The sequence below is a fragment of the Arthrobacter sp. B2060 genome (genome assembly GCF_059090445.1).
The window spans coordinates 115,344-173,014 of sequence record NZ_JBNHFR010000006.1 but is presented as its reverse complement, the minus strand read 5'-3'; the positions used below and the strand labels follow the sequence as shown (position 1 = coordinate 173,014).

Below are 57,671 nucleotides of genomic sequence, written 5' to 3'. Positions count from 1 at the left end.
AGGCCGTGATGTCGATGTTGAGGATGTCGCCGTCCTGGACCACGGTGCTGTCAGGAATCCCGTGGCAGATCACTTCATTCAGCGAGGAGCACAGCGACTTGGGGAAGCCGCGGTAGCCCAAGGTGGAGGGGTACGCCTTGTGGTCCAGCAGGAATTCGTGGCCGATGCGGTCCAGTTCGTCGGTGGTGACCCCCGGGACGATGTGCTTTCCCACCTCGACGATGGCCTGCGCCGCAATCTTTCCGGCGGTCCGGATCTTCTCTATGGTTTCGGCCGACTTCACCTCGGAGCCGGTGAACTTGGCAGGACCGGCCTTGCCGACGTACTCGGGCCGCGGGATGGACGAGGGGACCTGCCGCTGCGCGCTCACTGATCCCGGGGTCAGCGTGCCGGTGGGTGCGGTCGAGGCTAAGGAAGGCATAGATTGATCATATAAGGCAGGGCAGATTGGCATGTAAATTAATGCGGCCGACAGGCCACGATGCGGTTTACGTTACGTGCATCACGCCCATGCCGGCCTTGCCGTCAACCGGAAACGAGGAACATCGATGCCCGAGTACTGGTACAACGTGAAGACCCATGAGGTGGAAGAGGACGCGTTGTCGGACTGGACCCAGCTCATCGGCCCCTACAAGACAAGGGAAGAGGCCGAGCTCGCGATGGAGAAGGTCCACGCCCGCAACGAGGCCTGGGAAAGGGACGACGAGGACTGATCCGTACCGGGGCGTCCAGCTAGAACGGGCCGGCTAGAACGAGTGTTCCGGTCCGGGGAACTGGCCTGACCGGACCTCCTCGCCGTATGCCTTGGCGGCATCGCTGAGGGTGGAGCGCAGGTCGGCGTACTGCTTGACGAACTTGGCCATTTTGCCTCCGCGCAGCCCGGCCATGTCCTGCCAGACGAGGACCTGGCCGGTGGTCACGTTTCCTGCCCCGATGCCGATCGTTGGCACCGTAACCGCCGAATCGACCGCTGCCGCCGTTTCGGCTGGCACCATTTCCATGAGCACGCTGAACGCGCCGGCGTCCGCCAACGCGACGGCGTCATCGATGAGCCGCTGGGCATCGTCCCCGCGGCCCTGAACACGGTAACCGCCCAGCGAGTGCTCGCTCTGTGGCGTGAAGCCGATGTGCGCCATCACTGGTATGCCCGCCTGGACCATGGCCCGGACGGTTTCCGCGTAGAACGCGCCGCCTTCGATTTTGACAGCGTGGGCGAGCCCTTCCTTCAGGAAGCGGACGCCTGTGGCGACTGCCTGCTGCGGGGACACCTCATAACTGCCGAACGGCAGGTCTGCCACGACCAGGGCCCGCTTTGCGGTACGGGTCACGGCCCGGCACAGGGGCAGCAGTTCATCGACCGTGACCGGGAGACTGGATTCATTGCCGAAGACGTTGTTCGAAGCCGAGTCGCCCACGAGCAGCACCTCAATGCCGGCCTGGTCGAAAATCTCCGCTGTGTACTGGTCGTACGCCGTCAGCATGGCAAAGCGCTCACCATTGGCTTTTGCCTGCTGCAGGTGGTGCGTGCGGACCTTGGCTGCCGGTTTGCGGGGGGCTTCCGACGACGGCGGTCCCCCCGCCGCAGGACCGGTGCCGTAAGGGGCGGGTACTTCTGCGGACGCGCTTGAGTCAGGGCTGCTGGTGGTGGAGGCCATAGGCTAGAGCGTAAACCGAGACCCGCAGTCCTAGCTACCGCGGGCTCTGCAGGGCCGGGTGATTCCGCTCACAGGAAGCCGCTGCGTGTTGCCCCTGGGATCAAATCCGGTGCCCTTGGGATCGAATTCGGCCCGCTTCCGGCTGCGGCACATGTTAACGCTGTGTTTCGCGCCGCACCTGCGCCAGCATCAGGTTGCAATGCTTAGTAAAGTGAGTCGTGAGCTGCCGCCGGCCCCGCGAAACCAAGGGGCCGGAGGCATGAACGTTGACCCGGAGAAGAGGCTTCATGGACCGCCAGCAAGAGTTTGTCCTGCGCACGATCGAAGAGCGTGACGTACGGTTCGTGCGTCTCTGGTTCACCGACGTCGTGGGCTCACTCAAATCGGTGGCCCTGGCACCGGCTGAAGTGGAAGGCGCCTTCGAAGAAGGCCTGGGCTTCGACGGTTCCTCGATCGAAGGCCTGGCCCGCGTGTTCGAGTCCGACATGCTCGCCCAGCCTGACCCCGCCACCTTCCAGATCCTGCCCTGGCGCGGCGAAACCGAGCAGACCTCCAGGATGTTCTGCGACATCCTGACGCCGGACGGCGAGCCCTCGGCCGCCGATCCCCGGAATGTCCTCAAGCGCACCCTGGCGAAGGCTGCCGACATGGGCTTCACGTGCTACACCCACCCCGAAATCGAGTTCTACCTCCTGAAGTCCCAGGAGCCCGGTCCGGACGGCTCGCCAATCCCCGTGGATGAAGGCGGCTACTTCGACCACGTGCCGGGCGGCGTGGCCCAGGACTTCCGCCGGACGGCGGTCACCATGCTGGAGTCCGTCGGCATCTCCGTGGAGTTCAGCCACCACGAGGCCGGCCCCGGGCAGAACGAAATCGACCTCCGGTATGCGGACGCACTCCAGACCGCGGACAACATCATGACGTTCCGCACCGTCATCAAGGAGGTGGCACTGCAGCAGGGAACCTATGCCACGTTCATGCCCAAGCCGTTCACGGCGCATCCCGGATCCGGCATGCACACACACTTTTCCCTGTTCGAGGGCGACACCAATGCCTTCTACGAAGCCGGTTCCGAGTACCAGCTCTCCGAGACGGCCCGCCAGTTCATTGCCGGCATCCTGAAGCACGCCCCGGAATTAACGGCCGTGACCAACCAGTTTGTGAACTCCTACAAGCGCCTCTGGGGCGGGGGAGAGGCACCCAGTTACCTGAGCTGGGGGCACAACAACCGCTCTGCGCTGGTCCGGGTCCCCCTCTACAAGCCCGGCAAGGGACAGTCTGCCCGGATCGAATACCGGGGCATCGACTCGGCTGCCAACCCGTACCTCGCGTACGCGGTGCTCCTGGGTGCCGGGCTCAAGGGCATCGAGGAGGGCTACCAGCTGCCTGCCGCTGCCGAGGACGACATTTGGTCGCTGAGTTCAGCGGAGCGCCGGGCCATGGGCCACGACCCGCTGCCTGCGAGCCTGCACGACGCCATCCGCACCATGGAGGACTCAGAGCTCATGCCGCAGATCCTGGGCGAGCAGGTGTTTGAACACTTCCTGCGCAATAAGCGGGCCGAATGGCAGGACTACCGCCTGCAGGTGACGGCCTATGAGCTGCAGCGCAACCTTGCCATTCTCTAGGCCACGGCCGTGAGTCTGGCCCGCCGTCTCATTTCCGCCGGCTTCAGCGACCTGGAGAAGGGCGAAAGGTTCCTTGCCGCCCCCGAGCTCGACGGCATCGAACAGGACGTGCTGTTCGCAGGCCTCCAGCTCGCCGCAAGCCCGGACGCAGCACTGCAGTCCCTGGTTCGGCTTATCGAGAAACACCCGGACCTGAGGAAGCTGGCCGCGGCGGACACGGACAGGAGCGAGCCGCTGTACCGTGTCCTGGGCGCCAGTGAAGCTCTCGGCGAGTTCCTCATCCGCCATCCGGAGCACCTGGACGCCTTCGACGTGACCGCCAGCCCGGAACCCCTGCCGACGGACGCGGCCGAGCTGCGCCGGCACCTCCTGAAGTCGGTGCACGCCGATCCGAACGCCGCGCGCCCGGTGGCGGGGATAACGGGCCCGGAAGCCTATGAGGCGCTGCGCACCGCCTACCGGCGGGGCGTGGTGGACCTGGCCGTGAAGGATCTTTGCGCGGCGGACCCGCTGGACTTCATGCCGGCTGTCGGCGCCGAACTGGCCGATCTGGCCGGTGCCGCCATAGAAGCCGCGTTGGCCGTCTCCCGGGCGGAGGCCAGGGAGCAGTTCAGTCCCGAGGAGGTTGCCGACGTCGGACTCGCCGTGATCGGCATGGGCAAGTGCGGTGCCCGCGAACTTAACTACATTTCCGACGTCGATGTCATCTACGTGGTGGAGAACGGGCAGCTGGAGGACGCCCGGGCAAGCAGCATCGGCACGGCGCTGGCATCGGGTATTTCCCGCGCCATTTCCTCTCCCGCCCGCGAGCCCGGCCTGTGGGAGGTGGATGCCAACCTTCGCCCGGAGGGCAAGTCCGGGCCGCTGGTCCGCACCCTTGATTCACACCGCAGCTACTACGCCCGGTGGGCCGAGAGCTGGGAATTCCAGGCCCTCCTGAAGGCCCGGACCATAGCCGGCGACGCCGACCTGGGCGGCCGGTACGAGGACGCCGTGTGGCCCCTGGTGTGGTCTTCCGCGGGCCGGGACGGGTTTGTCGAGTCAGTGCAGGCCATGCGCCGCCGTGTGACGGAGCATATTCCGGCCGCCGAGGAGCAGCGCCAGATCAAGCTTGGCAGGGGCGGACTGAGGGACGTGGAGTTCACGGTCCAGCTCCTGCAGCTGGTGCACGGAAAGTCCGACGAGTCGCTCCGGCACCGCGACACGACGTCGGCGATTGCAGCGTTGTCGGCCGGCGGCTACATCGGCCGCGCTGATGCCGCCGCGTTCGACCATGCCTACCGGTACCTGCGGCTGCTCGAACACCGCATCCAACTGTTCCAGCTCCGGCGGACACACCTGATGCCGGTCAAGGAATCGCTGCAGCGTGCCCTGGCCAAGGCCGTGCTGGGCCCGTTCTCCACGGACCGGCCGCATCCCGACGCCCTCATGGCAACCTGGCAGAAGACCAAACGCTCGGTTCGGGAGCTGCACGACCGGATCTTCTACCGCCCGCTGCTGAACACCGCCGCGAAGCTGAGCAGCGAGGACGCCAGGCTGACCCCGGAGGCTGCCCAAGGCCGGCTCGCCGCGCTCGGCTACCGTGATCCGCAGGGGGCGCTGCGCCACATTGAGGCTCTGACGGCTGGCGTGAGCCGGCGCGCCGCCCTGCAGCGGCAGCTGCTTCCGATTCTCTTGGGGTGGCTCGCCGAGGGTGTGGATCCCGACGCCGGGCTGCTGGCTTTCCGCCGCATCAGCGAGGCCCTGGGAACCACCCACTGGTATCTCGGCATGCTGCGGGACTCCGCAGCGGCGGCAGAGCGGCTCTGCCACATGTTGTCCAACTCGCGGCTGATCGCCGACCTGCTGGAAGTATCACCGGAGTCGGTGGCCTGGCTGGGATCCGACAAGGAACTCACACCCCTCAGTTTCGAGGCCCAGTGGCATGAGATCGCGTCCAAGATGTCCCGCCATGCTGAACCGGAAAACGCCATGCGGCTGATCCGGCTGATCCGGCGGCGGGAAATCCTGCGCGTTGCCATCGCCGACAGTGCCGGCCTGCTCGCACAGGACCAGGTGGGTGTGGCCCTGGCCGAAACGGACAGGGCGGCCATCCTCGGAGCCCTGCGCGTTGCGGAGAATATCGTATCCGCGGCGGGCCCGCTGAAAACCTCGGTACTCGTCGTGGCCATGGGCCGGCAGGGCGGACGGGAGATCGGCTACGGTTCCGATGCCGACGTCCTGTACGTCCACCGCGCTCTGCCAGGCTATGCCGACGATGAGGCCCAGCAGCAGGCGGCGAAGATCGTGGGCCACATCTCCAGTCTCCTCACCCAGCCTCTGAAGCCCGCCATCATGGCCGAGCGCGTGCTTGCAGTGGATGCTGACCTCCGTCCCGAAGGCAAGAACGGCGCCATGGTGAGATCCCTTGAATCGTACGCCGAGTATTACCGGCGCTGGTCGCTGGTCTGGGAAGCGCAGGCCCTGCTGCGCGCCAGGCCCATTGCGGGCGATGACCGCCTCGCGGATGACTTCCTCAGGCTCATCAATCCAATCCGGTACCCGGAGTCGCTGTCCGAGACGGACGTCCGGGAGATCAGGCGCGTCAAGGCCAGGGTGGAAGCGGAGCGGCTGCCTCGCGGTGCCGATCCGGCCCGGCACCTCAAGCTCGGCCGGGGCGGGCTCAGCGACGTCGAATGGCTGGTGCAGCTGCTTCAGCTGCAGCATGCTGGGCGCCACCCGGAACTGCGGACAACATCAACGCTTGAGCCTTTGGAAGCCGCCGCAGGCCTGGGCCTTCTGGAGGCGGCAGACGCCGAGTTGCTGGCCGAGGCGTGGCGCCTCGCCAGCCGCATCCGCTCCGCCAACGTGATCTGGACGGGACGTGCCTCTGACCTGCTGCCCTCCTCCAGGCGGGACCTGGAGGCGGTTGCACGCTGGTGCGGTTATGAGGAAGGGATGGCCACGGCCTTCGAGGAAAACTACCTGCGGGTCAGCAGGCGCGCGCGGGCCGTCTTCGAGAAGGTTTTCTACGGTCACTAGGCCGCGCTGATCGTGCCCGGGAGGGCTGACACGTCTTGGGGCGAGTGTTAGGTTGGGCCCATGGCTACCCAAATCTTCGTAAATCTTCCTGTCCAAGACCTCGACAAAACCGTGGAATTCTTCACGGCTCTGGGCTTCAAATTCAACCCGGACTACACCGATGAGAACGCGACGTGCATGATCGTCAATGACGATGCGTACGTCATGTTCCTGGTGGAGGGCTTCTTCAAGACCTTCACTTCCAAGGACATTGTGGACGCCACAGGCGGCAGCGAGGTGATCCTGGCCTTCTCTGCCGACAGCCGTGAGGGGGTGGACGACATGTACAACAAGGCCGTCGCGGCCGGCGGCAAGGAGTCCCAGGCGGCCCAGGACTACGGATTCATGTACAGCAAGAGCTTCCAGGACCTCGACGGGCACCTCTGGGAGGTCATGTGGATGGACCCGGCGGGCCCGCAGACAGAATCGGCGGCTACGGCCGGACCCTGAGCCGTCGGTTCCTGAAGAACGTCAGACTGGGCGGACATGGATCCCCACGTATGGCTGATCTCCCTTAAGGACCTGGATGAGGACGCGCGGTCCATCCATCTGGGGGAGGTGGCCCGGATGGAGCGCGGACCCGGCCAGGACGACTTCGTCGGCGATCCGCTGCGGATGATGCTGGCCGGCCTTGAAGAACCATCGAGGATGCCCTTCATCATCGAAGAAGGGGGACAGGCCGTGGGTGTGCTGACGCTGCAGTCCGGCGCGGCCAGACTGGCGGGGTGGCCGGATGACGACTCCGTGTGGCTGCTCCGGGGGTTCCTCATCGACCTGCCTTGGCAGGGAAAGGGACTGGGTCCGGCCGCTGCGGCGGCAGCTGTGGAGGCCGCCGCAAAACTCACGGCGAGACGCGGAGGCGGGCAGGCCGGCGTCGTACTCTCCGTCAACGAACGAAACGAATCCGGACTGGCCGCCTACCGCAAGGCCGGCTTTGAGGACCGCGGCCAGTACCTGGACGGTGATACCGGTCCGCAGCGCACCATGTACGCCGCGTTCCGGCCGTAACACAGCAATTGCTGGACGATCCCCACAGGTCCGACTTAAGAAAGCAACCTCCGCACATGGGGGACATGCGGAGGTTGCCGTTCCTAACGTTACCCATCGGTAGGTTAGTCATTCAACTTGACTAGCCGCCGACGGGTTTGCCTGCTGTTCACTTACCGCACCTATCGTTCGTATACCGCCGCGGTAAACGGCCCATGGGGGAGCTACAGCGGCGGTAGGTGGCCCGCCCACGTCTTGGGGGAGCTTGAGCGGGCCACCGCATTCTTATGGCACGTGATTAACGGCCGTCGGCCGCGCAGGCGCAGCAGCGGGCATAGTCGGATCCGGCATGGTCGGATCAGGGACAACAAAAAGGCCGGCCTCAGGTGGTGAAATCTGGGACCGGCCTTTTCTGTAGCTTGATTCTTGCGGACTAGCTGCGGACTACAGCCCGTTGAGCCACATGATCCAACTAGACGCCGTAGTAGAGCTCGAACTCGTACGGGTTCGGGCGCAGGGACAGCGGGCGGATCTCGTTCTCGTACTTGTACTCGATCCAGGTGTCGATCAGGTCCTGGGTGAACACGCCACCGGCCTGCAGGAACTCGTTGTCCTCGCGAAGGGCCTCCAGGGCTTCCTCGAGGGTGCCCGGCGCCTTCGGGATGTCCTTGGCTTCCTCGGCCGGGAGCTCGTAGAGGTCCTTGTCGATCGGTGCCGGCGGCTCAATGCGGTTGCGGATGCCGTCGATGCCGGCCATCAGCTGGGCGGAGAACGCCAGGTACGGGTTGGACGAGGGGTCCGGAGCGCGGAACTCGATGCGCTTGGCCTTCGGGTTGGAACCCGTGATCGGGATACGGATACCGGCGGAGCGGTTGCCCTGCGAGTAGACCATGTTGACTGGAGCCTCGAAGCCCTTGACCAGGCGGCGGTAGGAGTTCACCGTCGGGTTGGTGAAGGCCAGTACGGCGGAGGCGTGCTTCAGCAGGCCGCCGATGTACCAGCGTGCGGTGTCGGACAGGCCGGCGTAGCCCTTTTCGTCGTAGAAAAGCGGCTCGCCGCCGTTCCACAGCGACTGGTGGCAGTGCATGCCCGAGCCGTTGTCACCGAAGACCGGCTTCGGCATGAAGGTAACTGACTTGCCCCAGGCGTCAGCCGTGTTCTTGATGACGTACTTGAACTTCTGCAGGTCATCGGCGGCGTGGGTCAGCGTGGTGAACTTGTAGTTGATTTCAGCCTGGCCCGCGGAGCCGACCTCGTGGTGGCTGCGCTCGACGTCAAGGCCGGCTTCATCCAGGGCGACACACATGGCGTCACGCAGGTCAGCCTGCTTGTCGGTGGGTGCGACCGGGAAGTAACCGCCCTTGACGGGGGTCTTGTAGCCCAGGTTGCCGCCTTCTTCTTCGCGGCCGGAGTTCCAGTGGGCTTCTTCGGAATCGATCTTGTAGAAGCTGCCCTGCGGGGAGGACTGGTACTGGACGTTGTCGAAGACGAAGAACTCGGCTTCGGGAGCGAAGAAGGCGGTGTCGGCGATGCCGGTGGAGGCCAGGTAGGCCTCAGCCTTCTCGGCTACGCCACGGGGGTCGCGGTGGTAAGGGTCGCCGGTGCGGGGGTTCACGATGGAGAAGTTCAGCGCAAGGGTCTTCTCCATGCGGAACGTGTCCAGGAAGGCAGTGGTGACATCCGGGATGAGCTGCATGTCCGACTCGGCAATGCCCTGGAAGCCGCGGATGGAAGATCCGTCGAAGAGCTGGCCATTGACGAAGAAGTCAGCATCCACGCTCTTCGCCGGCACGTTGAAGTGCTGCTGCACGCCAGGAAGGTCGGTGAAGCGGATATCGACGAACTTAATGTCTTCGTCTTTGATGAACTTGAGGACTTCGTCCGCAGTCTTGAACATCTATGCTCCTTACGCATATGTATTAACTGGCTGGAAGCCAATATGGTCCAGCGCAATCGTGGTCCAGCGCAGACCGACGGGGCGAAAACACAAAAAAGTGCCCCCGCCTTCAGCTCGCTGGCAACTGTTACCACCCTAGGGACAAGGGGTTTCTCGTCGGTGTCGGCATTGTTTCCGGCAGGTTACAGAACCCCCTGATATGTAAACGCTATACGGTGTCCACACTGTGGTCTATCCGCATCCACACTCTGATCGATCCGCGGGTGTGCCGGGCAGCCGGTAAACTTGGACGGTGGTAGATCGCAGAGACATTGGCTCCTGGCTGGGCGGACCGGACACCTCCGGTATTTCGAAGTACCCGGGGGAGCGTCTTGGGCTTCCGGAATCGGGCCCCGGGTCCATCGCCCGCGCCGGGCGGAGAATCGTGGCGATCATGATCGACTGGACCCTGGCCCTGTTGATCAGCAACTTCCTGTTCGCGGGCAACTCCTGGGCCACGCTCGCCGTGTTCGCTGCCGAACAAGCCCTGCTGATTGGCACCCTCGGCTATAGCATTGGCCACCGCGCCATGGGGATCCACGTCGTCAGGCTTGGCGGTACGCCTGCCGGGCCCGTGGCGGCCCTGGTCCGCACCCTTCTTTTGTGCCTGGTGATTCCTGCCGTGATCTTTGATCCGGACCAGCGGGGTCTTCACGACAAGGCCATGAAGACTGTCCTGATCCGCAGGTAGAGCCGAGCGGATAGAGCCAGAGCGGATAAGTCAGACGTCGGCGGTTTCTTCCCGCGCTGGCTCCCGGACGGTCCGCTCTGCCTCTTCGCCCGCCGTCGCGCCCTCTGCGCTCAGGTGGCCGCGGTTTCCGGCCCAGCGTTCAAACAGCACGGTGGCGAACGGCAGGACTGCCGAGAAGCCCGCGAACAGCGCCACCAGGAACGGCCAGCGCTGCAGGCGCCACAGGCCCAGGGCCGTGATGCCGTAGGCGATGAACAGCGCCCCGTGTACCGGCCCGGCGATTTCCACTCCAAGCTCGGTGGTCTTGGCGATCCATTTGAAGTACATGCCAGTCAGCAGTGCTGCCCAGCTCAACGCCTCGGCGAGGGCGAGCATCCGGAAGATGCTTATGACGGCGCTTCTTGACGGTAATTTCACAGGTTTCTCCGGCATGGTGTCGTGTTTCGGCAAAGTCGTATTCAGCGGGCTTGTAAAGCGTGGGTGGGACAGATGAAAACGCCCCGGCAGCCGGAGGGAATCCGGCCGCCGGGGCGGATCAGGAAGTTTAGCGTCCGCGCTGGGGACGGGCCTTGTAGGGGTCGACGCCCTTGGGGATGGGGAGCCGGGTTCCGAGCGACGAGATGCGCTTGGAAACAGCGCTCACCTCGATCTTGGTGAGTTCCTTGTTCAGCTTGTTCATCTTTTTCGCAACCTGGCTGATGGGCGTCTGGCCTTCACCCTTGCCGCTCTCAATCACGTGGATGGTCACGTTGGGGAGGATACGGGCAAGTTTCTTGCGCTCGGCGTCCAGCAGCGGCCTCACCCGGTGCGTGGGGCCCTCACTGACCAGCACCACGCCGGGACGGCCGATGGCGCGGAACACGGCGTCCTGGGTGCGCGGGTTGACCGCTACCGGCTGCTCCTCGGTGATCCAGCCCCGCTTGAGTGTGCTGAGGGCAGCCCCGGAGGCGCCGGGCTGGTTTTCGATCTGGGCGAACGCTGCACGTTCGGCCCGGCGGGACAGGATGAATGTGGCCGCGAGGAAGCCCAGCGGGATGCCGATGATGAGGGCGGTGATCCAGTTTTCCAGCAGGAAGCCGACGATGAGGCTGACGGCCACGACACCCAGGAAGGCCAGCAGCATGAGCCACGGAACCATCGGATCGTGGCGGCGGGTCATATTGAAGACTTCGCCGATCTGCTTGAGCCGGCTCGGCTTCTTGACCTTTGCCACCTTGGGCTTGCGCGAGAAGAGTCCGCGCTTGGGGGCGTCAGCCGACGGGGTGTTGTTGCTGGAATCAGGGGATTTCGCCATAGTGCCTTAATTCTACGTGATCCACGACAAAGGGCCGGACGCCGGAGATCCCGCGACCGGCCCTTTGGCTTAGACAGACAGGCGGTGCTAGGAGTGCGCCGCGAGCAGGGAGCTCGCCTCCTGGCGGGTGCTTCCCGAGCTTTCGATGTGCGCCAGTTCCGCAGGGATCTCCCAGCCCTTCTTGCGCATAGCGGTGGCCCACAGCCGGCCGGCGCGGTATGAGGAGCGCACCAGCGGACCGCTCATGACACCAAGGAAGCCGATCTCGTCCGCTTCCTGCTGCAGGTCGACGAATTCCTGCGGCTTGACCCACCGGTCCACCGGAAGGTGCCGCTCGGACGGGCGCAGGTACTGGGTGATGGTGATCAGGTCACAGCCGGCCGCGTGCAGGTCCCGAAGCGCCTCGGAGATCTCTTCGCGGGTCTCGCCCATGCCCAGGATCAGGTTGGACTTGGTGACCATGCCCAGGTCGCGCCCCTGCGTGATGACGTCCAGGGAACGCTCGTAGCGGAAGGCGGGACGGATGCGCTTGAAGATGCGCGGGACGGTTTCCACGTTGTGGGCGAAGACCTCCGGCTTGGAGTCGCAGATCGCCTGGATGTGTTCGGGTTTGCCGGAAAAGTCAGGAATGAGGAGTTCGACGCCGGTGCCCGGGTTCAGTTCGTGGATCTTGCGGACTGTTTCGGCATACAGCCAGACACCCTCGTCCTCGAGGTCGTCACGGGCAACGCCGGTGACCGTCGCGTAGCGCAGCTGCATCGCCTGCACCGAACGGGCAACCTTGGTGGGCTCGAACACGTCGACGGGGGAGGGCTTGCCGGTGTCGATCTGGCAGAAGTCACACCGCCGGGTGCACTCGGAGCCGCCGATCAGGAACGTTGCTTCCTTGTCCTCCCAGCACTCGAAGATGTTGGGGCAGCCGGCCTCCTCACAGACAGTGTGAAGACCTTCCTTCTTGACGAGGTTCTTGAGCTGGACGAACTCGGGGCCCATCTGGACCTTGGCTTTGATCCAATCCGGCTTGCGCTCCACCGGGGTGGCCGCATTGCGCTGCTCAATACGCAGCATTTTCCGGCCTTCTGGTGCCAGTGTCACAGTAGAGCTCCTTCGGGGGTTGCAACTAGGGCGTCTTCATTGTTGCGCAGTTCTTCGATGATCCGCGAAACGAGATCAGCTGGAGCCACGTCCCGGCCGGTCTCCTGGGCGATGGTAGTTACGTCGGCATCGGTGATTCCGCAGGCGATGATCTGGGCATAGGGGGCCAGATCGTTGTTGCAGTTGATGGCGAAGCCATGCATTGTGACTCCCTGGGAGACCCTGATGCCTATGGCGGCGATCTTGCGGTCGGGGCCCTTGTCGTCCGCGGTAATCCAGACACCGGCGCGGCCCTTGATCCGGACACCCGTGATTCCGTAGTCCGCCAGGACGGCGATGATGACGGCCTCGAGCCGCTCCACGTAGTCCCGGATCCCGGCCCTGTTCTTCAGCTTGATGATGGGATACCCCACGAGCTGGCCCGGCCCGTGCCACGTCAGCTTGCCGCCGCGGTCCACCGGAACAACCGGGGTGCCGTCGAAGGGGCGTTCGTGGTCCTCCGTCAGTTTGCCGGCGGTGTAGACAGCGGAGTGTTCGAGCAGGAGTACTGTGCTGGGGGCCTTGCCGGCCAGGACATTCTCGTGGATGTCGCGCTGGAGTTCCCAGGCGTGCGTGTAATCCACGAAATCAGGGGCAAGACCCAGCTGTGTGAACTCAAGAGTCATGGCATTCAGCTTAGACCCGGCCGGCGTCCTGCCGGTCAGTAGTGTGCCCAAACTCTCACCCCTTGGGGAACCGGCCCGCGTCTGGGTCGGCCCCTGTGGATAACTTCTGCAGGAGGTTGTCTTTTCGGGTAGGCATTAAGCCATGGACGATGTGAGTCAGGACACGGATCATTCCGGAAATGGCGAACCGCAGGTTCCGGGCTACCGGGTGTGCCGCCGGCTCGGCAGTGGCGGCAGCGCCGTCGTGTGGCTGGTAACCGAGGAGGTGAGCGGCCGCAAGCTGGCGCTGAAGTGCCTCGGCGCGGCATCCGGCAGCCCCGGCCCGCAGGGCCAGGGGGTGGATTTCGCGGAAGAGGATATCCGCCGGGAGATCCTGATCATGTCCGTTCTTGACCACGGTCACCTGATTAAGCAGCACGACGTCGTCAGTGTCGGCGGGGCCGCGGGCAGCGTCATCGGGATCCTCATGGACTACGCGCCGGGGGGTTCTCTGCGGCAACTCGTCGGCACCCGTGGCAGGCTCAGCGTCGGGGAAACGGTGACTGTGCTGACGCCCGTTGCCCAGGTACTGGCTTATTTGCACGGCCAGGGATTCACTCATTCGGATGTGTCGCCCGGAAACGTGCTCTTCTCCGCACATGGAAAACCGCTCCTCGCTGACCTTGGCCTGGCGCGGATGGTGGGAGATCCTGTCGGCGTTTCCGAACGTGGAACGGACGGATTTTGCGATCATTCACCCGTGGATGCGCTCAGGGCGGGCCTGCAGCCCGGCCGCGATGTGTACGGGGCCGCCGCGCTGGGCTGGTACTGCCTCACCGGATCGCCGCCGCTCCCTGCACCGGACAGGCCGCCGCTTTCGCTGTTGGTGCCGGACGTTCCGGCCGAACTCGCCGCCGCGCTGGAGGCAGGCCTGAGTGAGGACCGGCGGCGGCGCCCGGACGCCGCGGAACTGGCCACGGCCATCTATCGGAGCGCAGCCGCCGTACCGGTTGACCTTTCGCACTCCGTGCATCCGACCGTCTTGCCGGAACTGCTGACCCGCAGGCCCGAGCCACGGGCCCGAGGACGCATGCGGGAACGGCTAGGCGCCTGGCGAAGGCGCCTTTGTACATCGGCGCCCGCCATGGCGGTCCGGGAGCACCCGGTTACAGCCGCAGGACTGCGTGGTGGCCGGCTTCGGGGAACATCCGTGGCCGGTGTTCCGGGAGACCAGCCGCCCGCCAGGCGTGGCCGGCACGCCCGGCCGCGGCAGGATCCACCGCTCTCCGCGCTGCGGCACCCCTCGCCGCATGCGGCCGCCGCACGCCGTCGTCAGAAAGCCGCCTGGGCAGGTCTGCTGGCCGTGGCCGTCATTGCCGGCGCGTGGCTGCTGCTGCCGCCGCCCTCGGACCCGCTTGCGGGCGGCACCGCCGCCGGGCCTTCGCTCCTGCCCGACAGCGCGCCGGCACCGGCCACGGCCCCGGCCAGGATTCCGGATCCCGTCCGCAGCCAACTACATGCAGGAAACCCAGCGGAAGCCGTCAAAGGGCTGGCCTGGCTGCGGTCCAAAGCCCTGAGTGAGGGAAGGCTGGAACTCCTCGCCGAGGTCAACGCCCCTGGCTCGGCTGCCGCGGCCGCAGACCGGGGGCTCAGTATCCGGCTGCAGGACTCCCGGACGGTGCTGGCTGGGTTCACCACCAGCCTCGCGGGCATCCGGCGCCTGCCGGAAAGCACGGGGACACGGGCGGTGGTCGCCGTGACTGCCACAACGTCCGGATATGTGGAGCGGTCTGTGGCCGGGGACGTGGTGGCTACCGGCCATCCCCAGCAGCCCCTCGATCTGCGGCTGGTCCTGCTCCGCATGGACGGCAGGTGGCTGGTCTCAGAGATCCTGCCCGGGCCGTGACCTAAGCGATGCTGCAGGCCGCTACTCCCGGGTCCGAGGCGTGCCTTCAGGCACCGCTTCACGCGTGCCTTCAGGCGCCGCTTCACGCGCCTACCACCCATTCTGCGGCCTGCCGCAGTGTCGGATGCCGCCACACGAATCCGGCCTCCTTCAGCCGGGCGGGCTCCACTTTCTGGCTGGCCAGCAGGAGCTCATCGGCCAGCTTGCCCATCACCAGCCGCAAGACCGGCGAAGGGACCCGAAACAGTGCGGGCCGGTGCAGGGCCCGGGCCAGTTCCCGCACCAGGGCGTTGACGTCAGCGGGTTCGGGGGCAGAGACGATGACCGGACCGGAAAGCGGAGACGTCAGGAGGAAACCGAAAGCCGCGGAGAGATCCGGCTGGGTGATCCACGGCCAGTACTGCCTGCCGTTGCCAAGCGGGCCGCCGACGCCCAGACGCAGCAGCGGCAGCAGCCTGCCCAGGGCGCCGCCGGACCGGCTGAGCACCACCGCCGTCCGCGGGGTCACCACGCGGACACCGGCTGGTGCCTCATGCGCGGCGGCTTCCCACTCAGCACAGATCCGGGCCAGGATGCCGGAACCGGCGGGCGACTCCTCGTGCAGGGTGGTCGTGCCCGCGTCTCCGAAATAGCCTGTTCCCGACTGGCTGATGAAGGTTTTCGGGGGCGCGTCCAGGTGCTGCATTGCCGTGGCCAGGGTCCGCGTCGGCCCGAGCCGTGAGCGGAAGAGCTCGTCAATCCGCCGGCCAGTCAAGGGCCGATCGCCGATGCCTGCCCCGGACAGGTTGATGACGGCGTCGGCCCCTTCAAGGCAGGAGGGATCGATGTGGCCGGCAGCCGGATCCCAGCGAACTTCCGCCGGTGAGGCAGGGGTCCTCCTGACCAGTCGCGTCACATCGTGGCCGTCAGCTACCAGACGGGCGGAAAGATCGGTACCGAGGAGCCCGGAGGCGCCGGCCAGGACGATGCGCATGATCCATCTCACCACGCCCCGGCACGGCAGGGCACCTCCCCGCCGCCCTTGTTGACATTGACTATGATCGAACGATGACCTCTTCGAGCTACTTCCGATTCCCGCATGTTCACGGCGATCTGGTCACGTTTGTGGCCGAGGACGATGTCTGGATCGCACCCCTTGGCGGAGGCCGTGCCTGGCGGATTTCTTCCCTGCAGCTTCCGGCCCGCAACCCGCGGTTCACACCGGACGGCAAGAAGCTCGTCTGGACGGTGGTGCAGGGGACGGCACCCGAGGTGGTCATCGCGGACGTCGACGGCGGCGGGTACCGCCAGCTGACCTACTTCGGCCACAGCACCACCAGGGTTAAAGGGTTCACGGCTTCCGGTGACGTGGTGGTCACCAGCGCGTTCCGCCAGGCGGAGGGCAGGCTCACCCATGCCTACAGCCTGCCGACGGAGGGCGGCTGGGCCGAGGAACTGCCCTTCGGGCCCGTGGAGTCCGTGGCCTTCGGCCCCGAGGTCGGAGACGAGAAGCCCGTTGTCGTGGCCAGCGTCCTGTCCCGGGAACCCGCCTGGTGGAAGCGCTACCGCGGCGGGACGGCCGGCAAGCTCTGGATTGATGCCGACGGCAACGGTGAGTTCGCCCGGCTGCTCCCGGACCTGGACGGCAACCTCGCCGACCCCATGTGGGTCGAGGGGCGCATTGCCTTCCTCTCCGACCACGAGGGCTACGGGAACCTGTACTCGGTCCTGCCCAATGGAACGGACCTCCGGCGCCATACAGACCATGAAGACTTCTATGTCCGCCACGCAGCCACGGACGGCAAACGGGTCATTTTCGAGTCGGCCGGCGAGCTGTGGATTCTTCACGACCTTTCCTCTGACGCCGTCCGGCTGGAGATTTCGCTGGGATCGGCCTCCCAGGGCCGCCGTCCCTCCCTGCTCAAGGTCGACAAGCACCTCGGTGACGTCCGCCCTGACGCCTCGGGAGCGGCCAGCGCCGTGGAAGCGCACGGAACCATCCACTGGCTGAGGCACAAGGACGGACCCTCCCGGGTGGTGGAGGCCACTCCGGGAGTCCGGGCCAGGCTGCCGCGTCCCTTGACGGAAGGCCGCATCGCCTACCTAGCGGACCACGATGGGGACGAAGCGCTGTTCATCAAGGAGATCGCCCCCCGGCTTGAGGTACAGGGCGCGCGGGTTGACCGTGCAGCCCCGGTCAGGGCGAAGGCCGCGGAACAGCAGTCATCCGGGACTCCGGCGCTGCCGCTGCCCAGCCCCGTCCCCGCCGCCGGCCCCGCCGGCCAGCGAATTGATGTCGCCGTGGCGGACGATTCGCAGGCTGACGTCGCGCCGGCTGCCGGCGCGGAGGACCAGGATGGCCCGGACGCCGGCACGCTTGCCCACGCCCAGGCCCAGGCCCTGTCCGCGGCCCAGGCGCCGATCCGGATTGCCTTCCCGAAGCCCTCGCGGGCAAGCGCCATGGAAACCAGTCCCGATGGCCGCTGGGTTGCCGTGGGCACCGCGTTCGGCGACGTCTATGTGGCCGACACGCGTGCGGGTTCGATTTCCGCGGTGACCAGCATCGGCGAAGGCAGCATTGAAGAACTGTGCTGGTCGCCGGACTCTGCCTTGCTGGCCTGGTCGGAACCGGTGACGTCGTTCGGCTCCCGCAGCCGCCTCCGGCTTGCCCGCGTTGGCACTGGTACGGATAAGGCCGGTACGGATAAGCCCGAGATCATCGCGGTGACGGACGGCCGCTTCCGCGACCACTCGCCGTCGTTCACTCCGGACGGCAAGTTCCTCGCCTTCCTGTCCAACCGGAGCTTCGACCCGGTCTACGACGGGCATTCCTTTGACCTCTCCTTCCCCAGCCCGATCAAGCCTTACCTAGTCGCGCTGGCTGCGGACACGGCGTCGCCCTTCGGCCCGAGCGTGGACCTTTCCTTCGAACCGGGAACGGACCAGGACGGCGACGCCGGTGAGTCCGGGCAGCCGGCGCCGCTCAGCGTCGACGCCGAGGGTCTCTCGCACCGCGTCGTCAGCGTCCCCGTCCCGCAGGGAAACTACTCCTCGCTGACGGCGGTCGACGGCGCACTGCTGTGGCTGGACAGCCCGCTGGCCGGCGTAACCGGTGACGGCAAAGCCAGCCTGGAGGACAAGAACGCGGCACCGAGCCTGGTCCGATTCGATCTGGCCAAGCGCAAGAGCGCCGCCCTTGTGGACGCGCTGGACAGCTACCTCGTCTCAGGCGACGGCAAGAAGGTGGTGGTAATCCACGACAAGCAGATCCGGGTTGTGCCGTCCGATGCGAAGGCCGACGAAGAATCCGGCCAGGTGGTCAAGGTGGACCTTGCCCGTGTCCGGGTGCTGATGGAACCGCTGAGGGTGTGGGGACAGGCCTTTGACGAGGCATGGCGGTTGCAGCGCGACTTCTTCTGGACCGAGGACATGGCCGGCCAGGACTGGGAGTCCATCCACAAGCGCTACCGGCCTTTGGTCGACAGGCTCGGCTCCCATGACGACCTCGTGGACCTGCTCTGGGAACTCCACGGCGAGCTTGGCACGTCCCATGCATACGTCCGGCCCGCAGCCGCCACGGAGGACGGCGGCAACGGACAGGGCCGCCTCGGCGCGGACCTGGCGTTTACCGGCGAGGGCTGGGAAATTGTCCGCATCCTCGCAGGCGAATCGTCGGATCCGCTGGCGACATCGCCGCTGTCCCGCCCCGGGGCCGCTGCCAAGGCCGGCGACGTCCTGCTTGCCGTCGACGGCGTCCAGCTCACCGCTAGCCTGACTCCGGCCATGCAGTTGGTCGGCGCGGCCGGGCGGACGGTGGAACTGACCATCCGCAACGGTGCCGGGCACGGCCCGGCGGCCGGCGAGCAGCGACGCATTGCCGTGGTCCCCATCAAGGACGAGGAGCGCCTTCGCTACCAGGACTGGGTGGCTGCCAACCGCCGCACTGTGCGGGAAGCGTCCGAAGGAAACTTCGGCTACCTGCACGTTCCCGACATGATGGCCAACGGCTGGGCCCAGTTGCACCGTGACCTGGACACCGAAACCGCCCTGGACGGGCTGATCGTTGACGTGCGCCGGAACCGCGGCGGGCACACCTCCCAGCTGGTGGCGGAGCTGATCGGCCGAAAGGTGACGGGCTGGAGCATGCCGCGCGGCGAGAAACCCCGGACCTACCCGCACCACGCACCGCGCGGCCCGGTCATTATCCTCACCGACGAGTTCGCGGGGTCCGACGGAGACATCATCACGCAGGTGTCGAAGCTGAGGGGCATCGGCCCCGTGATCGGGACCCGGACGTGGGGCGGAGTGGTGGGGATCGACAGCCGCTTCACGCTCGCGGACGGCACCGGCGTCACCCAGCCGCGCTACGCCACCTGGTTTGGCGGCGGGGTGGGCTGGAACGTCGAGAACTATGGAGTTGCCCCGGACATCGAGGTGACGTTCCCGCCGCATGCCTACGCTGCCGGCCGGGACCCGCAACTGGAGTACGGCATCGGAGCGCTGAAGGAAATGGTCCAGGAGATCCCCACGGACCGTCCGCCGGCACGCGAGGGTTACCGCCGGCTGCGGCCCGGGCGGTTGCCTGCCCGCCAGAACACCGACGGCTGACACGGCCGCCGATGGCAGCTGCCGGCTGACGCCATAAGTAAAGGCCCTGGGCCCGAACTGGATTCTCCAGAACGGGCGCAGGGCCTTTGCTGTGCGGCACTCCGCTGCCGGCGGCAGCGGAGTGCCGGCAATCAGGAAGCGGCGAGCGTGGCGTCGAGGGTGATGTCGATGCTGGCGAGGGCGCCGGAGACCGGGCAGCCTACCTTGGCTTCCGCCGCGATCTTCTGGAACTCATCTTCCGAGATGCCGGGAACCTTGGCGTTCAGGGTCAGGTGGCTGCCGGTAATGCCCGTGCCGGGTACGAAGGTGACATCCGCCTTGGTGTGGACCTCTTCCGGCGTGTGGCCGGCCTGGGCGAGCGCGTGGCTGAACGCCATGGAGAAGCAGGCGGAGTGGGCGGCGGCGATCAGCTCTTCCGGGCTGGTTTTGCCTTCAGCGGCTTCCGTGCGGGCCTTCCAGGTGACCTCGTAGGTACCCAGGCCGGAGCTGTCGAGCGTCGTGTTGCCGGCACCCGTCATCAGGTCGCCGTTCCATACAGTGTGTGCGGTGCGTGTTGCTGCCATGTCCACTCCTAAGCTTGGGTTCAATTCAGGATCCGGCTGACTCCCGGTCCTTCCTGCACAATCCTAGGGACTACCCGGCCCCGGTGCACGGATTGTCCGCTGTCAGAGGATTATGACCGGCGGTCCGGCGAAAGCGTCACGCCCGGCGCCAGAAACGACGACGGCGACGCACCCTCCGCCTGGGTTCCAGCGGTCGGTGCGTCGCCGTCGTCGTTCCCTTATGGGAGAGCCCCCTTGCGGGGGAGTCCCTTACAGGAGAGCGGCTACTGCCAGAGAGTGGCGATTCCGATGTTCAGCAGGGCCAGTCCTCCGACGCCGTGCGCGAGGCCGGCCGAGATGGGCTCGTCCTTCTTGTACTTGCGCCTGCCGATGAAGGCCAGCACGCCGACGGCCAGTGCGACGGCGAACTTGATGCCCAGTTTGAAGTAGTTGGCGTCCATATCCAGTGCGGGGATCAGGCCCATCATGACGATGCCCGTGAGCAGCTGAAGCGCGGCGCCGTCGAATTGCCGGGGGTGGACTGTGGGCTTCTTCATGTTGCCGATCCAGATGCCGACGATCATGGCGGCGCCGACGATGTGCAGGAAGACCATGATGTTATAGACGATGTTCATGGGACCAGTGTAGCCAGCCCCTTCTACGCTCCGTAGTAATGCTGGCGGTGGGTCGGCGCGCGAAACTCAGGCACGAAAAAGGCGGCGGCCACCCCGGGTGCGGCGGTTTCCCACCGGCACCGGACTGGCCGCCGCCTTATGCAGCGTGCGGAGGCTAGAGTCCCAGGTCCGCTTCGAACGCGCCCTCTTCGAGGCGTGCCTTCAGCGTCTGCAGGAAGCGTCCGGCGTCCGCGCCGTCCACGAGGCGGTGGTCGTACGTCAGCGACAGGTACATCATGGAGCGGATGGCGATGGAGTCATCACCGTTCGCGTCCTGGACCACCACGGGGCGCTTGACGATGGCGCCGGTGCCCAGGATGCCGACCTGCGGCTGGTTGATGATCGGGGTGTCGAACAGGGCGCCCACAGAACCGATGTTGGTGATGCTGAACGTTCCACCGGACAGCTCGTCCGGACCGATCTTGCCGTTGCGGGTGCGGTCTGCGACGTCCGCGATCTTGCCGGCCAGGCCGGCAAGATTCAGCGTGCCGGCGTCGGAAATGACGGGGACGAGCAGGCCCTTGTCAGTGTCGACGGCAATCGCCAGGTGTTCGGCGTTGTGGTACGTGATTTCCTGCTTGTCTTCGTCGTACGCAGCGTTGAGCTTGGGGTGCTGCTTCAGGGCCTCGGCCACGGCCTTGGCGATGAACGGCAGGAAGGTCAGCTTGGTGCCGTTCTGGGCCTGGAACGAGTTCTTGGCCTGGAGGCGGAGCTTGGCCACCTTGGTCATGTCCACTTCGTGCACCTGGGTCAGCTGGGTGGAGACATCCAGTGACTCCCGCATGCGGCGGGCAATGACCTGGCGGATGCGCGGAGCCTTCTGCGTGGTGCCGCGCAGCGACGACGACGCGGCGGAAGCTGCTGTCGGGGCGGAAGCGGCGGGCGCGGACGGTGCTTCCGGGGCAGGCTTGGCCTCAGCGGCCGCCAGGACGTCCTGCTTGCGGATACGGCCGCCGACGCCGGTGCCGGACAGGGCGGAAATGTCCACACCGTGCTGGTTGGCCAGCTTGCGGACCAGGGGAGTGACGTACCCGGATTCGCCACCGGCGGCGGGTGCCTCGGCGGGCGCGGCCTGGGCGGCGGGAGCCGGAGCTGCCTGTGCGGGTGCAGCCTGCGCGGGCGCTGCCTGCTCCGGTGCAGCCGGTGCCGGTGCTTCGGCCGGCTTTTCCGCGGCGGGTGCCTCTGCGGGCTTCTCAGGTGCTGGGGCGGGTGCTGCGGCAGGAGCGGCAGCGCCGGAGCCGATCACGGCGAGAATGGAGCCGACCTCGGCGGTTTCGTCTTCGTTGACGCGGATTTCCTGGAGGGTGCCGGCAACGGGGGACGGGATTTCGGTGTCGACCTTGTCGGTGGAAACCTCGAGCAGCGGCTCGTCCACTTCGACGGAGTCGCCAACAGCCTTGAGCCAGCGCGTCACGGTGCCCTCGGTGACGCTTTCACCCAGCGCGGGGAGCGTCACTTCGTGGGACTCGCCGGAAGCGGCAGGGGCTTCTGCGGCGGGGGCCTCCTGGGCGGGGGCTTCTTCAGCAGGAGCCTGCGCCGGTGCTTCCTGGGCGGGGGCCTCGGCGGTTTCTGCAGCCGGTGCCTCTTCGGCGGGGGCGGCTTCAGCGGGAGCGGATCCGCCGCCGGCTCCGTCACCGATGCGGACCAGGGGAGCACCAACTTCTGCGGTCTCGTCTTCGGCAACGAGGATTTCCTCGATGACGCCGGCGATCGGAGAGGGGATTTCAGTGTCTACTTTGTCGGTGGAGACTTCGAGCAGCGGCTCGTCCACCTCTACCCGGTCACCTACCTGCTTGAGCCAGCGGGTGACAGTTCCTTCGGTGACGCTCTCACCGAGGGCGGGCAAGTTAACGGATTCAGACATGTCGTCCCCGTTCTCCTTATTGATTTTGTGCGGATGATTGCTGGCGTGTTCGAGCTTAGTGCACCCTGCGGATCATGCCGGGTGCACTAAGCACTGGGGTATTGCGGAGCTGCTTAGCCGTGGAGGGCTTTGCCCGCGAGGGCGAGGTGGGCTTCGCCCAGCGCCTCGTTCTGGGTCGGGTGGGCGTGCAGCAGCTGCGCCACATCCTCCGGGTAGGCTTCCCAGTTCACGATCAGCTGGGCTTCGCCGATCTGCTCGCCCATGCGGGATCCGATCATGTGGACGCCGACGACCGGCCCGTCCTTCTGGCGGACCAGCTTGACGAGGCCGCCCGTGCCCAGGATGGAGCTCTTGCCGTTGCCGGCGAGGTTGTATTCCTGGATCTCGACCTGGTCATCGCCGAACTTGGCCTTGGCGCCCTTTTCGGTGTAGCCGACCGTGGCGATCTCGGGCTCGCAGTAGGTGACCTTGGGGATGTTGACGTCTTCGACGATGACGGGCTTCAGGCCCGCGATCTCCTCGGCGACGAAGATGCCCTGCTGGTAGCCGCGGTGGGCCAGCTGGACACCGGGGACGATGTCGCCGACGGCGTAGATGTTGCCGACGCCGGTGTGCAGGCGCTCGTTGGTGATGACGAAGCCGCGGTCGATGGTGATGCCGGCCTCTTCGTAGCCGAGGTTGGCTGTTACCGGGCCGCGGCCGACGGCCACGAGGAGCAGTTCCGCTTCGAAGGTCTTGCCGTCAACCAGCGTGACCTTGACGCCGTTGTCGTCCTGCTCGACGCCCTGGAAGAAGGTGCCGGTGGAGAACTTGATGCCGCGCTTCTTGAAGGCCCGTTCGAGGTTCTTCACGATGGTGGTGTCCTCGTTGGGGACCAGCGAGGGCAGGCCTTCAACGATGGTGACGTCCACGCCGAAGGAGTTCCATACGGAGGCGAACTCCACGCCGATGACGCCGCCGCCCAGGACAATGACGCTCTTGGGGATGTAGTCCATGGTCAGGGCTTCGTCGGAGGTGATGACTCGTCCGCCGATTTCCAGGCCCGGGAGGGAACGGGAGTAGGAGCCCGTGGCGAGGACGATGTTCTTGCCCTTGTAGGCGGTGCCGTTCACGACGACGGTGTCGGTGCCCTGGAGCTTGCCCTCACCCTCGATGACGGTGATGCCCTTGGACTTGATGAGGCCCTGCAGTCCCTTGAACTTGCCGGCGACGATTCCGTCCTTGTAGGCGTTGACGGCCGTGATGTCGATGCTGTCAAGGGTGACGTTCACGCCGTACTTGGCAGAGTCGCGGGCGTGGTCAGCCAGCTCGGCCGAGTGCAGCAGTGCTTTGGTGGGGATACAGCCGTTGTGCAGGCAGGTACCACCGAGTTTGGCCTTCTCCACGAGGCCGACGGTGAAGCCAAGCTGAACGGCCCGGAGGGCGGTGGCGTATCCGCCGCTGCCGCCACCGAGTACCAGGATGTCGAATTCTTGCGCAGTTGCCTGATCGGCCACTTAGACGCTCCCTCGCGTGAACGATGACACGAGAGTACGCATCATCTGGTCTTGGAACTTGCTCTGCCGTGATTATGCCAGCAGGCCTGTTCCCTTTCATTTGTGACTACCGTGGTTCACCTTAGCGAACCACTTATCCATGCTCCACCTTGCCGGGACATTTGTGGAGCGCTTGTGTCGAGTGTCACGCAGGGGTGTGGCGGACGGATCATGCCGCCCGCCACACGCCGACACACGGCCCGGAGCGGAACCGGTCAGGCTCCGGCGAGGAGGTCCTCGGCGTACGCCACGAGCGTGCGGACGGTGCAGCCCGTGCCCTGTTTCGGTGTGTAGCCGTAGGGTGCGCCGTTGTTGAAGGAGGGGCCGGCGATGTCGATGTGCGCCCAGGGGATCGGCTGGCCGTCCTTGCCCTTGCCCACGAATTCGCGCAGGAACACGGCGGCAGTCATCATGCCGCCATGGCGTTCGCCGATGTTGGCCAGGTCGGCCACCTGGGAGTCGAGGCTGGGCCGCAGTTCTTCCGGCAGTGGCATGGGCCAGATGAGCTCCCCTGCGCGGTCGGCCGCCGCCTTCAGGGGGCCGGTGACACTGTCCGCGCCCATGACACCCGCGGTGCGGTTTCCGAGCGCGATCAGCTGCGCGCCCGTCAGCGTCGCGACGTCGATGATCGCGTCGGGGTATTCCTGGCTGGCGGCGACAATGCCGTCCGCCATGACCAGCCGGCCTTCGGCGTCAGTGTTAAGGACCTCGACGGTCTTGCCGCCGAACATGGTGAGGACGTCCGCTGGGCGGGATGCCGCGCCCGAGGGCATGTTCTCCGCAATGCACAGCCAGGCGGTCGCCTTCACCGGCAGGCCCAGGCCAGCGAGGGTCAGCACTGTATTAAGTACGACGGCGGCGCCCGCCATATCGCTCTTCATGTCACCCATACCGAGGGCGGGCTTGATGGAAATGCCGCCGGTGTCGAAGGTGATGCCCTTACCTACGAGGGCGATTTTCCGGGTGGCCTTGGCCGGAGCGTATTCCACCTTGACCAGGCGGGGCTGGCGCGAGGAACCTTTGCCGACGCCCATGATGCCTCCAAAGCCTTCCTTCTCGAGGCGCTTCTCGTCCCACACGGTCACCTTGACGGGCAGTCCCTTGGCCAGTTCCTTGGCGGCGTCGGCGAACGATTCCGGGTAGAGGTGGCTGGGCGGCTGGTTCACCAGCGAGCGGGTCGCGTTGACGGCCTTCCCAAGGAGCGCGGCGCGTTTCAGGACGGGTTCAAGGGTCTTGTCGCCGGCCAGGTCCGTGAAGATCACCGCATTGCGGACAGGATCCTTCAGCCCGTCCTTGGACGAGCGGTACTCGGTGAAAGAATAGGCGCCCAGCGCCGCGCCCTCGGCGACGGCCGCCACGTCGGCGACATCCGACGTCGGGAAGGCCAGCGTAACCGTATTGAGTCCCGCCAACTGGCGGACTGTTGACCCGGCTGCACGGCGCAGCGCCTCACGGGTCAGCCGCTGGCCGGGGTTGATCTTGCCTACGCCTGCCAGCACGACGACACCGTTGCCTGCCTCGGGAAGACCCGGGAGGCGGACAGCCTGGTCAGCCGCCCCGGTGATGCCAAGAACCTTCAACGACTCGGCCAGTGCTTCGGCCGACTTGGCCGTCAGCGGATTCTCAAGCAGGACGGGGCCGTCGGCCCCCTGTCCCACGCCGATGACGACGGCGTCGCTGGCAGCCTTCTTGAGGTCGCGCGCAATGGCGCTAAGGTTGATTTCGCTATTCTTGACCACGAGGATCAGTCCTCAATTCTCTGTGACGATTCGTGCGGGAAGTGCAATGCAAAGGCGCCCTTCCAGGGGTGCCCCGGAGCCGTCCACACGGGAGGCCGCCGGCACGGTGGCCCCAATTAAAGGCCAGTTCCGATCGTAGTCTCTCAGCGGCCGCGCAGCCGGATTGACTGAGAGCCGCGCCACAGCGGCCCAAGGAATGACCCGGACAGCCGCAGCGTTATGGAGATTAACCCCTCCGACCAAGAAAGGAACTCGCCGTGTTTGAACGGATTTCCGGCTCGCTGCTGGACCCCGACGCGCTCTACGCCAAGAACATTGAGCTGTTCCACAGCCCCGAACTGCGGGGGCTGAATCTGGTGATGGGCTTCACCGGTTTTGCCGACGCCGGCCACGTGGTCAGGCAGATCACGGACGAGCTCCTCGACAACCTCGAGTCCGAACGCGTTGCCGTGTTTGATGCCGACCAGCTCATCGACTACAGGACCCGGCGGCCGCACGTGTCCTTCGTCGAGGACCACCTTGAGGACTATCAGGCACCCAGCCTCGCCCTCTACCGGCTCGTCGACGGCCTGGGCAGGCCGTTCCTGTTCCTGGCCGGATTCGAGCCTGATTTGCAGTGGGAACGCTTCGCGCGTGCCGTGGTGCAGATCGTGGAGACACTGGACGTCAACCTGGTGACGTGGATCCACTCAATCCCCATGCCAGTGCCGCATACGCGCCCGGTGGGAGTGACGGTGCACGGCAACCGCCCCAAGCTGATCGAGGGCATCTCGGACTGGAAACCGACGGTGGAAGTACCCGCCGCTGTGGGCCACGTGCTGGAGCTCCGCCTTGTTGATGCCGGACGGAGCGTGGCCGGCTACGTCATCCACGTTCCCCACTATCTGGCCGAAGCCGAGTACCCGCCGGCGGCCGTCGCGGGCCTTGAATACCTCGGCGCCGCCACGTCCCTCATGCTCCCCACCGACAGGCTGCGGGAGTCGGGCCGCGACGTCGGACGGCAGATCGCCGAACAGGTTGAGGCCTCGGTGGACGTCCAGCAGGTGGTCGCCAAGCTGGAGGCGCGCTACGACGAAAAGGCGGAGGGCACCGTTCGCCGGTCCCTGCTGGCCGATGAGAACGACGAACTGCCAGACGCCGATACGCTCGGAGCCGCAGTCGAGGCCTACTTGGCCCGGGAAAATCCGACACCATAACATCGGTCACTTAAGCCCTGATTTAAATAGGATTTTTGCGGGCTGCGGGCATAATTAACAAGGTGACTGCACCCCGCGCCTGGCTCGTTTGGTCCATTGGCATTTTCTCGTACCTGGTGGCGGTGACCCAGCGTACGTCGTTTGGTGTGGTCGGACTCGAGGCCACCGAGCGGTTCCACGCGAGTGCCTCGGCGATCTCTTTCTTCACCGTGCTGCAGCTGCTCGTCTATGCGGGGCTTCAGATCCCGGTGGGCGTGCTGGTGGACAGGTTCGGCTCCCGGGCCATGATCGCCTGTGGCGCCCTGCTCATGGGCCTGGGCCAGCTCCAGCTCGCGTTCGCCGAGAGTGTCCCGGCCGGCGTGGTCGGCCGCGTATTGGTGGGCGCGGGCGACGCCATGACGTTCATCTCCGTCATCCGGCTGATCCCGCTCTGGTTTGCGCCTGCCCGCGTGCCGCTGCTCACCCAGCTCACCGGAATGTCCGGGCAGCTGGGCCAGCTCCTGAGCGTGGTGCCGTTCGCCTTCGTCCTCCACACCGCCGGCTGGAGCCCAGCCTTCCTGTCCCTTGCAGGACTGTCCGGCGTCGCCGTCGTCCTCGTGGTCCTGCTGCTCCAGGACGTGCCGCCCGGCACTCCCCGCCAGGAGTCAGTCAAGGGACTGCGCGCCACCGGTGTATCGCTCTCCCGGGCCTGGAAGCAGCCCGGCACCAGGCTCGGCATGTGGAGCCACTTCACCATCCAGTTCAGCGGCACGGTGTTCGCGATGACCTGGGGATACCCCTTCCTCATTTCGGCGCAGGGCCTGGACTCCGGCACCGTGGCTTCGCTCATGTCCCTCTATGTGGCCGGTGCCATCGGTGCAGGACCCCTGATCGGGCGGTTTGTTGCACGGCATCCCCTCCGGCGCTCAACCATGGTTCTCCTCCTTGTAGCCGCCACGGCAGTCGCCTGGGCGGCGGTGCTCCTCTATCCGGGCCGCTCGCCGCTGTGGCTGCTCGCCGTGCTCGTGGTGGTGCTGGCCATCGGAGGTCCGGGCTCCATGATCGGCTTCGATTTCGCCCGAACCTTCAACCCGGCGCACCGGATCGGCACCGCCACGGGCATTGTCAACGTCGGCGGTTTCTTCGCAGCGCTCATGGCCATCTACCTGATTGGGGCCGTCCTCGACATCCTGTATTCCACCGGGTTCTCGAACGGAGTGCTGTACGGCCTCGAACCATTCCGCATCGCCCTGTGCGTGCACTTCCTGATCCTGGGAATCGGATCCGTCGCCATGCTGGTGGTCCGCCGCAAGGTCCGCCGGCAGATGGCTGCCCAGGGCGTGGTGATTCAGCCGCTGCTGCAGGCGATGGCAGAACAGCGCAGGGCGCGCAACGCACGGCGGAAGTCCGCTTCGCGGGACTGACTTCGTGGAGGCCGGAGGCCTCCCGGGCGGCTGGCGTGTGCCTGCACCTGTCCTCCACAGCCAAGGGTCTTCCACATAGCCCAGGTTGCGGGTGCCGTCGGGGGCGGGAGCGGCGAAAGCTGGAGGCATGAACGCACCCGAGCACCTGATCATCAGCGGCCCCGAGGACATTCTCGGCTATGTTCCCCACACGCTGGGGTACTGGCCCACCCGCAGCCTTGTGGCCATGACCATGCAGGGCAAACGGCTCGGAGCCACGCTCCGCGTCGACTTACCGGAGGGGGCGCCGTCCAGGCGCGGACGCGAGAACTTCGCCCGGACTGTGGCCGAGTACCTCCTCGCGGATGACCACGCCGACGGCACCCTGCTGATGTTCTTCACGGATGCTGGCTGGGCGGACGCCTCCGGTCCTCCCGGCGGCAGGGCGCTGCTTGCTGACCTTGAATCCGCCCTCGGGCTGGCCGGAATGCCCGTGCGGGATGCGTGGTACGTCGGCGCCGACTGCTGGCGGAACGTGTACTGCTCGGACACCGGCTGCTGCCCGTTGCCCGGGAGGCCCCTTGCCGAGATCCGGGACAGCCGCCTCAACGCGGAAATGGTGTACCTGGGAAGCAGCGTGGGTGCCCCGCCCGGGGCCGGCTCCGCCGGAAGTCCGGAGCCGGAGGAGGATCCGGCGGTGCTGGCGGCGGAGCAGCGGTGGACGGAAACACTCGGTGACAGAAGGGCCAGCCGGGCCCAGTTCGAAAGCGTACTGGACGTCTGGGAAGTGATGCTGACCGCTGAAGCGGGCACCGGGCTGCCCCACGATGTTGCCGGTTTCCTGCGCGCCACCCTGTGCGTTCCGTCGTGGCGCGATGCTGTCCTGGTCATGGCTGCCGCGGGCCGGTCAGCCGCGGTGGCCGGTGCTGAGGAGTTCGGCATCTTCTCGGCCCTGCCGGGGCCGCCGGCAACAAGCCCCTCCGGCCTGGAAATGCCTGCCAGGACAGTAACTGCAAGGACAATGCCTGCACGGAATGTGCCTGCAGAGACGGCGCCGTGCGATTTCCTCCATCCCACCGCAGCGGGGGAGCCTGATTCATCCCCTGCCCCTGGCAGCTACGGGGAAATTCCTGGCCGTGGCGAGGTCCCGGACGATAGCGAGGTCCATGATGATAGCGAGGCCCACGACGATGGCGAGGTCCCTGGCTACGGCGAGGTCCTCCTCGGCCTGACTCCGCTGGTGCCGGACTGGAACAGGATGAAGTCCCTTGAAGACGCGATGCTGCAGCTGGCGTCCTGCGGCCCGGGGGAAGCGCAGGCAGCTGCCTGGACGGCCAAAGCCTGGATCGAATGGTGCCGGGGGAGAGGCTCCTACGCCCACGCCTCGCTGACCCGGGCGTTGGAGGCAGCCCCTGGGTACAGGCTGGCGGAACTGCTTTCTGAAGTGGTCAGGCGGGGAACCATCTGCGGCTGGGCGGGACGCAGGGAGGCAGCCTGGCAGAAATTCGGCACGGACGCCGCATAGAACCGGGTGTGCTGCCGGGCAGGACAGCCGTGTATTACGGCCCCGGCGGCCCCTGGCGCGGAAAATCATGAGACAATAGTTGCCGAGACCCGGTTGGGTCCGTGAATCAGTGCATGCAGTGGCGCCCGGAGACGGGAACATTGCAGCCGCTCCGACAGTTCTACTTAATGGCTCTGTCGGCCGCGGTTGCACCTGATGTCAATCACGGACTTGACAGGGTCATAGTGGTGTTGCCCGTATGGTGATTCCACAGACCGCCGCTAGAAAGGTTTTCTGTGACCCCGTCTTCCGCGAAGAAGGAACCCGCCGCCCAGGCCGATGAATTGGCCGAGGACAAGAAGGCGGCAACCAACGCCAAGCGTGCAGCCACCCGCGCCGCGAACAAGGCTGCCGCAGTCGCCGGCGGCGACAGCACGTCGGCCGCCGCGAAGCCCGAGCCGAAGAAGCGCGGCCCCAAGCCCGGCGCCAAGGCTGCAGCCGAAGCCGCCGGAAGCCGCTCGACCTCGGATGACGACGCCGAAGTGGATGTCGAAGAGGATCTCGATGACGTGTCGCCTGATCCTGCCGAGCTCACCGACGAACCCGACGAGGCCGGAAAGGCTGCCGCCCCCACCGGATCCGGATTCGTCTACTCCGATGCCGATGACGACGACGCCCCTGTCCAGCAGGTCATGTCGGCCGGCGCCACCGCCGACCCCGTCAAGGACTACCTGAAGCAGATCGGCAAGGTCGCGCTCCTCAATGCGGAACAGGAGGTTGACCTCGCCCTCCGGATTGAGGCTGGCCTCTTCGCCGAAGAGAAGATCGCAGCCGACGACGGCTCAATGGACCCCAAGTACAAGCGCGAGCTTGAATTCATCATCCACGACGGCAAGCGCGCCAAGAACCACCTTCTCGAGGCGAACCTCCGCCTCGTGGTGTCCCTGGCCAAGCGCTACACCGGCCGCGGCATGCTGTTCCTGGACCTGATCCAGGAAGGCAACCTCGGCCTCATCCGTGCAGTTGAGAAGTTCGACTACACCAAGGGCTTCAAGTTCTCGACCTACGCCACCTGGTGGATCCGCCAGGCCATCACCCGTGCCATGGCTGACCAGGCCCGCACCATCCGTATCCCCGTACACATGGTCGAAGTCATCAACAAGCTCGCCCGTGTGCAGCGCCAGATGCTGCAGGACCTCGGCCGTGAACCCACGCCCGAGGAGCTGGCCCTGGAGCTGGACATGACCCCCGAAAAGGTCGTTGAAGTCCAGAAGTACGGCCGCGAACCCATCTCCCTCCACACGCCGCTTGGCGAGGATGGCGACTCCGAGTTCGGTGACCTCATTGAGGACTCCGAAGCCGTGGTTCCCGCCGACGCCGTGAGCTTCACGCTGCTGCAGGAACAGCTTCACTCCGTGCTCGATACGCTCTCCGAGCGTGAAGCCGGCGTGGTCGCGATGCGTTTCGGCCTCACGGACGGCCAGCCGAAGACTTTAGACGAAATCGGCAAGGTCTACGGTGTCACGCGTGAGCGCATCCGCCAGATTGAATCCAAGACGATGTCCAAGCTGAGGCACCCGTCGCGGTCCCAGGTCCTGCGGGACTACCTGGACTAGGACGTCCACCGGGTGTTCCCGGATTAAGAACGCAACAGCAAGGGGCTGCCGCCGGATGAACCGCCGGCAGCCCCTTGCTGTTGCTGCTTGTGTCCCTGTTGTGTGCCCTGGCAGTTTCTGGCAGTCGCGTGTTCCGGCAGTCGTGTCAGGGCAGCAAAAAGCCAGGGTCCCTTGCCGGGAGCCCTGGCTTTCCTGCTCGCGCTTTTCAGCTGTGTGGTCTAGTCGACCGGCACCGGTTCCCTCTCGTGGAGCCGGCCCGTCTCATCGTGCCATTCCGAGCTCAGCGGCTTGAGGGTCGCTTCGACGGCACGTGAATGGTGAGCGCAGAAGAGCAGCTCGCCTCCGGAGGACTCGAGTACAACCCGGACGTATGCCTGCGCACCGCAACGGTCGCACCGGTCAGCTGCGTTCAGTGTGCGGTCGGCAACTGCTGTGGTCATGTCGGCCTCCTTAGTAGATCTTTACATCTATATAACCAGCATTCGCCGCCAAACTATGGCAAGGATGGGTCACTTTCGCTGTCCGCGTATCACGTCTGCGTAACGGCAGCGTTTGCCGGGGGCCGTCTCTGGAGTGGCAGTCAGGTGATCGGCGGCCGCGGGACTAGGCTATAGGAAGCCATTTAATGCCCTGCAGGCCCCGTTGAAGGAGTTCACCACCCGTGGCACCGAGTTCTGAGTACACCGCCCGCCACCTATCGGTGCTGGAGGGCCTTGAGGCTGTCCGGAAGCGTCCGGGCATGTACATCGGCTCCACGGATTCCCGTGGACTCATGCATTGCCTGTGGGAAATCATCGACAACTCCGTCGACGAGGCCTTGGCCGGCTACGGCCACGACATCAGGATCATCCTTCACGCGGACAACTCCGTGGAGATCCACGACGACGGCCGCGGCATTCCCATTGACGTGGAACCCAAGACCGGCCTCACCGGCGTGGAGGTCGTCTTCACCAAGCTGCACGCCGGCGGTAAGTTCGGCGGTGGCTCCTACACCGCATCAGGCGGCCTGCACGGCGTCGGCGCCTCTGTGGTGAACGCCCTGTCCGCCCGGCTGGACGCCGAAGTGGACCGCGGCGGCAAGACCTACAAGATGTCGTTCCGCAGGGGCGAGCCGGGCAGGTTCAAGGACACCGGCACGCGCCCGGATCCCTCGGCCCCGTTCACGCCCTTCGTTGAAGATTCCGTGCTCGACGTGGTGGGCAAGGCCAAGCGCGGAGTCACCGGCACCCGCATCCGCTACTGGGCCGACCGGCAGATCTTCACACCAGACGCCAAATTTTCCTACGAGGAACTTGCTGCGCGCGCCCGCCAGACCTCTTTCCTGGTTCCCGGCCTGAAACTGACCGTCCGCGACGAACGCAAGCTTCCCGGCACCCCGGGAGAAAACGGCCCGCACGAGGAAGTCTTCCACCACGACGGCGGGATCTCCGAGTTCGTGGAGTTCCTCGCCATCGATGCGGGAGTCACTGACGTCTGGCGCCTCCACGGCGCCGGGAAGTTCAAGGAAACGGTCCCTGTGCTCGACGAAAGGGGCCACAGCAAGCTCGCCGAAGTGGAGCGTGACTGCGAAGTGGACGTCGCTCTGCGCTGGGGGATCGGCTACGAAACCACCGTCCGCAGCTTCGTGAACATCATCTCGACGCCGAAGGGCGGCACGCACCAGGCCGGACTGGAGCAGGCCCTCGTCAAGACCTTCCGCAAGGCAGTGGAAACCAACGCCAGGAAACTCAAGGCCGGCAACGACAAGATCGAAAAGGACGACATCTTCGCGGGCCTCACAGCCGTGCTGACCGTCCGCCTGGCCGAACCGCAGTTTGAAGGCCAGACGAAGGAAATCTTGGGCACATCCGCAGTCAAGGCCATTGTGGCGCGGGTTGTGGAGCGTGAGATCACCGCCAAGCTCAATTCCTCGAACCGCAACGACAAGGCGCAGTCGGCCCTGCTCCTGGAGAAAATCGTCAGCGAGATGAAGTCCCGCATCTCCGCCCGCGTGCACAAGGAAACACAGCGCCGCAAAACCGCGCTCGAGACTTCCTCGATGCCCACGAAGCTCGCGGACTGCCGGACGGACGATGTTGACCGCTCCGAGCTGTTCATCGTCGAGGGTGACTCCGCCCTAGGCACCGCGAAGCTGGCACGGTCCTCCGACTTCCAGGCACTGCTGCCTATCCGGGGCAAGATACTGAATGTCCAGAAGGCTTCGGTGGGAGACATGCTCTCCAACGCCGAGTGCGCTGCGCTGATCCAGGTGGTCGGTGCCGGTTCGGGACGCAGCTTCGCGATCGAGGCTGCACGCTATGGGAAAGTCATCCTGATGACGGACGCCGACGTCGACGGCGCCCACATCCGCACCCTGCTTCTGACGCTGTTCTTCCGCTACATGCGCCCCATGGTTGAGCAAGGCAGGGTCTTCGCGGCCGTACCCCCGCTGCACCGCGTGGAAGTGATCAACCCGGGCCAAAAGGCCAACGAGATGATCTACACGTATTCAGAGGCGGAGCTCCACGCGCTCCTCTCCCGGCTGGCCAAGGAAGGCAAGCGCTACAAGGAACCGATCCAGCGCTACAAGGGCCTGGGGGAGATGGACGCCGAGCAGCTCGCCGAAACCACCATGGATCCGAGGCACCGGATGCTCCGTAAGGTCAACATCGAAAACGCCCAGCAGGCTGAAGCCACGTTCGATCTGCTCATGGGCTCGGATGTCGCGCCCCGCAAGGACTTCATTATTGCCGGAGCGGCCAGCCTGGACAGGGACCGCATCGACGCCTGACCCGCCGGAGGTACAGTCCAGGTGCTGCGGAGGCGCGCCAGGGAGGCGCGCCACGTGGTCAGACCGGCGCGTCAGCCCAGCAGGCCCGGCACTATCAGCAGCGCGGTGGGCATGGCCAGCAGCAGGACGCACACGGCCACCACGGCTGCCCGGAGGGTGGCCGGAAGCGGTTCGCGGGGTGAGAGCAGGCGGCTGACGCGGGATGCCGTCGTGCTGGCCGAGCCCGATCCGCCGGCACCGTCGGGCAGCTGCAGGCCCTGCGCGGCGGGTTCCCCCAGGCCCATGGCGGACGCATCCTGTGGTACGGCGGATCCGCTGGCGACGATCGCAATGGCTTTGATCAGCGTTGCCTTGCTCTCCGTCCTGAGGGCAACGTCATCGGCGAGCATTTCGATCAGTGAGTTGACGGCCTCCTGTGCCAGGCGCGTCGTCGGGAGCCAGGGAAGGGCCTGGCGCCATGCGGCGAAGGCCCACAGCAGGAGGTGGTGGCGCTGGTTGAGATGGGCGTTCTCGTGGATGAGCACAGCACGCAGTTCAGCCGGTTCCAGCGCCGCCATGAGCCCGTCGGAGAGTACCGTGACGGACCGCGCGCCGCCCGGCAGGCAGTAGGCCACGGGGGAGTCGTGGTTGATCACCATGGTGCCGGTGCCGTCTGCGGACGGCGATGCCAGCAGCGACAGCAGCTCACGGTGCCGCCTGCGCTGCCGCTCAATCTTGTAGTAGGTCAGCAGCAGGGTAAAAACGAGATGCGCCGTCAGCAGGGCCGCTGCCGACAGCGCAAAGAGGTGCCAGAAGCCTAGCGCCGTGGTGGGGGCATTCTGGAACACCATCGCGGCGAGTGCCCTGAGGCCCGCGAGCAGGTTGTCCCCGATAGGCTCCAGCCCGTAAACCAGCATGGCGCCAATCATGGAAAGGCCACCGGCGAGGCCGATGGCCTGCCACAGCAACATGGCTGTGAAAGGATCCCGCGCGGGCCAGTGGGCACGGGAAAGGAGGATAGGTACCGGCCAGGCCAGTGCTATCGCCAGGACCGCCAGGAAGTATGAGGTCCAGAACATCGTCCGCTAGCTGTGGCCAAGCAGTTTGCGCAGCGTTTCGGCTTCACTCTCCGTCACGGAACCGATAAAGCGGGCAAGCACGGCTTCGCGGTCCGGAGCCGATCCCAGCACTTCGTGCATCAGTTCGGCGGTGTGGTCCTCCCGGCTGGACACGGCCTGGTACCGGTGCGGCCGGGTGCCGCGTTCGCGCTCCACGAGGCCCTTTTTTTCGAGGCGGGACAGCACGGTCAGGACTGTCGTGACGGCCAGGTCCTTGCCGACATGGCCTGCCGCACCGCCCTGCGCCACTGTGCTCTGCGCCAGCATGTCGCGCAGCGTGTTGGCTGTTGCAGCTTCTTGGCCAGCCCAGAGCAGGTCCATCACTGCCCGTTCAAGTTCCCCAAGACTTGCCATCTGTACATCCTTCTGACAACGTGCCGCCTGCGGCCGGGTGGGCGCCGCGTGCTGTGGTTCAAATATTTCACTCCAAATCTAGCGCGTTTGCGCGTTTCTTTCTACATGAGGTAGAACATCCGGCGCGCCGCCCCTCATTGCAGGCCCTCTGTGACGGTGCAACCATGTTTACAGCGTCGGAGCTGTGTTCTACACTCGGTAGAAGTTGTTGTTCTACGCGACGTAGAAAACAGAGCTTGAGAGCTTGAGACCCAGCCAACAGTAGGGACAGCCTTGGAAGCCTTGGAAATCGCACGCTGGCAATTCGGAATCACCACGGTCTATCACTTCATGATGGTGCCGCTGACGATCGGCCTGGGCCTCGTCGTGGCTGTGATTCAGACCATCTGGCACCGGACCGGCAACCCAGCCTACCTGCGGATGACCAAGTTCTGGGGAAAGCTGTTCCTCATCAACTTCATCATGGGCGTGGCCACGGGCATTGTGCAGGAATTCCAGTTCGGCATGGCATGGAGCGAATACAGCCGCTTCGTGGGTGACGTTTTCGGGGCGCCGCTGGCCCTCGAGGCCCTGCTCGCGTTCTTCGTCGAATCCACGTTCCTGGGCCTGTGGATCTTCGGCTGGAAGCAGCTCAAGAAGGGCGTGCACCTGGCCTGCCTCTGGATCGCGGTGATCGGTTCATTCTTCTCCGCGTACTTCATCATCGTCGCCAACAGCTGGATGCAGCACCCCGTAGGCGTCGAAATGATCGATGGCCGTCCCGTCATGACGGACGCCTGGGCTGTCTTCACCAACAACACCGCCCTCGTCGCCGTTCCCCACACGCTCTTCGGCGCACTGGCCGTGGCGGGCGGGTTCCTGCTCGGCATTGCCTGGTATCACCTCTGGCGTCGCCGCAGGGACGGCATCGACACGGTGGACGCCGACGGCAAGGTCATTGCCGGTTCGGCCGACATCCCGGGCCGGGACCGCACGGACCACACCGTATGGATCCGCTCGCTGCGGATCGGGGCGGTGGTGGCCATGATCTCCTTCGCCGGCACCGCACTGACCGGGGACCTGCAGGGAAAGCTGATGTTCGAGCAGCAGCCCATGAAGATGGCTGCCGCCGAAGCCGCCTGCCACGACGGAACGGGCTTCTCGGTCCTCAGCGTCGGCAACCTCGGGGCCCGCAACTGCGATGACATCGTGGCGCTGATCGAGGTCCCGGGCATCCTGTCCTACCTCGCCAAAGGCGACTTCACCACGGAAGTCAAGGGCGTCAACAGCCTGCTGGACCAGTACAGGGCCGACTACGGCACGCATCTGCCGGACAACCCCATCTACGGGGACCGCGCAGGGCAGGAGATCGAGTACGTGCCCGTCATGGAGGTCACTTACTGGGGCTTCCGCATGATGATCGGCTTCGGCGGAGTCGCCGCCCTGGCTGCACTGCTGGCCCTGTGGATCACCCGCAGGGGCACCGTGCCGGAGTCGCGCTGGCTCATGCGGCTGGCAGTGTTCGGCATCCTGGCACCCTTCGGAGCGAACGCCGCGGGCTGGATCTTCACGGAAATGGGCCGGCAGCCGTTCGTCGTGGCACCCAATCCCGACCTCAACGGCATCGACCAGGTCTTCATGTTCACCGCGGCGGCAGTGTCACCCGGCGTCTCCGCCGGCGAGATCCTCACATCGCTGATCGTCCTCACCGCCATCTATGCGGTGCTGCTCGTGGTGGAGGTGAAACTCCTCGTCAAGTACGTCCGGGGAGGCGTAGTCTCCGCCATGCCGGAACTGGTAAGCGCTCCCGTCGACGAAAACGAGGACGCCACCCCCGGGCCGGGCGGTCCCGGCAAACCCGGAGCCGCCGATGACGTCCTGGCCTTCGCCTACTAGACCCGAGGATACGGAACATGGAACTGCTGCCCACCGTCTGGTTCATCGCCATCGCCGTTCTTTGGACGGGTTACCTCTTCCTGGAAGGCTTCGACCTCGGCGTCGGCATGCTGATGAAGCTCTTTGCACGCGACAACACGGAACGCCGCGTCCTGCTCAACACCATCGGGCCGGTCTGGGACGGAAACGAGGTCTGGCTGCTGACGGCCGCAGGTGCTACCTTCGCCGCATTTCCGCTCTGGTACGCGTCCCTCTTCTCAGCCCTGTACCTGCCGCTGCTCCTGGTCCTCGTGGCATTGATCTTCCGGGCTGTCGCCTTCGAATACCGGGGCAAAGTGGACACCGACCGGTGGCGGGACACCTGGGACTGGGCCATCGCCGTCGGCTCCTTCCTCGCAGCCTTCGGCGTGGGCGCCACCCTGGCCCTCAGCACCACCGGCCTGCCGCTGAATGCCAACGGTGACCGCGACGGCGGCCCCTTCTCATGGTTCAGCGGCTACGCGGTGCTCGGCGGCTTTGCCGTGGCGGGGTTTGCCCTGCTGCACGCCCTGGCCTTCCTCGCCCTGAAGACCGACGGCGAGGTCCGTCACCGCGCCCGGCGCTGGTTCGTACGGCTGCTTCCCGTCCTACTCCTCCCCATGGCCGGGTGGGCGCTCAGCGTGCAGCTCCTCAGTGGGGAACTGTGGACGATGGCCGCCCTCGTGCTGGCCGTCGTGGCCGCGGTCGCCGCGTGGTTCCTGGCCCGGAAGGCCCATGAAGGCCGTGCCTTCCTGGCAACCGGTGTGTTCCTGCTCGGCGGCGCCGCCTCGATCTTCGGCGCCGTCTTCCCGGTGGTGCTTCCCTCCACGATTGATCCCGCATTCAGCCTCACGGTCTCCAACGCTTCGTCCTCCGACTACACGCTCGGGCTGATGAGCATCGTGGCCTGCGTCGGACTGCCGCTCGTCATTGCCTACCAGGCCTGGACCTACTGGGTCTTCCGCCGCCGCGTCAGCGCCGCCCACATTCCCGAGGCCCACAGCTTCCTGCCGGCGATCGCCGCCAAAGCCCTCACCCGGAACGACTGAGGGCCCTGTGAAGCCGCAGTTCCCCGGAGGCCCGTCAACGCGCGCCGCACTGTACGGCCTTGGCGTGCTCGCTGCCCTCAAGGCCCTCTCGCTGGTGCTCATGGGCCAGGCCCTCGCGTCGGTTCTCGCCGGCCTGATGGTGCAGGACCCTGCGTGGGCCGACCAGCTGGTCTGGGGCATAGCTGGTGTGGTCCTGCGCTCAGCCACCGTCTGGGCGCAGGGCGCCGCCTCCCGCCGGGCAGCCCTGGGCGTGAAGGAGGAGCTGCGCTCGCAGCTGCTGGAACAGGCCCTGCGCAACGGCGTCCGGTCTTCGGGCCCTGCCGACGGCGGCCTCGCGGTGCTTGCGACGCGCGGCCTCGACGCCCTGGACAGCTACTACACGCAGTTCCTGCCCGCCTTGGTCAATTGCGCCGCCATTCCGCTGCTGCTGGGCGCCCGGATTCTGTTTGCCGACTGGGTCAGCGTTGTAGTCATCGTGCTGACGGTGCCGCTCGTGCCGCTGTTCATGGTGTTGATCGGCCGCTACACGGAAGACAAGGTATCGGACGCGCAGGCTGCCCTGTCCCGGCTCTCAGGCCACATGCTGGAACTTGCCAAGGGGCTTCCGGTGCTGGTGGGGCTGGGCCGCGCCTCCGCCCAGCGCCGCGCCCTGGAGGATATTTCCGAAGAGTACCGGTCCAAGACCATGGGGACCCTCCGGACGGCGTTCCTCTCTGCCCTGGCCCTTGAACTGATCGCGACGATTTCGGTGGCCGTGGTGGCAGTCTTCATCGGTGTGCGGCTGGTGCATGGGGACATGGGGCTGGAGGCCGGACTCCTCGCCCTGATCCTCGCGCCGGACTGTTACCTGCCGCTCCGGGAACTGGGAACGGCGCACCACGCCAGCGACGACGGCCGGGCAGCCCTCGCTGAGACGACGGCGGTGCTGGACTCACCGGAGCAGCGACGGCTTGAGCCGCGGCCGGCGATCCACGACCTCACCGTCAGTGGTCTCAGTGACAGCAACCTTACCGTCAGCGACCTCACTGTCAGCCGACTCACCGTCAGCTACGCGGGTAGGCAAGGCGTCGCCGTCGGGCCCCTCAGCTTTACCGCGCCTGCCGGCCAGATCACTGCGCTGGACGGGCCCAGCGGTGCCGGCAAGAGCACTGTGCTGGGTGTCCTCGCGGGCACCATCGGCTCCGGGGGAGGCACCGACGTGGCCGGAACGCTCGGCGGCTTCGCCCCGGCGGCCGTGGCCTGGGTTCCCCAGCACCCGGTCATGGTGGCGGACACCGTCCGGGAGGAGGTCCTGCTTTATCTTGCGGCAGACCCGGCGAAGGACGGGCACCAGCTCGACGGCGGAGTGCAGCAGTGCCTCGCAGCAGTGGGCGCAGCCCACCTGGCAGGTAAGCACCCGGCAGAATTGAGCCCCGGGGAGCTGCGCCGCGTCGCACTGGCGCGGGGGCTTGCCCGCATCGCGGCGGGAGCCACGGTGCTGCTGCTGGACGAACCCACAGCGCACCTGGACCGGGCCTCCGCCGACATCGTCCAGGCCGCGATCCTGGATCTCCGCGGCAGGGCGACGGTGATTCTCGTGGCCCACGACCGGCAAACCCGGGACCTTGCAGATCACGTCGTTTCCCTTCCTGCGGCAGGGAACCACTCGGCAGCCGCTGCCGCCGCTCCCGCCGTAGCTGCCCGCCCCGCCGTGGCCGCAGGTTACCGTGCCCCGCACCCAGCCCACGCCGTCCCCAAGGAGCTGCCCAATTCTGCCCCAGCAGCTGCGGGTTCCAGCCAGGCCGCGGGCTCCAGCCGGGACTCGAGTGACTCAGCGCAGTCCGGCGGGACGGCGCACGAGGCCGGGCTGCTGGGAAGGCTGCTCGCACCGGTGCGCGGCAGGTTTGCGGGCGCCGGCATGGTGGGAACCCTCGCGTCCCTCTTCGCGGTTGCCCTGTCCGGACTCTCCGGCTGGCTCATCCTGAGGGCCAGCGAACAGCCGCCCATCCTGTACCTGCTCACTGCCATCGTGGGGGTTAGGTTCTTCGGAATCGGCCGGGCCGTCCTGCGCTACTGCGAGCGGCTGGTGCTTCACGACGCCGTCTTCGCATCACTGACGTTGCTGCGCGGGCGGCTGTGGGAGTCGCTGAGCCGGCGTGCCCTGTCCCTCCGGCGGCTGCTGCAGGGCGGAAACGTGCTGGGAGTCGTCGTCGACGACGTCGACACGGTCCGCGACCTTCTGCCGAGAGTGGTCCTTCCGCCGGTGACGGCCGCGGCAGTAGCCGCAGCAGCCGTTGTAACCTCGGCATGGCTCGTGCCCGCTGCCCTGCCGGCTGTCGTGGCCGCCGCGGCTGTCAGCCTGGCGGTGGCACCCTCCGCTGCGCTGGTTGCCGACCGGATGTCTGCCGGCACTGAACAGTCCCTGCGGTCCGGGGTCCTGCGCCGAATCGCGGCTGCCCTCGATGCACGGGCGGAGCTGCACGCCAACGGCGTGGCGTCGCCCGTCCTGGACCGTATCCGTGCCGACGACCGCGCGGCGACCCGTGCCTCCCAGCGCTCCGCGTGGGCGGAGGGACTCGGGCAGGCGATAACCGTCGCCGCCTGCGGCGCCGGGGCGCTGGCCTGCGCCGTGCTGGCGGCGCCGGACGTTCTGGCGGGTGCCGTCGCCGCCCCGACGGCCGCCGTCGTGGTCCTTATGCAGTTGGCACTCGTTGAACCCTTTGCCGGCATGACGACGGCGGTCCGCCAGTACCCCGCGCTGCGCTCGGTGCTCCGCCGCATCGGCGAGTCCGGGGTGCTCAGCGAACCGGCCTCTGACGTGCCGGACACGGCTGTGCCGGCCTCTGACGTGCCGGCCAGGCCCCAACCGCGGGAGAACGGGCGTCCGGGTGTCGAGATGAAGGGGCTCGCCGCCGGGTGGCCCGGAGCCGCAGCTGTTTTCAGTGGCCTGTCAGCAGTGGCGGAGCCGGGCCGCTGGCTGGCGATCACCGGCCCGTCGGGCGCCGGCAAGTCCACCCTGCTTGCGGTCATGCTGGGCTTCCTGCCGGCCCGTGAAGGAACAATTGCGGTGACCGGCACTGCGGCCTGGTGCCCGCAGGAGGCCCACCTCTTCGATTCCACGATCAGGGGCAACCTGCTGCTGGGCCGCCGGGAACGGCAAGCATCAGCGGATGCCGACTCCGAACAGGAGATGCGGCAGGCGCTCGCGGCAGTGGGCCTGACGCCCCTGCTGGAGCGGCTGGATGACGGGCTGGACACTCGGATCGGACCCGGCGGCGTGTTCCTCAGCGGCGGTGAAAGGCAGCGGCTTGCCGTGGCACGCACCCTCATGACCCAGGCCGAGGTGATCCTGCTGGACGAGCCCACTGCCCACCTCGACGCCGAATCAGCCCGTGCGCTGATGGCCGACCTCCGGGCGGGGCTCCGTTCCCGGACGGTAGTGCTGGTGACCCACAACCCCGCAGACATCAGCCCCCTGGACAACCTCCTGTCCCTTCGGCAGGGCGGTGAATCCCGGGCAACAGAGGAGATGGCGCCATCGCTGGCCTCCGGTTAGCCTGTTCCCATGACGCCATCCGAGGTTGCCGCCGGCTGCACCGTTGACTTTCCGCTGCTGCGCTGGAAGAGCGCCGGGAACGGGGATGTCCCGGCGTGGGCGGCACTCATAGCCCGGACGGCAGCGGTGGAGAAGCCGGTGTGGTTTGAACACGAGCCGGAGCTGGAACAGATCATGGAATCCCGGAAGAATCCGCCGGAGCGCAATATCGTGCTGGGGTTCGACCCGGACGGCGTCGCCCGGGCGTATGCACGACTAATGAAGAACAGCGACAGCGAGAAGGCGTACGGCTTCGGCTGCGTCGACCCGCAGTGGCAACGCCGCGGCGTTGGCTCCGCCCTGCTGGAGTGGCTGGAAGCGCGGACCCGGCAGCGTTTCGCGGAGGACGCCCAGGCCGGCGGCCAGGCTACTGAACGAGTTACGGCCGCTCCGCGGCTGCGGATCCACAACGAACAGCAGCACGGGCACCAGGCGGCGCTCTTCGCCAGGCACGGCTACGAGGTGGTGCGCTACTTCAACGAGATGCACCGGCCACTGGCAGGGCCGCTGCCGGACGTCGTGCTGGATCCGGGGCTTGAACTGGTGACCATGGGACCTGAACTCAGCGAGGCCGTACGGCTCGCACACAACGAGGCCTTCCGGGACCACTGGGGCAGTGAACCCAAGGACGAGGAATCGTGGGGATTCGTCGTGAACGACCCGCAGGCCCGGCCCGACCTCAGCGCCGTTGTGCTCGAACGCAGCACTGGGATAGTGGCGGGATACCAATTGGCTGCCCATGACGCGGAAAGCGCGGTAACCCGGGGATTCAGCGAAGGCTACACGGACCTGCTTGGGGTGCGGCGTGAGTTCCGCGGGCGCGGCATCGCCAGCGCGCTGCTCGCCGATGCCATGCGGCGCTTCGCAGCGGAAGGATTCGACGTCGCATCGCTGGACGTCGACTCCGAGAATCCCACGGGCGCCTTGGCGCTCTATACCAAGATGGGCTATACACCCGTCAACAGGAGCCTGGCCTGGGATAAGCCGCTAACCCCCTCTGCCTGAACAGCGCAGTTAACCGTCAGCTAACCGTCCACGTCGGCGAGATGGTGGACCACGTCGTGCAGGAAATATTGCGCGAGGGTCAGCACCGTGAATTCCGAACCGTTGCTGCGGAGCCCGGTTCTGCCCCACTGGGATTCCTTGACCCCGGCAAAGGATGCTGCCACCTGCTGGCCCTCGGCCGTCAGTTCGGCGCTCACCGTGGCGGGGTCGGAACCGGCGTAATCGTTCTCCACGGCCGTACGGTCCTGGTCCCAGTTCTCGAACTGTGCGTGGTCATCGGTGAGCATCAGGTTCAGCCGCCGGTCGAAGAGGCTGAAGACGTCCCGGACGTGGCAGGCATATTCGAGGGCCGACCAAGTGCTGTCGTTGGGGCGCTCTGCGACGTCCGGGCGGCGAAGCACTGCCCGCCAGCGCGGGAGCATGTTCTCCACGCTGCCGGGCGCCGTGGACGGAGTGACCGTCGAGGCATCGAAACCGCATTCGCTGCACGGGCGGGACAGGACCCAGGTCCAGTCTTTTTCATCCGGAATGATAGGCATGCCAGTAGTCTAGGCCCCGCGTTCTGGGCACTTCGTTCTTGCCCCTGCGTCTGGGGCATTTCAGCCTAGGCCTCTGCAGCCTCAGCCCACGCCATGCTGGGTCCGATGGCCTCCACGGCCTGGGACAGCGGAATGCCGGAACCGTCCCGGCGGCCGTGCTCCTGGGGCAGGGAACGGGCCACGCCGGCCAGGGAAGACGCCTTCGCCGGGCCGTGGCCCGCCCAGGCCTGCAGCAGCGTGTCTTCACCCTTGAGGAAGCGGTGCGCACGCACCCCGCCCGTGGCCCGGCCCTTGGCCGGATACTCGGCAAACGCGGTGACCTTGGCGGCCCCCGGCGCGGTGCCCGGCAGGGCGCCGTCGGTCCCGGAAATAGTCACGACGACGGCGGCCTCGTCACCGGGGGCAACGGCACCGAAGAAGATCACCTGGTCGCCGGCCGCGAGTTTGATTCCCGCCATACCGCCGGCGGTCCGTCCCTGCGGGCGGACGCTGGCCGCGCTGAACCGCAGCAGCTGCGCCTGGCGCGTCAGGAAGACCAGGTCGGTGTCGTCGCTTCCCGCGGGAGCCACGCCCACCACCGTGTCCTTGTCCTTGAGGGCAATGACTTCCCAGTCCTCCCGGTTCAGCGGATAGTCGGGCTGCACGCGCTTGATGACACCCTGCGCGGTCCCGATGGCGAGCACTTCATCCAACGGCACGAACGCGACGAGGGACTCACCCTTCAGCAGGGTAATGAAGTCCTTGGCGGGGACACCGCCTGCGAGGTTCGGCAGTCCGGACATCGCGGGAAGGACGGGCATGTCCACCACCTGGATGCGCAGCATGCGTCCCAGCGATGTGATAGCCGCGATCTCGCCCCGGGCGGAGGTCCTGACCACGGAACGGAACACGTCGTGCTTGGAGCGCGGCCCGGACTCCGCGAGGCTGTCCTGGTTGGAGGTCCTGGCAATCTGGCCGGACGCAGTGAGGATGGCCCAGCAGGGATCGTCCGCAATCTCCAGTGCGAGCGGAACAGCTTTGCCCTTGACTGCCTTGCCCTGGATGCCGTCCGCCGCAGCGGCAACGGTGGGGGAGACCGCCTCGGATTCCAGGAGCACGGTGCGGCGGGGGGTGCCGTATTTCTCCGCGATTTCCGCCAGCTCGCCGGAGACCAGATCCCGCAGCAGCTGGTCGGATCCCAGGATGGCTTCGAGTTCCTCGATCTCGCGGCGGAGCTCGTCCTGTTCCTTCTCCAGCTCGATCCGGGAGTACTTGGTCAGCTGGCGGAGGCGCAGTTCCAGGATGTAGTTGGCCTGGATTTCGGAGAGGTCGTAGATGGACATCAGCCGTTCCCGCGCCGCCGACGCCTCATCCGAGGACCGGATGATCTGAATCACCTCGTCGATGTCCACGATGGCGATGAGGAGGCCCTCCACGAGATGCAGGCGGTCCTTCTTCTTGCCCAACCGGAAGGCCGTCCGGCGCCGAACCACGTTGAGGCGGTGGTCCACGTAGACGGTGAGCAGCTGCAGCAGGCCCAGGGTCTGCGGTTGCCCGTCCACGAGGGTGACGTTGTTGATGCCGAAGGAGTCTTCCATGGGCGAGTAGCGGTAGAGCTGCTGAAGCACGGCGTTCGGGTTGAAGCCGTTCTTCAGCTCGATGACCAGGCGCAGCCCGTGTTTGCGGTCGGTGAGGTCGACGACGTCGCTGATGCCCGTCAGCTTCTTGCCGTTGACCGCGTCCTTGATCTTCTCGATCACCTTCTCCGGCCCCACCATGTACGGCAGCTCGGTAACCACCAGGCCCGTCCGGCGGGCGGAGAGCTGCTCCACCTCCACCTTGGCGCGTGTCTTGAAGGAGCCCCGGCCGCTGGCGTACGCCTCGCGGATGCCGTCCAGCCCAACGATCCTGCCGCCCGTGGGAAGGTCCGGTCCGGGCACGAACCGCATGATGTCCTCCAGCGTGGCATCCGGGTTGGCGATGAGGTGCCGGGCCGCGGAGATCACCTCCACGAGGTTGTGCGGTGCCATGTTTGTGGCCATGCCCACGGCAATGCCCGTGGCGCCGTTGACCAGCAGGTTCGGGAACGCGGCCGGCAGGACATCGGGCTGCGTGAGCTGGTTGTCGTAGTTCGGAACGAAGTCCACCACGTTCTCGTCGAGGTGGTCGGTCAGCGTGAGCGCGGCCGCCGCGAGGCGGGCCTCGGTGTAGCGCGGCGCCGCCGGACCGTCGTCGAGCGATCCAAAGTTGCCGTGGCCGTCGATCAGCGGAAGCCGCAGCGAGAAGTCCTGGGCCATGCGGACCATCGCATCGTAAATGGCGGTGTCGCCGTGCGGGTGCAGCTTGCCCATGACCTCGCCCACCACACGGGCGCTCTTGACGTGGCCGCGATCAGGCCGCAGGCCCATCTCGCTCATCATGTACAGGATGCGCCGCTGTACCGGCTTGAGGCCGTCGCGGGCGTCGGGAAGCGCCCGGGAATAGATGACCGAATAGGCGTACTCCAGGAAGGAGCCTTCCATCTCGGAAGTGACGTCTATGTCGACGATGTTTTCGGTGTAGTCCTGGACGATTTCCCCTGACGGGGTGGAATTCTGGCGGCGGGCCATGGGGCTGGTGGATCCTTTGGGGGTGCACTTCGGAAGTCTTAGCTAGGCTAAGCCTATGGTGGAACAGCCCGCGGACGGCATTTATCCGGAATATTGGGAAGCCGATGTCGTCCTGCGAGACGGCGGAACGGCACACCTGCGGCCCATTCATCCATCGGATGCGGACGCCGTGCAGGCTTTCCATACCGGACAATCGCAGAACTCAATCTACATGCGGTTCTTCTCGTTCAAGGCACGGCTGTCTAGCAAGGAGCTCAAACGGTTCACCGAGGTGGACTACCGCAACCGGGTGGCTTTCGTGATCACCATTGGCGGGGAAATCATCGGGATCGGCCGCTATGACAGGCTCGACGATCCCACCGAGGCTGAGGTGGCCTTCAACATCGCCGACAAGCACCAGGGCCGCGGCATCGGCTCCATCCTGCTGGAACACCTGGCGGCCGCTGCCCGGGAAAACGGCATCCACCGCTTCACCGCCGAAGTCCTGCCGGAAAACCGGAAAATGCTGATGGTCTTCTCCGACGCGGGCTACGACGTCAGAAGGCATTTCGACGACGGCGTGGTCAGCCTCGAGTTCAACATCGATCCCACCGACAAGTCCCGTGCCGTGATGGAGGCCCGGGAACACCGTGCGGAGGCGAGGAGCGTGCAGGACCTGCTTGCGCCGTCGTCGGTGGCGGTGATCGGAGCGAGCCGCAAGTGGGGCACCGTGGGGTACCAGCTCCTCGAGCACATCATCGAGGGTGGCTTCACCGGCCCCGTCTACGCCATCAACCCGGAAGCGCTGGAGCTGGCCGGGATGCTGTCCTTCGGGAAGCTGTCGGAGGTGCCCGGCCCGGTGCAGCTGGCGATCGTGGCCGTGCCTTATGACGAGGTCCCGAACGTGGTGGATGAGTGCGCGGCCGCGGGCGTCAAGGGAATCGTGGTGGCAACGGCAGGGTTCGCCGAAGACGGCGACCGCGGCCTCGCGCGCCAGCGTGCGCTAGTCCGCCAGGCAAGGGCCAACGGCATGCGGGTCATCGGACCGGCATCGCTGGGCATGGTGAACACCCATCCTGCCGTGTCGCTGAACGCCTCCATGGCACCGAGCCTGGCCCGGCGCGGGGGACTGGGACTCTTCAGCCAGTCCGCCGCGATCGGTGTTGCCCTGTATGCGGCGTCAAGCCGCCGCCGCGTCGGCATCTCCACGTTTCTCTCCGCCGGGAACCGCGCGGACGTCTCCGGCAATGACATGATGCAGTTCTGGGAGGACGACGCCGACACCACCGCCGTGGGTCTGTACCTGGAGTCGATCGGCAACCCGCGCAAATTCTCGCGGCTGGCCCGCCGTCTGGCCCTCACCAAGCCCGTCATCGTCGCCAAGTCCAACTCCATGGGCCTGCAGTTGCCGCCCGGGCACGCGGTGCGCACCACCCAGGCCCCGGCCGGAGCCCTCGACGCCATGATGCGCCAGGCCGGGGTGATCCGGGTGGAGACCATCGAGCAGCTCATGGACGTCGCACAGATTGTCGCCGCCCAGCCATTGCCCAAGGGCGCCGGCGTGGCCGTGTTCAGCAACTCAGGGGCGCTGGGGAAGGTCGTGGCCGACAGCGCAATGGCCCACGGCCTGGGCGTCGAGGAACTCGTGGCCGATCTGGACCTCGACGCCGGCATGTCGCGCGCGCTGCCTGAACTGCAGCGCCGGCTGCGCGAAACGCTTGCCCTGGATGCCGTGCACGCGGCTGTGGTCGCCTTCCTGCCGGCCAGGGGGCTGACGGTCGAGAAGATCGCGGGCGCGCTCGCCGGCTGTTCCGCCGAAGCAGGGAAACCCGTTGTCGCGGCATTCACCGGCATCCTCGACCCGTCCGTCTACGTGGAGGGCATGGTGGGGGATGAGGCCCCCGCGGCGCCGGTCCCGTGCTACTCAAATCCGGGGGCCGCCGTCGCGGCGCTGTCCGCCGTGGTGCGCTACGCCGAGTGGGCCGACCGGGACCAGGGGCTCTTCGCGGATCCCGAGGGCTGCGACGCCGAAGCCATGCATGCCGATCTTGAGCTGCTGCTTAACGACGTCCGGGGCGAACAGCTGAAGGAGCTGGACGCGGCGGATGCCGCCCGCCTGTTGGGGCACTACGGGATCAAGGTGCTGCCGTCCGAAGGTTTCGTGACACCAGATGAAGCGGTGGCAGCGGCTGAGCGGCTGGGCTGGCCCGTGGCATTGAAGACCACTGATCCCACGCTGCGGCACCGGCTCGACCTGGGCGGCGTGAGGCTGGACATCCAGGATCCGGAGTCCCTTCGGCTGAACATCCTGCAAATGCGCCGTGCGCTCGAACCCTACGGCTCATCCTCGCTGGAGGTGCAGGCCATGGCGCCGGTGGGCCAGGCCTGCACGTTCCGCGCCATCGAGGATCCGCTGCTTGGCCCGGTGGTCTCGTTCGGGCTGGCGGGCGACGCCGTCAACCTGCTCGACGACTGGGCGCACCGCGTGCCGCCGCTGTCCGCCGCCGACCTCCGGGACTTCATCCGCAGTCCCCGCGCCTCCCGCAAGCTGTTCGGCTACCAGGGGCTTCCCGCCGTCGACATTGCCGCACTCGAAGACCTGGCTGCGCGGCTGACCCGGCTGAAGGACGCCCATCCGGAAATCGCGCTCGTCGAGTTCAACCCGGTCCTGGCCACGCCGCACGGGGTGTTCATCCTCGCGGCCGACGTCCGGATCGGCAACGCCGCCCAGCGCACGGACAGTGCCCGCAGGGCCATGCGCGACTGAGCGCTGGTTAGCATGTGCCAAGCCGATCTGTGAAAATGGGGAAATGAGCTCCCAGCCTCCCACCTCGAAGCCTCAAGCACCGGACCACAGCCCCCAGGCTTCCAGCCACCACAGCTCACACAACCACACCGCCCAGGGCCAGAGCCTGGACGGGGCCCTGCAGCAGGCAGGCTTCTACCCGCGGCTCGTGGCCGACGTCGTTGACGATGCCCTCGACGGCCGGGACTGCCTTGCCCACCTGGTGCACCTCGAAACACACTTTGACCGGGCCGAAGTCCGGCGGCACATCACGGTGCTCGTACTGACGGACGACATGCTCGTGATCACCCACGTGGACGACCAGCAGCTCGACGATGCAGGCGAGCAGATCGTGGCGCAGATTTCCACGGAGTCAGTCCCGGTGGCGCAGATCCGGTCCGTCGTGCTGAGCTACATGTACGCCCAGCCGCAGAACTACAAGCCATCGGATCCCGTGCGCGAGGTCACCCTGTCCATCGCCTGGTCCGGCGGGCAACGGCTCGAGATGGGCCCGGCCAGCTGCGGCGACCCACAGTGCGAGGCGGACCATGGGTACAGCGGAACGATCGCCCAGGAGGACATCGTGCTGCGCATCTCTGCTGAAGCGGATGGCCTACAGGCCGTCCAGGACGCCAAGCTTTTTGCCCGCGCCCTGCGCGCCGTGAACACAGGTTCTTCCACACCGGTTCCGCACGGGGCCAGGGCATCGCAGCCGCGCCCCCGGATGGGTGTGTTCTCGAACCGCCTCAGCCGCGGACACCAGCGCTGAGATGGCGCCGGAAAACGGCCTGCCTTCCCCCGCTTCCCCTTCAACGCATTCCGCCGCACCAGTGCTTCCCCCGGCCCCGGCTTACGGGCACCGCTCTGTAGCCGACGTACTGGGCAGCGCTGCGGCGAGCCTCGGCCTTGACGGCTTCGAGAACCGGCTCGGGCTGCCGCCGGCCAAACGGATCTGCGTTGTCCTCGCCGACGGCCTGGGGCGCAGCCTGCTGAAGCAGAAGTCCGCCCACACCCCGTTCCTCCGCGGTGTCATGCAGCGGGGCCAGGGCGACGTCCCGGTGTGGATCGATTCTGCGTTTCCCTCCACGACGGCCGCTTCCCTCGCGAGCCTTGGCACGGGACTTACCCCCGGCCAGCATGGGCTCGTGGGGTATGACGTCCTTGACCCCTCCCAGGACAAAGTGGTCAACATGCTGGGCAACTGGGATGCCGGTGTGGACCCGCAGGACTGGCAGCCATTTCCCACGATCCTGGAGCGGGCCGCGGAACATGTTGACGTTACGACCGTCAGCCTTCCCCAATTCGGCGATTCTCCCATGACCCGCGCTGCCCTGCGGGGAGGAACCTTCATCTCGGGAATCACCTCGCATGCCCGCACGGCTGCCGCCGCCGAAGCGATGGCCGCTTCCGACTCGTCCCTCATGTACTTCTACGTGAACGACCTCGACAAGGCCGGTCACCGGCACGGTTCACAGTCGCCGGAGTGGGAACACCAGCTCGAAGAACTGGACGCAACGGTCAAGCGGCTTGACTCCGCTCTTCCCGCGGGAACCACCGTCCTGCTCACCGCCGATCACGGCATGCTGGACGTGGCCGAGGGCCAGCGGATCGACTACTCGGAAGACCCCTCACTGGTGGCCGGCGTCAGGCACACAGCGGGGGAGCCCCGCATGCTCCACCTTTACCTAGAGGAAGAGGCGGCCCCCGGCGGTACCGGGACCGCCCGCCAGCGTCTCCTCGACGCCTGGCGGAGCCGATTCGGCGAGCGGATCTGGGCCTTCACGCGGGAAGAAGCGATTGGCGCCGGCCTCTTCGGTCCGGTCCGGCCCGGCGTCGAGCAGCGGATCGGCGACGTCATGATCGCGGCCCGCGATGCAGTGGCCTTCTACGACACCCGCCGGGTCCGCCCCGCCGCCATGGAGGTAGTGGGGCAGCACGGTTCCCTGACCAAGGCGGAGCGGGAAGTTCCGCTGCTCTGCTTCCAGGCTGCGGGCAAGACCCCCAGCCGCGGGAGGACCCGTGGCTGAGCTCGTCTTCTTCTCGGGCACCATGGACTGCGGAAAGTCCACACTTGCGCTGCAGATGGACTACAACCACCGTGCGCGCGGGCGCGGCGGCGTCCGCTTCAGCTGCAACGACCGCGCAGGCGGCTCACGCATCTCAAGCCGGCTCGGACTGCAGACGGACGCCGTGGAGGTCGTGGACAGCACCGATTTCTGGGACGAAGTGGTGCTGCGCCGCACGCGGGGCGTCCGCGTCGACTACCTCATCTGCGACGAGGCCCAGTTCTATTCGCCCGCGCAGGTGGAACAACTCGCGCGGATCGTGGACGAGATTGAAGTCGACGTCTTCGCGTTCGGTATCACGGCAGATTTCCGCACCCGGCTTTTCCCCGGTTCGCAGCGGCTGATTGAACTCGCGGACCGGGTGCAGGTGCTTCAGGTGGAGGCACTCTGCTGGTGCGGACGGCGCGCCACCCACAACGCCAGGACAGTCGACGGCGTGATGGTCATGGAGGGCGCGCAGGTAGTGGTGGGCGACGTCGAAATGGCCGGCGAAGCGGGGCCAGCCAGTGCACCCGCGGATGCCTCCGGAACGGAGCCGGCGGTGGGGTACGAGACACTGTGCCGGCGGCATTTCATGCGCCGCGTCACCGCCCATGGCGCCAACATCATGGCCCAGCAGGACCAGTTGCTGCCCTTCGAAGTTGATGCCTGCCTGTGGCGCGGTACGGGCAGCCGCACCGGAAGTACAGCGGGGAACAGGTAGCCGCGACCTCGCCAGGAATTAACCGAGACTCGCCAGGAACTGACCGTGGCCTAGTCGCCCCGGGTGCCGAACACTATTTCGTCCCAGCTCGGAACGCTGGACCGCTTGGGCCTCGACGGCTGGCGCTCAGGTTCGTCGCGATCTTGTTCCTGGCGTGCGGGCGGCCCCTGATCGGCTGCAGCCCTGCCCGTCTCCAGCCGGCCCGTATCCAGCCTGCGGCGTGGAGTTCCCCTGCCGAGCAGTTCGTCCAAACCTGGATTGCCGGCTGCAGGACGGGCGGGGCCATCCGTGGGTCGGCCTGCCGGCTTGTCGGCGGCGGGCGGAACCGCCGGCTTTGCCTGAACAGCAGGCGGAACAGCGGGAGGAACGGCCGGCTCTGCCGGCCGTGCCGGGACCGCCGATGCTGCCGGTGTTTCCTGGCCCGTGTTGCCGACCGGACGCAGCGGGGACGGGACGATCGTGATCTCGCGTGTGTCCGTGCTGACGCCTTCGTGAAGCGTAAGGGAATCCTGCTGCGGCTCCTGAGGCCGGGGCGCGAGGCTGAGGCGGGACATCATCGAGGGCCGGCCGTCGCGCCGTCGCGTTGCGGCCCCCAGCTCGGCTGCCGGGGAATCCGGTTCCTCGGACTCCTCCGCGTCGCCAGGCTCGTCCGGATCCGGCTCGGAAGCGGCAGGAACCTCCGCCGGCCGGGGGTGTGCCGCCGGGACACCGTGGGTCAGCAGGAGCGCCAACGCGTCGTCGCTGTCCTCGTCAAGGCCCAGGCGCTGACCCCTGCGGGAGCGCAGCATGTCCAGCAGGCCGTCGGCGTCCTTCTGGTGGTCGGCGCCCTGCTGGTGGGTGCCCTTGCGGGCGGTTGCCTCGGCGTCGGTTTCAAAATCGAACGGGCGGTCCGAAACTGCTGAGAGCCTGCGAGCGGGCACCGGACCATCGAGGGGCTCCAGCTCGCTGAGCTGCTGCGCCCAGCGGTTGGCATTCTGCAAAGATTTGCGGGACGGATTGAACGTCCACATGGCCGGGGGCTCTTCACCGATGCTGGCATGTCCGCCGGGCTGGGCATCGAATCTCGCCACAACTGTCCAGGTTCCGTCAGGGCGCCGCCAGGAGTCCCATTCGAGCGTGGAGGACGCGATGCCGTGTGCCGTGAGGCGGTGGGCCACCATGTCGCCCAGCGTGGCCGGGTTGTCACCGAAGGCTGACCGGTAGATGTCGTGGCCGGGGGCGGGCGACGCGACCTCTACTTTCCGGGCCTGCTGTGCCACGTATTCCCGTTCAGCCAGGACCGGGCCCTCGTAACGTTCAACTTTTTCCAGAGGCAGCCCGGAGGCTTCGGCGACCTCTGCCGCAGTGGCGCCGCTGCGGATCCTCGCCTGGATGTCGCGCGGAGACAGGACCGCAACCGTCGCGGCCGGTTTCCGTAGGGAAGGCCGGCTTGCCGCCAGCCGTAAGGCCTCGTTGATCGGCAGCTGGAACATCTCGCCGCCGGTGCCGCTCAACAGGAGATGCTCCCCGTCGTCGTGGACGCCTACAAGCCGTAGATCCTGCATACAATCCTCCACCCTGGCATTACTATCAATCGAAACTCTGCCACCCAAGCCTGTCTTTTCCTGTTAGGACGAAGGGCGCGCCGCGAAATTCCGGGACTCCCGGCCGAATACAGGGACAGCGGGGCCGGAAGCTGAGCATGCCGGAATCTGGCCAGGAAAGGCTATGGCTTTTCGGTGCGCCATAGGGAAAAATGGCCCCGAACCGGGCACAAAGGGGCGGCGTTCGGCGTTGTGTACGTTGAATTACCCAAGCGAGTCGACGGAGTGTGAGCAGCAGACCATGGCGACAGACTATGATGCGCCGAGGAAGTCGGAGGAAGACCTCAACGAGGATTCGATTGAGGAGCTGAAGACTCGCCGTGCCGATAAACCGACGGCTGTGGTCGAAGAGGATGAAGCCGATCTTGCCGAGGGATACGAGCTGCCCGGCGCAGACCTCTCCGGCGAGGAACTGCTGGTCCGGGTCATGCCTGCGCAGGCTGACGAGTTCACGTGTTCCTCATGCTTCCTGGTCCGGCACCGCTCGCAGATCGCCCGCGAAAAAGACGGCCGCCTCTATTGCCGGGACTGCGAAGGCTAGGACCGGCCCGCAGCGTTGCCCGTACCGAGCGCGGCCACCAGTTCCTCCGGACGGCGGGTGGACGTCAGCCAATAGGGCGTGGGATCCGAGGGATCGTTGATCTCGATGCGGACCACCGGATCGATCCAGCCGCGGATGCAGAGGTAGGCGAGGCCGTTGAGGCGGGTGCCGCGCTCGGCGGTGGCTTCCGTGCCGCGGAACGCCTCAACGTGGCCGATGAGCCCGCGCTCGATGCTCGCCCTGCCCACTTGGAGAGTCCGGCCCGTGACGGAAATTGCCGGCGTGGACAGGAGAAGCAGGGCAGCTTCAATGGCGAAGAGAACGGCGGCGGCCGTGAAGCCGGCGGCAGGACTGATGGGTGCGAAGACCAGGATGCCTGCGCCCGCCAGTCCCGCAGCAACCAGCCAGATCCACACACCGGGCCACAGCTTTTCGGCAAAGACGACGGTGTCATCCTGCGGAGGCTGATGGCGGGCAGGCATGGGAGCGCTTGATTCGGGCATGCTCCCAGCTTTCCATCTTTGCCGGGGCTTTTCATCCCGGCAGGTCCTCGCCGTTCCCAGAGTTCTTCCTGAGTCGCGGCCGGTAGGCCGACGGAACCTGCGGGCGATAGAGTGAGGGACTGTGACTGAGGAAAAAACAGCCATTACGCCAACGCTGCAGCACGCGGCACCGGAAGCTGTGCTGCCCGCTTCGGCGGAAGCGCTGCGCGCGGCAGAGTATGGAGCGCCAACTGTGCAGGTTCAACTTAAAATGCTCGACGACGGCCTGGAAGCGCCGTCCTACGCCCACCCCGGCGACGCCGGCGCTGACCTGCGCGCCCGCGAGGACGTGGTCCTTGAGCCTGGTGAGCGGCGGCTCGTGCCCACCGGTGTCTCCATCGCCCTTCCGGACGGGTTTGTGGCACTGATTCACCCCAGGTCCGGCCTCGCGACCAAACACGGCCTCACGGTAGTCAACGCCCCCGGTACTGTCGACGCCGGTTACCGCGGTGAAATCGCTGTGACGCTGCTGAATACGGACCGCGATCAGGCGATAGAACTCCGGCGCGGCGATAGAATTGCACAGATGGTCATCCAACGCGTGGAGTATGCCCAGTTCGTCCCAGTAGGGGAACTGAGTGACTCCGTCCGCGGCGCCGGAGGATTCGGCTCAACGGGCGGCTTCACGGTTCCGCGCCCCTAGGCTCCGCGGCCCTAGGATCTTGCCCCGGCCTCCCGGGACGGCCGAGGGCGGCCAGCCAGACAAGATGCGGCGCCCGCGGGCCGGCGCGACAAGATCACAACTAAGGAGACAACCCATGGTTTTTGGGCGGGGCAAGAAAGCCAAGAAGGAAGCGGCCTCAGAGCCGGAGGAAGTCCGGGAGGACAGCACAGCCGAGTCGGCCGGCGCTTCCACTGAGGCATCCGGCCGAAGCGTCACCGGTCCCTTTGATGTCTCCGAGATCAGCAACCGGGACGGTTATGTGGACCTGGGCGCCTTGCTTATTGCCCCGCGCGAAGGCCTTCAGCTGCGGCTGGAGGTGGAGGAGGCAACCCAGCGGGTAGTGGCGGTAACCATGGATCTGAACGGGTCCAGCCTGCAACTGCAGGCTTTCGCCGCCCCGCGGTCAGAGGGCCTTTGGGACGAGATCCGTGAACAGATTGGCCAGTCGGTGGGCAGCCAGGGCGGCCAAGTCGAAGAAATCCAGGGCGACTTCGGCACCGAGCTCGTGGCTAAACTGCCGGCCAGCGCCAGCGACGGCAGCCAAGGGTACCGTGTCGCCCGCTTCATCGGCATCGACGGTCCACGCTGGTTCCTCCGTGGCGTATTCGGAGGCGAAGCGGCACTGAACCGGGAGGCCGCCGTCGGCCTCGAGGAGCTTTTCCGCAAGATCGTGGTTATCCGCGGCGACAACCCCATGCCCCCTCGGGACCTCCTGCAGCTGCGCCTGCCCAAGGACGCCGCCGGATCGGTGCCTCCCGCAGGGCAGGAAGCAGGTCCGGAATTCGAACAGCCTGAACGCGGTCCGGAGATCACCCAGATTGGTTGATGCCGGCCGCAGTATGCAGGACAGGCCGGTACCCATCAGCCGGTTGCCGGAGCGGGGGCGTGTCCTGTGCCATGGCTTCATCGAATCGGTGACCTACGTGCCTGCCACCGAGGTGGCGGCTTTCACGGCCACCGTTGTGGATCACGACCGGCCGACGCGGGCAACGCCCGCCCCGGCGGCACAGCACGGCCGGCTTCGGGTCGTCTGGCTGGGGCGCCGCCGCGTACCCGGCATCGACCCCGGGACTGAGGTCAGGCTGGACGGCATGCTGGCCGTGCGCGACGGTTTGCCCACCATGTTCAATCCCCGCTACGAAATATTGTCCCGCCAGGAGAACCCATGACATTGCCAGAAAAGCCCGAACCGGGAGCGGAAAGGCCGGAACCCGCGCCGGCTCCGGACGCTCCTGGCCTTGCGGGCCTGGCCGAAGGCTATGCATCGAAGGCAGGGCTGCACCGCACGGATGACGGCCGCATCGACGTCCTCAAGAGCGCCGGCGGCTACCAGGGGATCGCGGAGAGCATCCTCCCCGGACTGGTCTTCCTCATATCCTTCACCATCACGGCTAACCTGACGCCGTCGCTCATTGCGGCGCTGACCGCTGCCGCCGTGTTTACCGTGGTCCGCCTCGTGCAGCGCCGTCCCCTGACACAGGCCCTTGCCGGGGTGGTCGGCGTCGGCATTTCCGCCTGGCTCGCCAACACCACGGGCAAGGCGGAGGACTTCTACCTTCCCGGGTTCCTGACCAATGCGGCCTACATTGTGGCGATGGTCATCTCGATCGCCGTCCGCTGGCCCATTGCCGGGCTGCTGTTCGGCTTCATCCGCAACGAGGGACTGGACTGGCGGCAACACCCGGGACGGGTACGCGCCTACCAGCTGGGCACCTGGATTATTGTGGGCGTGCTGGCCCTTCGCCTGGTGGTGCAGGTACCCCTGTATCTCATGGGGCCGGACGGCCTGGCCGCGCTGGCAACCACCCGCCTCATCATGGGCGCGCCGCTGTACATCCTGGGCGTGTGGCTGGCATGGCTGGTCACACGGCCGGCGGCAGCGCCGGGGACTCAGCCTTCGAAGCCGTCACCCTCCAGCGATTCAGCCTGAGCCGCAGCCTGGATTTCATCCGGTCCGGGCGGTTGCTCCTGGCTTTCACCGGATCCTGGCGACAGCAGCTCACGCAACTGCTCCTCGGCAGCAATCGTGGTGACGAAGAACAGTTCGTCGCCGCCGTCGATGACGTCGTCCCGGCTGGGCGTGATCGGTGCCTGGTCGCGGAGGATCGCCACGAGGGTGGAGTCCTCCGGCCAGTCGATGCTTCCCACGGTGAGCCCGATGGCGTGCGAGTCATGCGGTACCGTGAACTCCACGAGGGATGACACACCGGTCTGAAGCGTGAGCAGCCGGACGAGGTCACCGATTTCCACGGCTTCCTCGACCAGGGCCGTCATGAGCTGGGGAGTGTTGACGGCGACGTCCACGCCCCAGGAATCATTGAACATCCAGTCATTCTTCGGGTTGTTTACGCGACCCACCGTGCGCCCGACCCCGAATTCGGTCTTTGCCAGAAGGGAGACGACG

General features: G+C 66.4%; 47 protein-coding genes (2 of these 47 cut by a window edge). 26 read left to right on the top strand and 21 right to left on the bottom strand.

What is annotated here, in order from left to right:
• Positions 1–421 carry the start of a type I methionyl aminopeptidase gene (map, locus tag AC5RUM_RS12835; RefSeq protein WP_494035269.1) on the bottom strand. It extends 458 nt beyond the left edge of the window, so only the first 421 of its 879 coding nucleotides appear in the window; it begins with the start codon at positions 419–421; the stop codon falls past the left edge of the window.
• 127 nt (positions 422–548) lie between these two features.
• Between map and AC5RUM_RS12830 the strand changes: the two genes are divergently transcribed.
• A complete protein-coding gene (locus tag AC5RUM_RS12830; RefSeq protein ID WP_494035268.1) occupies positions 549–713 on the top strand; it encodes an SPOR domain-containing protein in 165 nt (54 codons plus the stop codon).
• 33 nt (positions 714–746) lie between these two features.
• On the opposite strand, the gene panB is transcribed toward AC5RUM_RS12830, so the two are convergent.
• Positions 747–1,655: a 3-methyl-2-oxobutanoate hydroxymethyltransferase gene (gene panB, locus AC5RUM_RS12825; protein WP_494035267.1), complete on the bottom strand. Its 909-nt coding sequence runs from the start codon at positions 1,653–1,655 to the stop codon at positions 747–749.
• Between the two features lie 287 nt (positions 1,656–1,942).
• Between panB and AC5RUM_RS12820 the strand changes: the two genes are divergently transcribed.
• Genes AC5RUM_RS12820 through AC5RUM_RS12805 form a run of 4 tightly spaced genes read left to right on the top strand, consistent with a single transcriptional unit; the run spans position 1,943 to position 7,351 of the window.
• The gene (locus AC5RUM_RS12820) at positions 1,943–3,283 is read left to right on the top strand and encodes a glutamine synthetase family protein (RefSeq protein ID WP_400579597.1); all 1,341 of its coding nucleotides are present in this window, start codon (positions 1,943–1,945) and stop codon (positions 3,281–3,283) included.
• A 9-nt stretch (positions 3,284–3,292) separates the two neighbouring features.
• On the top strand, positions 3,293–6,304 hold the full coding sequence (locus AC5RUM_RS12815) for a bifunctional [glutamine synthetase] adenylyltransferase/[glutamine synthetase]-adenylyl-L-tyrosine phosphorylase (RefSeq protein WP_494035266.1): 3,012 nt from the start codon (positions 3,293–3,295) through the stop codon (positions 6,302–6,304).
• A gap of 60 nt (positions 6,305–6,364) precedes the next feature.
• Positions 6,365–6,793: a VOC family protein gene (locus tag AC5RUM_RS12810; protein WP_494035265.1), complete on the top strand. Its 429-nt coding sequence runs from the start codon at positions 6,365–6,367 to the stop codon at positions 6,791–6,793.
• A gap of 36 nt (positions 6,794–6,829) precedes the next feature.
• Positions 6,830–7,351, top strand: a complete 522-nt coding sequence (locus AC5RUM_RS12805; RefSeq protein ID WP_494035264.1) for a GNAT family N-acetyltransferase — start codon at positions 6,830–6,832, stop codon at positions 7,349–7,351.
• 451 nt (positions 7,352–7,802) lie between these two features.
• Here AC5RUM_RS12805 and glnA read toward each other — a convergent pair whose 3' ends face one another.
• A complete protein-coding gene (gene glnA, locus AC5RUM_RS12800) occupies positions 7,803–9,227 on the bottom strand; it encodes a type I glutamate--ammonia ligase (protein WP_400579593.1) in 1,425 nt (474 codons plus the stop codon).
• A 292-nt stretch (positions 9,228–9,519) separates the two neighbouring features.
• Here glnA and AC5RUM_RS12795 point away from each other — a divergent pair, with 292 nt between their 5' ends.
• On the top strand, positions 9,520–9,957 hold the full coding sequence (locus tag AC5RUM_RS12795) for an RDD family protein (RefSeq protein ID WP_494035263.1): 438 nt from the start codon (positions 9,520–9,522) through the stop codon (positions 9,955–9,957).
• A 30-nt stretch (positions 9,958–9,987) separates the two neighbouring features.
• Here the strand turns inward: AC5RUM_RS12795 and AC5RUM_RS12790 are convergent, their stop codons facing one another.
• The 4 genes from AC5RUM_RS12790 to lipB all read right to left on the bottom strand — a co-directional run bounded on the left by AC5RUM_RS12790 (position 9,988) and on the right by lipB (position 13,011).
• Positions 9,988–10,389: a DUF3817 domain-containing protein gene (locus AC5RUM_RS12790; RefSeq protein WP_494035262.1), complete on the bottom strand. Its 402-nt coding sequence runs from the start codon at positions 10,387–10,389 to the stop codon at positions 9,988–9,990.
• 112 nt (positions 10,390–10,501) lie between these two features.
• On the bottom strand, positions 10,502–11,251 hold the full coding sequence (locus tag AC5RUM_RS12785; RefSeq protein WP_494035261.1) for a DUF4191 domain-containing protein: 750 nt from the start codon (positions 11,249–11,251) through the stop codon (positions 10,502–10,504).
• Between the two features lie 87 nt (positions 11,252–11,338).
• The gene (gene lipA / locus AC5RUM_RS12780) at positions 11,339–12,346 is read right to left on the bottom strand and encodes a lipoyl synthase (RefSeq protein ID WP_400579589.1); all 1,008 of its coding nucleotides are present in this window, start codon (positions 12,344–12,346) and stop codon (positions 11,339–11,341) included.
• Positions 12,343–13,011 (bottom strand): lipoyl(octanoyl) transferase LipB, encoded by a 669-nt coding sequence (gene lipB, locus AC5RUM_RS12775; protein ID WP_494035260.1) that lies wholly within the window; start codon positions 13,009–13,011, stop codon positions 12,343–12,345. Before lipB ends, lipA begins: the two co-directional genes overlap by 4 nt.
• Before the next feature lie 142 nt (positions 13,012–13,153).
• On the opposite strand from lipB, the gene AC5RUM_RS12770 reads away from it, so the two are divergent.
• On the top strand, positions 13,154–14,896 hold the full coding sequence (locus AC5RUM_RS12770) for a serine/threonine protein kinase (protein WP_494035259.1): 1,743 nt from the start codon (positions 13,154–13,156) through the stop codon (positions 14,894–14,896).
• Positions 14,897–14,978: 82 nt separating this feature from the next.
• Here AC5RUM_RS12770 and AC5RUM_RS12765 read toward each other — a convergent pair whose 3' ends face one another.
• Positions 14,979–15,869, bottom strand: a complete 891-nt coding sequence (locus AC5RUM_RS12765) for a TIGR01777 family oxidoreductase (RefSeq protein WP_494035346.1) — start codon at positions 15,867–15,869, stop codon at positions 14,979–14,981.
• Positions 15,870–15,943: 74 nt separating this feature from the next.
• On the opposite strand from AC5RUM_RS12765, the gene AC5RUM_RS12760 reads away from it, so the two are divergent.
• Positions 15,944–19,483 carry a S41 family peptidase gene (locus tag AC5RUM_RS12760; protein ID WP_494035258.1) on the top strand — a complete coding sequence of 1,180 codons (3,540 nt, stop codon included), beginning with the start codon at positions 15,944–15,946 and terminating at the stop codon, positions 19,481–19,483.
• A gap of 131 nt (positions 19,484–19,614) precedes the next feature.
• Here the strand turns inward: AC5RUM_RS12760 and AC5RUM_RS12755 are convergent, their stop codons facing one another.
• The 5 genes from AC5RUM_RS12755 to AC5RUM_RS12735 all read right to left on the bottom strand — a co-directional run bounded on the left by AC5RUM_RS12755 (position 19,615) and on the right by AC5RUM_RS12735 (position 25,837).
• Positions 19,615–20,046 carry an OsmC family protein gene (locus AC5RUM_RS12755; protein ID WP_400579584.1) on the bottom strand — a complete coding sequence of 144 codons (432 nt, stop codon included), beginning with the start codon at positions 20,044–20,046 and terminating at the stop codon, positions 19,615–19,617.
• Positions 20,047–20,309: 263 nt separating this feature from the next.
• Positions 20,310–20,660 (bottom strand): hypothetical protein, encoded by a 351-nt coding sequence (locus tag AC5RUM_RS12750; protein ID WP_494035257.1) that lies wholly within the window; start codon positions 20,658–20,660, stop codon positions 20,310–20,312.
• A 154-nt stretch (positions 20,661–20,814) separates the two neighbouring features.
• Complete coding sequence (gene sucB, locus AC5RUM_RS12745) at positions 20,815–22,563, bottom strand: 2-oxoglutarate dehydrogenase, E2 component, dihydrolipoamide succinyltransferase (RefSeq protein WP_494035256.1); 1,749 nt, start codon at positions 22,561–22,563, stop codon at positions 20,815–20,817.
• Between the two features lie 113 nt (positions 22,564–22,676).
• On the bottom strand, positions 22,677–24,059 hold the full coding sequence (gene lpdA, locus AC5RUM_RS12740) for a dihydrolipoyl dehydrogenase (RefSeq protein ID WP_400579581.1): 1,383 nt from the start codon (positions 24,057–24,059) through the stop codon (positions 22,677–22,679).
• Between the two features lie 254 nt (positions 24,060–24,313).
• Entirely contained in the window at positions 24,314–25,837 is a 1,524-nt protein-coding gene (locus AC5RUM_RS12735) for a leucyl aminopeptidase (RefSeq protein WP_494035255.1), read from the bottom strand.
• Positions 25,838–26,094: 257 nt separating this feature from the next.
• Here AC5RUM_RS12735 and AC5RUM_RS12730 point away from each other — a divergent pair, with 257 nt between their 5' ends.
• The 4 genes from AC5RUM_RS12730 to AC5RUM_RS12715 all read left to right on the top strand — a co-directional run bounded on the left by AC5RUM_RS12730 (position 26,095) and on the right by AC5RUM_RS12715 (position 31,535).
• On the top strand, positions 26,095–27,033 hold the full coding sequence (locus AC5RUM_RS12730; protein ID WP_494035254.1) for a proteasome assembly chaperone family protein: 939 nt from the start codon (positions 26,095–26,097) through the stop codon (positions 27,031–27,033).
• A gap of 62 nt (positions 27,034–27,095) precedes the next feature.
• The gene (locus tag AC5RUM_RS12725) at positions 27,096–28,436 is read left to right on the top strand and encodes an MFS transporter (protein WP_494035253.1); all 1,341 of its coding nucleotides are present in this window, start codon (positions 27,096–27,098) and stop codon (positions 28,434–28,436) included.
• A 127-nt stretch (positions 28,437–28,563) separates the two neighbouring features.
• Entirely contained in the window at positions 28,564–29,940 is a 1,377-nt protein-coding gene (locus AC5RUM_RS12720; protein ID WP_494035252.1) for a DUF4192 domain-containing protein, read from the top strand.
• A 275-nt stretch (positions 29,941–30,215) separates the two neighbouring features.
• On the top strand, positions 30,216–31,535 hold the full coding sequence (locus AC5RUM_RS12715; RefSeq protein WP_494035251.1) for an RNA polymerase sigma factor: 1,320 nt from the start codon (positions 30,216–30,218) through the stop codon (positions 31,533–31,535).
• 218 nt (positions 31,536–31,753) lie between these two features.
• On the opposite strand, the gene AC5RUM_RS12710 is transcribed toward AC5RUM_RS12715, so the two are convergent.
• A complete protein-coding gene (locus AC5RUM_RS12710; protein ID WP_494035250.1) occupies positions 31,754–31,975 on the bottom strand; it encodes a DUF7455 domain-containing protein in 222 nt (73 codons plus the stop codon).
• Positions 31,976–32,196: 221 nt separating this feature from the next.
• On the opposite strand from AC5RUM_RS12710, the gene AC5RUM_RS12705 reads away from it, so the two are divergent.
• The gene (locus AC5RUM_RS12705) at positions 32,197–34,305 is read left to right on the top strand and encodes a DNA gyrase/topoisomerase IV subunit B (RefSeq protein ID WP_494035249.1); all 2,109 of its coding nucleotides are present in this window, start codon (positions 32,197–32,199) and stop codon (positions 34,303–34,305) included.
• Between the two features lie 71 nt (positions 34,306–34,376).
• On the opposite strand, the gene AC5RUM_RS12700 is transcribed toward AC5RUM_RS12705, so the two are convergent.
• Both AC5RUM_RS12700 and AC5RUM_RS12695 read right to left on the bottom strand, forming a co-directional pair.
• On the bottom strand, positions 34,377–35,363 hold the full coding sequence (locus AC5RUM_RS12700) for a M56 family metallopeptidase (RefSeq protein WP_494035248.1): 987 nt from the start codon (positions 35,361–35,363) through the stop codon (positions 34,377–34,379).
• A gap of 6 nt (positions 35,364–35,369) precedes the next feature.
• Positions 35,370–35,756, bottom strand: a complete 387-nt coding sequence (locus tag AC5RUM_RS12695) for a BlaI/MecI/CopY family transcriptional regulator (RefSeq protein ID WP_400579572.1) — start codon at positions 35,754–35,756, stop codon at positions 35,370–35,372.
• Between the two features lie 273 nt (positions 35,757–36,029).
• On the opposite strand from AC5RUM_RS12695, the gene AC5RUM_RS12690 reads away from it, so the two are divergent.
• Genes AC5RUM_RS12690 through AC5RUM_RS12675 form a run of 4 tightly spaced genes read left to right on the top strand, consistent with a single transcriptional unit; the run spans position 36,030 to position 43,277 of the window.
• Complete coding sequence (locus AC5RUM_RS12690) at positions 36,030–37,631, top strand: cytochrome ubiquinol oxidase subunit I (protein ID WP_494035247.1); 1,602 nt, start codon at positions 36,030–36,032, stop codon at positions 37,629–37,631.
• Positions 37,632–37,648: 17 nt separating this feature from the next.
• The gene (cydB, locus tag AC5RUM_RS12685; protein WP_494035246.1) at positions 37,649–38,698 is read left to right on the top strand and encodes a cytochrome d ubiquinol oxidase subunit II; all 1,050 of its coding nucleotides are present in this window, start codon (positions 37,649–37,651) and stop codon (positions 38,696–38,698) included.
• Between the two features lie 7 nt (positions 38,699–38,705).
• Positions 38,706–42,233: a thiol reductant ABC exporter subunit CydD gene (cydD, locus tag AC5RUM_RS12680; protein ID WP_494035245.1), complete on the top strand. Its 3,528-nt coding sequence runs from the start codon at positions 38,706–38,708 to the stop codon at positions 42,231–42,233.
• A gap of 9 nt (positions 42,234–42,242) precedes the next feature.
• Positions 42,243–43,277, top strand: coding sequence for a GNAT family N-acetyltransferase (locus AC5RUM_RS12675; protein WP_494035244.1), 1,035 nt, complete (start codon positions 42,243–42,245; stop codon positions 43,275–43,277).
• A 20-nt stretch (positions 43,278–43,297) separates the two neighbouring features.
• Here the strand turns inward: AC5RUM_RS12675 and AC5RUM_RS12670 are convergent, their stop codons facing one another.
• On the bottom strand, positions 43,298–43,816 hold the full coding sequence (locus tag AC5RUM_RS12670; protein ID WP_494035243.1) for a DinB family protein: 519 nt from the start codon (positions 43,814–43,816) through the stop codon (positions 43,298–43,300).
• A gap of 65 nt (positions 43,817–43,881) precedes the next feature.
• On the bottom strand, positions 43,882–46,404 hold the full coding sequence (locus AC5RUM_RS12665) for a DNA gyrase/topoisomerase IV subunit A (protein WP_494035242.1): 2,523 nt from the start codon (positions 46,402–46,404) through the stop codon (positions 43,882–43,884).
• A 55-nt stretch (positions 46,405–46,459) separates the two neighbouring features.
• On the opposite strand from AC5RUM_RS12665, the gene AC5RUM_RS12660 reads away from it, so the two are divergent.
• Genes AC5RUM_RS12660 through AC5RUM_RS12645 form a run of 4 tightly spaced genes read left to right on the top strand, consistent with a single transcriptional unit; the run spans position 46,460 to position 51,937 of the window.
• Positions 46,460–49,150 (top strand): bifunctional acetate--CoA ligase family protein/GNAT family N-acetyltransferase, encoded by a 2,691-nt coding sequence (locus AC5RUM_RS12660; RefSeq protein ID WP_494035241.1) that lies wholly within the window; start codon positions 46,460–46,462, stop codon positions 49,148–49,150.
• A gap of 43 nt (positions 49,151–49,193) precedes the next feature.
• On the top strand, positions 49,194–49,937 hold the full coding sequence (locus AC5RUM_RS12655; RefSeq protein WP_400579564.1) for a DUF5998 family protein: 744 nt from the start codon (positions 49,194–49,196) through the stop codon (positions 49,935–49,937).
• Position 49,938: 1 nt separating this feature from the next.
• Positions 49,939–51,195, top strand: a complete 1,257-nt coding sequence (locus AC5RUM_RS12650; RefSeq protein WP_494035240.1) for an alkaline phosphatase family protein — start codon at positions 49,939–49,941, stop codon at positions 51,193–51,195.
• On the top strand, positions 51,188–51,937 hold the full coding sequence (locus AC5RUM_RS12645; RefSeq protein ID WP_494035239.1) for a thymidine kinase: 750 nt from the start codon (positions 51,188–51,190) through the stop codon (positions 51,935–51,937). The genes AC5RUM_RS12650 and AC5RUM_RS12645 overlap by 8 nt, the downstream gene beginning before the upstream one ends.
• A 50-nt stretch (positions 51,938–51,987) precedes the next feature.
• Here AC5RUM_RS12645 and sepH read toward each other — a convergent pair whose 3' ends face one another.
• Entirely contained in the window at positions 51,988–53,481 is a 1,494-nt protein-coding gene (gene sepH, locus AC5RUM_RS12640; protein ID WP_494035238.1) for a septation protein SepH, read from the bottom strand.
• 280 nt (positions 53,482–53,761) lie between these two features.
• On the opposite strand from sepH, the gene AC5RUM_RS12635 reads away from it, so the two are divergent.
• Positions 53,762–54,061 (top strand): DUF4193 domain-containing protein, encoded by a 300-nt coding sequence (locus AC5RUM_RS12635; protein ID WP_205653185.1) that lies wholly within the window; start codon positions 53,762–53,764, stop codon positions 54,059–54,061.
• Here AC5RUM_RS12635 and AC5RUM_RS12630 read toward each other — a convergent pair.
• A complete protein-coding gene (locus AC5RUM_RS12630) occupies positions 54,058–54,564 on the bottom strand; it encodes a DUF3093 domain-containing protein (RefSeq protein WP_494035237.1) in 507 nt (168 codons plus the stop codon). The two genes, AC5RUM_RS12635 and AC5RUM_RS12630, sit on opposite strands and share 4 nt — an antisense overlap.
• Before the next feature lie 178 nt (positions 54,565–54,742).
• Here AC5RUM_RS12630 and dut point away from each other — a divergent pair, with 178 nt between their 5' ends.
• The 4 genes from dut to AC5RUM_RS12610 all read left to right on the top strand — a co-directional run bounded on the left by dut (position 54,743) and on the right by AC5RUM_RS12610 (position 57,197).
• Complete coding sequence (gene dut / locus AC5RUM_RS12625) at positions 54,743–55,246, top strand: dUTP diphosphatase (RefSeq protein WP_494035345.1); 504 nt, start codon at positions 54,743–54,745, stop codon at positions 55,244–55,246.
• A 115-nt stretch (positions 55,247–55,361) separates the two neighbouring features.
• Complete coding sequence (locus AC5RUM_RS12620) at positions 55,362–56,093, top strand: DUF3710 domain-containing protein (protein WP_494035236.1); 732 nt, start codon at positions 55,362–55,364, stop codon at positions 56,091–56,093.
• Between the two features lie 13 nt (positions 56,094–56,106).
• Positions 56,107–56,436 (top strand): single stranded DNA-binding domain-containing protein, encoded by a 330-nt coding sequence (locus AC5RUM_RS12615; protein ID WP_494035235.1) that lies wholly within the window; start codon positions 56,107–56,109, stop codon positions 56,434–56,436.
• Complete coding sequence (locus AC5RUM_RS12610; RefSeq protein ID WP_494035234.1) at positions 56,433–57,197, top strand: DUF3159 domain-containing protein; 765 nt, start codon at positions 56,433–56,435, stop codon at positions 57,195–57,197. Before AC5RUM_RS12615 ends, AC5RUM_RS12610 begins: the two co-directional genes overlap by 4 nt.
• On the opposite strand, the gene AC5RUM_RS12605 is transcribed toward AC5RUM_RS12610, so the two are convergent.
• Positions 57,158–57,671 carry the 3' portion of a potassium channel family protein gene (locus AC5RUM_RS12605; protein WP_400579557.1) on the bottom strand. It continues 236 nt past the right edge of the window, so the window shows 514 of its 750 coding nt (coding positions 237–750); its start codon lies off the right edge, out of view; the stop codon is at positions 57,158–57,160. The two genes, AC5RUM_RS12610 and AC5RUM_RS12605, sit on opposite strands and share 40 nt — an antisense overlap.

Coding starts and splice junctions, on each gene's coding strand:
- cydB (WP_494035246.1), top strand. CDS start 37,649: ATGGAACTGCTGCCCACCGTCTGGTTCATCGCCATCGCCGTTCTTTGG.
- AC5RUM_RS12710 (WP_494035250.1), bottom strand. CDS start 31,975: ATGACCACAGCAGTTGCCGACCGCACACTGAACGCAGCTGACCGGTGC.
- AC5RUM_RS12785 (WP_494035261.1), bottom strand. CDS start 11,251: ATGGCGAAATCCCCTGATTCCAGCAACAACACCCCGTCGGCTGACGCC.
- panB (WP_494035267.1), bottom strand. CDS start 1,655: ATGGCCTCCACCACCAGCAGCCCTGACTCAAGCGCGTCCGCAGAAGTA.
- AC5RUM_RS12670 (WP_494035243.1), bottom strand. CDS start 43,816: ATGCCTATCATTCCGGATGAAAAAGACTGGACCTGGGTCCTGTCCCGC.
- AC5RUM_RS12620 (WP_494035236.1), top strand. CDS start 55,362: ATGGTTTTTGGGCGGGGCAAGAAAGCCAAGAAGGAAGCGGCCTCAGAG.
- AC5RUM_RS12805 (WP_494035264.1), top strand. CDS start 6,830: ATGGATCCCCACGTATGGCTGATCTCCCTTAAGGACCTGGATGAGGAC.
- AC5RUM_RS12700 (WP_494035248.1), bottom strand. CDS start 35,363: ATGTTCTGGACCTCATACTTCCTGGCGGTCCTGGCGATAGCACTGGCC.
- AC5RUM_RS12720 (WP_494035252.1), top strand. CDS start 28,564: ATGAACGCACCCGAGCACCTGATCATCAGCGGCCCCGAGGACATTCTC.
- AC5RUM_RS12760 (WP_494035258.1), top strand. CDS start 15,944: ATGACCTCTTCGAGCTACTTCCGATTCCCGCATGTTCACGGCGATCTG.
- AC5RUM_RS12770 (WP_494035259.1), top strand. CDS start 13,154: ATGGACGATGTGAGTCAGGACACGGATCATTCCGGAAATGGCGAACCG.
- AC5RUM_RS12630 (WP_494035237.1), bottom strand. CDS start 54,564: ATGCCCGAATCAAGCGCTCCCATGCCTGCCCGCCATCAGCCTCCGCAG.
- AC5RUM_RS12820 (WP_400579597.1), top strand. CDS start 1,943: ATGGACCGCCAGCAAGAGTTTGTCCTGCGCACGATCGAAGAGCGTGAC.
- AC5RUM_RS12695 (WP_400579572.1), bottom strand. CDS start 35,756: ATGGCAAGTCTTGGGGAACTTGAACGGGCAGTGATGGACCTGCTCTGG.
- sucB (WP_494035256.1), bottom strand. CDS start 22,563: ATGTCTGAATCCGTTAACTTGCCCGCCCTCGGTGAGAGCGTCACCGAA.
- AC5RUM_RS12830 (WP_494035268.1), top strand. CDS start 549: ATGCCCGAGTACTGGTACAACGTGAAGACCCATGAGGTGGAAGAGGAC.
- AC5RUM_RS12790 (WP_494035262.1), bottom strand. CDS start 10,389: ATGCCGGAGAAACCTGTGAAATTACCGTCAAGAAGCGCCGTCATAAGC.
- AC5RUM_RS12750 (WP_494035257.1), bottom strand. CDS start 20,660: ATGAACATCGTCTATAACATCATGGTCTTCCTGCACATCGTCGGCGCC.
- AC5RUM_RS12615 (WP_494035235.1), top strand. CDS start 56,107: ATGCAGGACAGGCCGGTACCCATCAGCCGGTTGCCGGAGCGGGGGCGT.
- AC5RUM_RS12755 (WP_400579584.1), bottom strand. CDS start 20,046: ATGGCAGCAACACGCACCGCACACACTGTATGGAACGGCGACCTGATG.
- lipB (WP_494035260.1), bottom strand. CDS start 13,011: ATGACTCTTGAGTTCACACAGCTGGGTCTTGCCCCTGATTTCGTGGAT.
- glnA (WP_400579593.1), bottom strand. CDS start 9,227: ATGTTCAAGACTGCGGACGAAGTCCTCAAGTTCATCAAAGACGAAGAC.
- AC5RUM_RS12665 (WP_494035242.1), bottom strand. CDS start 46,404: ATGGCCCGCCGCCAGAATTCCACCCCGTCAGGGGAAATCGTCCAGGAC.
- AC5RUM_RS12610 (WP_494035234.1), top strand. CDS start 56,433: ATGACATTGCCAGAAAAGCCCGAACCGGGAGCGGAAAGGCCGGAACCC.
- AC5RUM_RS12660 (WP_494035241.1), top strand. CDS start 46,460: ATGGTGGAACAGCCCGCGGACGGCATTTATCCGGAATATTGGGAAGCC.
- AC5RUM_RS12635 (WP_205653185.1), top strand. CDS start 53,762: ATGGCGACAGACTATGATGCGCCGAGGAAGTCGGAGGAAGACCTCAAC.
- AC5RUM_RS12810 (WP_494035265.1), top strand. CDS start 6,365: ATGGCTACCCAAATCTTCGTAAATCTTCCTGTCCAAGACCTCGACAAA.
- AC5RUM_RS12650 (WP_494035240.1), top strand. CDS start 49,939: ATGGCGCCGGAAAACGGCCTGCCTTCCCCCGCTTCCCCTTCAACGCAT.
- AC5RUM_RS12765 (WP_494035346.1), bottom strand. CDS start 15,869: ATGCGCATCGTCCTGGCCGGCGCCTCCGGGCTCCTCGGTACCGATCTT.
- sepH (WP_494035238.1), bottom strand. CDS start 53,481: ATGCAGGATCTACGGCTTGTAGGCGTCCACGACGACGGGGAGCATCTC.
- AC5RUM_RS12675 (WP_494035244.1), top strand. CDS start 42,243: ATGACGCCATCCGAGGTTGCCGCCGGCTGCACCGTTGACTTTCCGCTG.
- AC5RUM_RS12655 (WP_400579564.1), top strand. CDS start 49,194: ATGAGCTCCCAGCCTCCCACCTCGAAGCCTCAAGCACCGGACCACAGC.